The sequence below is a fragment of the Bacteroides sedimenti genome (assembly GCF_040365225.1).
Classification (GTDB): Bacteria; Bacteroidota; Bacteroidia; order Bacteroidales; family Bacteroidaceae; genus Bacteroides; species Bacteroides sedimenti.
Window position 1 is genome coordinate 749,727 of sequence record NZ_AP028055.1, and the last position, 57,671, is coordinate 807,397.

52 protein-coding genes, 4 tRNA genes and 1 pseudogene (2 of these 57 cut by a window edge) are annotated in these 57,671 nt (G+C 38.4%); 30 read left to right on the plus strand and 27 right to left on the minus strand.

Annotated features, from left to right (window positions below):
- The 8 genes and pseudogenes from lysA to purU form a co-directional block, all read right to left on the minus strand.
- Positions 1-185, minus strand: partial view of a diaminopimelate decarboxylase gene (gene lysA / locus ABWU87_RS02890; RefSeq protein ID WP_353333108.1) — the 5' end (the start) only. Its footprint begins 976 nt before the window's first position; only the first 185 of its 1,161 coding nucleotides appear in the window; the start codon lies at positions 183-185; its stop codon lies beyond the left edge, outside the window.
- A gap of 12 nt (positions 186-197) precedes the next feature.
- Positions 198-1,517 (minus strand): aspartate kinase, encoded by a 1,320-nt coding sequence (locus ABWU87_RS02895; RefSeq protein WP_353333110.1) that lies wholly within the window; start codon positions 1,515-1,517, stop codon positions 198-200.
- A 24-nt stretch (positions 1,518-1,541) separates the two neighbouring features.
- Positions 1,542-2,333: a cell division ATP-binding protein FtsE gene (locus ABWU87_RS02900; protein ID WP_353333112.1), complete on the minus strand. Its 792-nt coding sequence runs from the start codon at positions 2,331-2,333 to the stop codon at positions 1,542-1,544.
- Positions 2,334-2,345: 12 nt separating this feature from the next.
- A pseudogene (hisIE, locus tag ABWU87_RS02905) lies at positions 2,346-2,960 on the minus strand (bifunctional phosphoribosyl-AMP cyclohydrolase/phosphoribosyl-ATP diphosphatase HisIE); the annotation flags it as partial.
- A 16-nt stretch (positions 2,961-2,976) separates the two neighbouring features.
- A complete protein-coding gene (gene hisF, locus ABWU87_RS02910; RefSeq protein ID WP_353333114.1) occupies positions 2,977-3,732 on the minus strand; it encodes an imidazole glycerol phosphate synthase subunit HisF in 756 nt (251 codons plus the stop codon).
- A gap of 10 nt (positions 3,733-3,742) precedes the next feature.
- Positions 3,743-4,462, minus strand: a complete 720-nt coding sequence (gene hisA / locus ABWU87_RS02915; protein WP_353333116.1) for a 1-(5-phosphoribosyl)-5-[(5-phosphoribosylamino)methylideneamino]imidazole-4-carboxamide isomerase — start codon at positions 4,460-4,462, stop codon at positions 3,743-3,745.
- A 12-nt stretch (positions 4,463-4,474) separates the two neighbouring features.
- On the minus strand, positions 4,475-5,071 hold the full coding sequence (gene hisH / locus ABWU87_RS02920; protein ID WP_353333118.1) for an imidazole glycerol phosphate synthase subunit HisH: 597 nt from the start codon (positions 5,069-5,071) through the stop codon (positions 4,475-4,477).
- Positions 5,072-5,076: 5 nt separating this feature from the next.
- Positions 5,077-5,943 (minus strand): formyltetrahydrofolate deformylase, encoded by an 867-nt coding sequence (purU, locus tag ABWU87_RS02925; protein WP_353333120.1) that lies wholly within the window; start codon positions 5,941-5,943, stop codon positions 5,077-5,079.
- A gap of 243 nt (positions 5,944-6,186) precedes the next feature.
- Here purU and ABWU87_RS02930 point away from each other — a divergent pair.
- The 4 genes from ABWU87_RS02930 to ABWU87_RS02945 all read left to right on the plus strand — a co-directional run bounded on the left by ABWU87_RS02930 (position 6,187) and on the right by ABWU87_RS02945 (position 10,064).
- A tRNA-Asp gene (locus ABWU87_RS02930) sits at positions 6,187-6,260 on the plus strand.
- A gap of 329 nt (positions 6,261-6,589) precedes the next feature.
- A tRNA-Asp gene (locus ABWU87_RS02935) sits at positions 6,590-6,663 on the plus strand.
- Positions 6,664-6,756: 93 nt separating this feature from the next.
- On the plus strand, positions 6,757-8,748 hold the full coding sequence (locus ABWU87_RS02940; RefSeq protein WP_434533900.1) for an SUMF1/EgtB/PvdO family nonheme iron enzyme: 1,992 nt from the start codon (positions 6,757-6,759) through the stop codon (positions 8,746-8,748).
- Positions 8,749-9,095: 347 nt separating this feature from the next.
- Entirely contained in the window at positions 9,096-10,064 is a 969-nt protein-coding gene (locus ABWU87_RS02945; protein ID WP_353333122.1) for a type I phosphomannose isomerase catalytic subunit, read from the plus strand.
- Positions 10,065-10,139: 75 nt separating this feature from the next.
- Here the strand turns inward: ABWU87_RS02945 and ABWU87_RS02950 are convergent, their stop codons facing one another.
- The 5 genes from ABWU87_RS02950 to ABWU87_RS02970 form a co-directional block, all read right to left on the minus strand.
- Positions 10,140-11,561, minus strand: coding sequence for an alkaline phosphatase (locus ABWU87_RS02950; protein ID WP_353333124.1), 1,422 nt, complete (start codon positions 11,559-11,561; stop codon positions 10,140-10,142).
- Between the two features lie 76 nt (positions 11,562-11,637).
- The gene (locus ABWU87_RS02955; protein WP_353333126.1) at positions 11,638-11,901 is read right to left on the minus strand and encodes a hypothetical protein; all 264 of its coding nucleotides are present in this window, start codon (positions 11,899-11,901) and stop codon (positions 11,638-11,640) included.
- Between the two features lie 3 nt (positions 11,902-11,904).
- Positions 11,905-12,267 (minus strand): phage holin family protein, encoded by a 363-nt coding sequence (locus ABWU87_RS02960; protein ID WP_353333128.1) that lies wholly within the window; start codon positions 12,265-12,267, stop codon positions 11,905-11,907.
- Positions 12,268-12,284: 17 nt separating this feature from the next.
- Entirely contained in the window at positions 12,285-12,494 is a 210-nt protein-coding gene (locus tag ABWU87_RS02965; protein ID WP_353333130.1) for a YtxH domain-containing protein, read from the minus strand.
- Between the two features lie 109 nt (positions 12,495-12,603).
- Entirely contained in the window at positions 12,604-13,866 is a 1,263-nt protein-coding gene (locus tag ABWU87_RS02970; protein WP_353333131.1) for a DEAD/DEAH box helicase, read from the minus strand.
- 269 nt (positions 13,867-14,135) lie between these two features.
- Here ABWU87_RS02970 and ABWU87_RS02975 point away from each other — a divergent pair, with 269 nt between their 5' ends.
- Genes ABWU87_RS02975 through ABWU87_RS02990 form a run of 4 tightly spaced genes read left to right on the plus strand, consistent with a single transcriptional unit; the run spans position 14,136 to position 16,255 of the window.
- Complete coding sequence (locus ABWU87_RS02975) at positions 14,136-14,528, plus strand: HU family DNA-binding protein (RefSeq protein WP_353333133.1); 393 nt, start codon at positions 14,136-14,138, stop codon at positions 14,526-14,528.
- Between the two features lie 21 nt (positions 14,529-14,549).
- The gene (locus ABWU87_RS02980) at positions 14,550-15,320 is read left to right on the plus strand and encodes an SDR family NAD(P)-dependent oxidoreductase (protein ID WP_353333135.1); all 771 of its coding nucleotides are present in this window, start codon (positions 14,550-14,552) and stop codon (positions 15,318-15,320) included.
- The gene (locus ABWU87_RS02985) at positions 15,317-15,721 is read left to right on the plus strand and encodes a lipocalin-like domain-containing protein (protein ID WP_353333137.1); all 405 of its coding nucleotides are present in this window, start codon (positions 15,317-15,319) and stop codon (positions 15,719-15,721) included. Before ABWU87_RS02980 ends, ABWU87_RS02985 begins: the two co-directional genes overlap by 4 nt.
- A gap of 33 nt (positions 15,722-15,754) precedes the next feature.
- The gene (locus ABWU87_RS02990) at positions 15,755-16,255 is read left to right on the plus strand and encodes an SPOR domain-containing protein (protein ID WP_353333139.1); all 501 of its coding nucleotides are present in this window, start codon (positions 15,755-15,757) and stop codon (positions 16,253-16,255) included.
- A gap of 360 nt (positions 16,256-16,615) precedes the next feature.
- On the opposite strand, the gene ABWU87_RS02995 is transcribed toward ABWU87_RS02990, so the two are convergent.
- Together ABWU87_RS02995 and ABWU87_RS03000 are read right to left on the minus strand one after the other, a co-directional pair.
- Positions 16,616-16,703: transfer RNA gene (locus ABWU87_RS02995), tRNA-Ser, on the minus strand.
- A gap of 113 nt (positions 16,704-16,816) precedes the next feature.
- Complete coding sequence (locus ABWU87_RS03000; protein ID WP_353333141.1) at positions 16,817-17,947, minus strand: OmpA family protein; 1,131 nt, start codon at positions 17,945-17,947, stop codon at positions 16,817-16,819.
- A gap of 208 nt (positions 17,948-18,155) precedes the next feature.
- Between ABWU87_RS03000 and ruvX the strand changes: the two genes are divergently transcribed.
- From ruvX to rplT, 7 genes are all read left to right on the plus strand, one after another.
- Positions 18,156-18,569: a Holliday junction resolvase RuvX gene (gene ruvX / locus ABWU87_RS03005; RefSeq protein WP_353333143.1), complete on the plus strand. Its 414-nt coding sequence runs from the start codon at positions 18,156-18,158 to the stop codon at positions 18,567-18,569.
- Positions 18,570-18,612: 43 nt separating this feature from the next.
- Positions 18,613-19,167 (plus strand): peptide deformylase, encoded by a 555-nt coding sequence (gene def / locus ABWU87_RS03010; protein ID WP_353333145.1) that lies wholly within the window; start codon positions 18,613-18,615, stop codon positions 19,165-19,167.
- Between the two features lie 266 nt (positions 19,168-19,433).
- Entirely contained in the window at positions 19,434-21,431 is a 1,998-nt protein-coding gene (locus ABWU87_RS03015; RefSeq protein WP_353333147.1) for a tetratricopeptide repeat protein, read from the plus strand.
- 77 nt (positions 21,432-21,508) lie between these two features.
- Positions 21,509-23,449 carry a threonine--tRNA ligase gene (gene thrS, locus ABWU87_RS03020; protein WP_353333149.1) on the plus strand — a complete coding sequence of 647 codons (1,941 nt, stop codon included), beginning with the start codon at positions 21,509-21,511 and terminating at the stop codon, positions 23,447-23,449.
- Between the two features lie 59 nt (positions 23,450-23,508).
- The gene (gene infC, locus ABWU87_RS03025) at positions 23,509-24,129 is read left to right on the plus strand and encodes a translation initiation factor IF-3 (RefSeq protein ID WP_353333151.1); all 621 of its coding nucleotides are present in this window, start codon (positions 23,509-23,511) and stop codon (positions 24,127-24,129) included.
- A 72-nt stretch (positions 24,130-24,201) separates the two neighbouring features.
- Entirely contained in the window at positions 24,202-24,399 is a 198-nt protein-coding gene (gene rpmI, locus ABWU87_RS03030; protein ID WP_353333153.1) for a 50S ribosomal protein L35, read from the plus strand.
- 99 nt (positions 24,400-24,498) lie between these two features.
- Positions 24,499-24,849, plus strand: a complete 351-nt coding sequence (gene rplT / locus ABWU87_RS03035; RefSeq protein ID WP_353333155.1) for a 50S ribosomal protein L20 — start codon at positions 24,499-24,501, stop codon at positions 24,847-24,849.
- Positions 24,850-25,405: 556 nt separating this feature from the next.
- Here the strand turns inward: rplT and xpt are convergent.
- From xpt to mltG, 5 genes are all read right to left on the minus strand, one after another.
- On the minus strand, positions 25,406-25,975 hold the full coding sequence (gene xpt, locus ABWU87_RS03040) for a xanthine phosphoribosyltransferase (RefSeq protein WP_353333157.1): 570 nt from the start codon (positions 25,973-25,975) through the stop codon (positions 25,406-25,408).
- Positions 25,976-26,001: 26 nt separating this feature from the next.
- Positions 26,002-27,303, minus strand: coding sequence for a phenylacetate--CoA ligase (locus ABWU87_RS03045; RefSeq protein WP_353333158.1), 1,302 nt, complete (start codon positions 27,301-27,303; stop codon positions 26,002-26,004).
- Between the two features lie 42 nt (positions 27,304-27,345).
- Positions 27,346-27,927: an indolepyruvate oxidoreductase subunit beta gene (locus tag ABWU87_RS03050; protein WP_353333160.1), complete on the minus strand. Its 582-nt coding sequence runs from the start codon at positions 27,925-27,927 to the stop codon at positions 27,346-27,348.
- 1 nt (position 27,928) lies between these two features.
- Positions 27,929-29,524, minus strand: a complete 1,596-nt coding sequence (locus ABWU87_RS03055; protein ID WP_353333162.1) for a thiamine pyrophosphate-dependent enzyme — start codon at positions 29,522-29,524, stop codon at positions 27,929-27,931.
- Positions 29,525-29,607: 83 nt separating this feature from the next.
- Positions 29,608-30,642 (minus strand): endolytic transglycosylase MltG, encoded by a 1,035-nt coding sequence (mltG, locus tag ABWU87_RS03060; protein WP_353333164.1) that lies wholly within the window; start codon positions 30,640-30,642, stop codon positions 29,608-29,610.
- Positions 30,643-30,956: 314 nt separating this feature from the next.
- On the opposite strand from mltG, the gene ABWU87_RS03065 reads away from it, so the two are divergent.
- On the plus strand, positions 30,957-31,598 hold the full coding sequence (locus tag ABWU87_RS03065; protein WP_353333166.1) for a hypothetical protein: 642 nt from the start codon (positions 30,957-30,959) through the stop codon (positions 31,596-31,598).
- Positions 31,599-31,676: 78 nt separating this feature from the next.
- On the opposite strand, the gene ABWU87_RS03070 is transcribed toward ABWU87_RS03065, so the two are convergent.
- A complete protein-coding gene (locus tag ABWU87_RS03070; protein WP_353333168.1) occupies positions 31,677-32,543 on the minus strand; it encodes a DNA/RNA non-specific endonuclease in 867 nt (288 codons plus the stop codon).
- 96 nt (positions 32,544-32,639) lie between these two features.
- Between ABWU87_RS03070 and ABWU87_RS03075 the strand changes: the two genes are divergently transcribed.
- The 3 genes from ABWU87_RS03075 (at position 32,640) to tpx (ending at position 35,502) form a co-directional block, all read left to right on the plus strand.
- Entirely contained in the window at positions 32,640-33,923 is a 1,284-nt protein-coding gene (locus tag ABWU87_RS03075; RefSeq protein WP_353333170.1) for a nucleotide sugar dehydrogenase, read from the plus strand.
- An 80-nt stretch (positions 33,924-34,003) separates the two neighbouring features.
- Positions 34,004-34,076: transfer RNA gene (locus ABWU87_RS03080), tRNA-Thr, on the plus strand.
- Positions 34,077-35,001: 925 nt separating this feature from the next.
- Entirely contained in the window at positions 35,002-35,502 is a 501-nt protein-coding gene (tpx, locus tag ABWU87_RS03085; RefSeq protein ID WP_353333172.1) for a thiol peroxidase, read from the plus strand.
- Between the two features lie 158 nt (positions 35,503-35,660).
- Here tpx and ABWU87_RS03090 read toward each other — a convergent pair whose 3' ends face one another.
- The 3 genes from ABWU87_RS03090 to ABWU87_RS03100 all read right to left on the minus strand — a co-directional run bounded on the left by ABWU87_RS03090 (position 35,661) and on the right by ABWU87_RS03100 (position 39,751).
- Positions 35,661-37,112, minus strand: coding sequence for a tetratricopeptide repeat protein (locus tag ABWU87_RS03090; protein WP_353333174.1), 1,452 nt, complete (start codon positions 37,110-37,112; stop codon positions 35,661-35,663).
- Positions 37,113-37,182: 70 nt separating this feature from the next.
- Positions 37,183-38,880, minus strand: coding sequence for a glutamine--tRNA ligase/YqeY domain fusion protein (locus ABWU87_RS03095; RefSeq protein WP_353333176.1), 1,698 nt, complete (start codon positions 38,878-38,880; stop codon positions 37,183-37,185).
- Positions 38,881-38,938: 58 nt separating this feature from the next.
- Positions 38,939-39,751: a PstS family phosphate ABC transporter substrate-binding protein gene (locus ABWU87_RS03100; RefSeq protein WP_353333178.1), complete on the minus strand. Its 813-nt coding sequence runs from the start codon at positions 39,749-39,751 to the stop codon at positions 38,939-38,941.
- A 371-nt stretch (positions 39,752-40,122) separates the two neighbouring features.
- On the opposite strand from ABWU87_RS03100, the gene pstC reads away from it, so the two are divergent.
- Genes pstC through phoU form a run of 4 tightly spaced genes read left to right on the plus strand, consistent with a single transcriptional unit; the run spans position 40,123 to position 43,693 of the window.
- Entirely contained in the window at positions 40,123-41,307 is a 1,185-nt protein-coding gene (pstC, locus tag ABWU87_RS03105) for a phosphate ABC transporter permease subunit PstC (RefSeq protein WP_353333180.1), read from the plus strand.
- The gene (pstA, locus tag ABWU87_RS03110) at positions 41,307-42,194 is read left to right on the plus strand and encodes a phosphate ABC transporter permease PstA (RefSeq protein WP_353333182.1); all 888 of its coding nucleotides are present in this window, start codon (positions 41,307-41,309) and stop codon (positions 42,192-42,194) included. The genes pstC and pstA overlap by 1 nt, the downstream gene beginning before the upstream one ends.
- An 11-nt stretch (positions 42,195-42,205) precedes the next feature.
- Positions 42,206-42,958, plus strand: coding sequence for a phosphate ABC transporter ATP-binding protein PstB (pstB, locus tag ABWU87_RS03115; RefSeq protein WP_353333184.1), 753 nt, complete (start codon positions 42,206-42,208; stop codon positions 42,956-42,958).
- 42 nt (positions 42,959-43,000) lie between these two features.
- Positions 43,001-43,693, plus strand: a complete 693-nt coding sequence (gene phoU, locus ABWU87_RS03120; protein ID WP_353333186.1) for a phosphate signaling complex protein PhoU — start codon at positions 43,001-43,003, stop codon at positions 43,691-43,693.
- A 442-nt stretch (positions 43,694-44,135) separates the two neighbouring features.
- Here the strand turns inward: phoU and ABWU87_RS03125 are convergent, their stop codons facing one another.
- Positions 44,136-45,035: a hypothetical protein gene (locus ABWU87_RS03125; protein WP_353333188.1), complete on the minus strand. Its 900-nt coding sequence runs from the start codon at positions 45,033-45,035 to the stop codon at positions 44,136-44,138.
- A 166-nt stretch (positions 45,036-45,201) separates the two neighbouring features.
- On the opposite strand from ABWU87_RS03125, the gene ABWU87_RS03130 reads away from it, so the two are divergent.
- Complete coding sequence (locus tag ABWU87_RS03130; RefSeq protein ID WP_353333190.1) at positions 45,202-46,023, plus strand: hypothetical protein; 822 nt, start codon at positions 45,202-45,204, stop codon at positions 46,021-46,023.
- Here ABWU87_RS03130 and ABWU87_RS03135 read toward each other — a convergent pair whose 3' ends face one another.
- Positions 46,024-46,917: a glycosyltransferase family 2 protein gene (locus tag ABWU87_RS03135; RefSeq protein ID WP_353333192.1), complete on the minus strand. Its 894-nt coding sequence runs from the start codon at positions 46,915-46,917 to the stop codon at positions 46,024-46,026.
- Positions 46,918-47,031: 114 nt separating this feature from the next.
- Between ABWU87_RS03135 and ABWU87_RS03140 the strand changes: the two genes are divergently transcribed.
- From ABWU87_RS03140 to ABWU87_RS03160, 5 genes are all read left to right on the plus strand, one after another.
- On the plus strand, positions 47,032-49,632 hold the full coding sequence (locus tag ABWU87_RS03140; protein WP_353333194.1) for a DUF5686 and carboxypeptidase-like regulatory domain-containing protein: 2,601 nt from the start codon (positions 47,032-47,034) through the stop codon (positions 49,630-49,632).
- A gap of 204 nt (positions 49,633-49,836) precedes the next feature.
- On the plus strand, positions 49,837-51,111 hold the full coding sequence (locus ABWU87_RS03145) for a replication-associated recombination protein A (RefSeq protein ID WP_353333196.1): 1,275 nt from the start codon (positions 49,837-49,839) through the stop codon (positions 51,109-51,111).
- Positions 51,112-51,126: 15 nt separating this feature from the next.
- The gene (locus ABWU87_RS03150) at positions 51,127-52,083 is read left to right on the plus strand and encodes a D-2-hydroxyacid dehydrogenase (protein WP_353333198.1); all 957 of its coding nucleotides are present in this window, start codon (positions 51,127-51,129) and stop codon (positions 52,081-52,083) included.
- A 195-nt stretch (positions 52,084-52,278) separates the two neighbouring features.
- Positions 52,279-54,744: an FAD-dependent oxidoreductase gene (locus tag ABWU87_RS03155; protein ID WP_353333200.1), complete on the plus strand. Its 2,466-nt coding sequence runs from the start codon at positions 52,279-52,281 to the stop codon at positions 54,742-54,744.
- A gap of 16 nt (positions 54,745-54,760) precedes the next feature.
- Complete coding sequence (locus ABWU87_RS03160; RefSeq protein ID WP_353333202.1) at positions 54,761-55,126, plus strand: winged helix DNA-binding protein; 366 nt, start codon at positions 54,761-54,763, stop codon at positions 55,124-55,126.
- A gap of 743 nt (positions 55,127-55,869) precedes the next feature.
- On the opposite strand, the gene wecB is transcribed toward ABWU87_RS03160, so the two are convergent.
- The gene (gene wecB, locus ABWU87_RS03165) at positions 55,870-56,958 is read right to left on the minus strand and encodes a non-hydrolyzing UDP-N-acetylglucosamine 2-epimerase (protein ID WP_353333204.1); all 1,089 of its coding nucleotides are present in this window, start codon (positions 56,956-56,958) and stop codon (positions 55,870-55,872) included.
- A gap of 122 nt (positions 56,959-57,080) precedes the next feature.
- On the opposite strand from wecB, the gene ABWU87_RS03170 reads away from it, so the two are divergent.
- Positions 57,081-57,671, plus strand: the 5' portion of a protein-coding gene (locus tag ABWU87_RS03170; RefSeq protein WP_353333206.1) for a trimeric intracellular cation channel family protein. The gene runs 18 nt beyond the window's last position; only the first 591 of its 609 coding nucleotides appear in the window; it begins with the start codon at positions 57,081-57,083; its stop codon lies off the right edge, out of view.

A 57,671-nucleotide genomic window follows, 5' to 3' on the forward strand; every position in this document is an offset into this window, starting at 1 on the left:
TCTCTGATTATAGAAAGAACTTTAGGATTAGCATTTGCCTTAACTGCATAATGAACGATGTAATTGCCATATCTCTTAGCCTCGTTATTTACACACTCAAGCGTATCCCTTAATATTTTGGTATCGTAAAAATAGAAAGGCGTTTCTAACTCGCGAAATTTATTAATTGGGAAATTTCCTTTCATATTCCAACTCTCTTATTTGTTATTAAACAGTAGATCGCTAAGTGACTGCAAAGCAGCTTTTTTGTCTGATTCCTTGATGAGAAACGAAATATTGTAATTGCTCCCACCATAAGAAATCATACGAACAGGAATATTGCGCATTGCATCAAGTGCAATTGCCTCGAATCCTACATTTTCCCATTTTAAGTCACCCACAACACAGATAATACACATATCCTGATCAACTGTTACAGTACCATATTTCTTCAGGTCGTCCAGAATTTCGGGTAAATGTTTTGTGTTGTCGATTGAAACTGAAACTCCTACTTCAGAAGTACACACCATGTCGATAGAAGTCTGGTAGCTTTCGAATATTTCGAACACCTTTCTAAGGAATCCGTGTGCCAATAGCATGCGGCTTGATTTGATCTTGATAGCAGTGATATTATCTTTTGCAGCAACGGCCTTGATTTTATCTTTTTCTGTTTCGTTTGAGATAAGCGTACCTGGAGCTGTTGGTTCCATGGTGTTTAGCAGACGAACCGGAATATTTGCATATTTTGCCGGCTGAACACATGTAGGGTGAAGAATCTTTGCACCAAAATAAGCCAATTCGGCTGCTTCTTCAAAATGAAGCTGGCGAACCGGAGCTGTTTTGTCAACAATGCGAGGATCGTTGTTGTGAAGTCCGTCGATATCTGTCCAGATCTGAATCTCGGCAGCATTTACGGCAGCACCAATCAATGAAGCGGTATAGTCGCTACCACCACGTTGTAGGTTATCAATTTCACCATAAGCATTGCGGCAGATGAATCCTTGAGTGATGTAAATTTCAGCATCAGGATAAAGCTCTAACTGAACCGCAAGCTTTTCTTTGATGTATTTAGGGTCTGGTTCAGCGTTTTTGTCTGTACGCATAAACTCGAGTGCCGGAAGTAAAACCGATTTTACGCCACATTCGCAAAGGTAGTTGTTTACCATTGCAGTGGAAATCAGTTCTCCCTGTGCAAGAACCACTTTCTCTTCGAAGAGTGTAAACAGATCTTTGGTGTAAGAACGAATGTAATCAAAATGTGATTTAATGATTTCCAGCCCTTTCTGTTTATACTCATCTGTAGAATAGAGCTCATCAACATGTTTTTTATATTTCTTTTCTAATTCGTTGATGATTTCATTGGCACCATCAGGATTCTTTTTGTATAAGTAATCCGAAATTTCGACTAATGTGTTTGTTGTGCCCGACATCGCTGAAAGCACTACAATCTTCTTTTCACCATCGGTAATTAATTTGGCAACCTCTTTCATCCGTTCGGCAGAACCAACGGAAGTACCTCCAAACTTTAAAACTTTCATCTTCTTTACACTGTTAAATTGTTATTATTCATTGTCCGCCTCTTCTTCACTTACAAATTCGGCTTGTGAGTAAGTCGTCTCTAATGCTGACTCATTTATCTCATGTTCTTCTTTGTTCAGAGATCTTGTTTCATTATAAAATTCATGAGTAGCATCCTGTAATTCATTATTTTTGCATTTGAAAACTAAACCCGGAAATTCTTTCACTAATTGTGTATTATGAGTTGTCATGATTACAGAGGCTCCATTGCGGCTGATGTTGTGAAGCAGCTCAACAATTTTTCGTCCCGTTTCTGCATCTAAATTACCGGTTGGTTCATCGGCTAGTATTATGGAAGGAGAGTTTAATATTGCTCTTGCAATAACAATGCGTTGTTGTTCTCCTCCAGATAGCTCATTAGGGAATCTATCCTCTTTATTTGTCATCCCAACCTGCTCAAGTACTTCATCAATGCGGTTTTTTATTTCCTGTTTATCTTTCCATCCAGTGGCACGTAATACAAATTCTAAATTTCCATTGACCGTACGGTCTGTCAACAGCTGAAAATCCTGAAAAATGATTCCAAGTTTTCTTCTGAGTTGTGGAATATTCTTTCGCTTTATAGACTTTATATTACTTCCTAATACCTCTGCTTCCCCTGAAGCGATACTCAATTCTCCATAAATAGTCTTCAGTAAGCTGGTTTTACCTGTTCCTACTTTCCCTATTATATATAAAAAATCACCAGCATTCACTTGCATGTTCACATTTCTAAGTAAACAAGCATCCTGTTGGGCAATTTCTACATTCAGATAGTTAATGAGTGGTTCGCTCATACTTATATATTTTTATTCTTTATGTCTTTTCTTAAGTTCTCTTGCCAGATCCTCAATCCGATATCCTTTTGAGGTAAGAAGTACAATCAGGTGATAAATTAAATCCGATGCTTCATATATAAAGCCATCCTTAGTACCGTTTGTAGCTTCAATAACTGTTTCAACAGCTTCCTCACCAACCTTCTGAGCCATACGGTTTACTCCCGATTTGAATAATGAGGTGGTGTATGACTTTTCAGGCATCTCATCGTAACGTTTGCAGATGAAATCCTGCAGATACTTAAGAAACATGATGTCTTCCGTGTTATCTTCATTCCAGCATGTGTCCGAACCGGTGTGGCATACAGGACCTACAGGGTTTACTTTTATCAGTAATGTATCTTTGTCACAATCTTCTTTTATGGATACGACATTGAGAAAGTTTCCGCTTTCTTCACCTTTGGTCCAAAGTCTGTTTTTGGTTCTACTGAAGAAAGTTACCTTTCCTGTTGCCAGCGTTTTTTCATAAGCATCTTTGTTCATGAATCCAAGCATCAGCACTTTTGAGGTGTAGTTATCTTGTATAATTGCCGGAATTAATCCGTCCATTTTATTAAAATCTAAATCCATGATATTATATATTTGTAATTCATTGTTTTTCTTGTCATTTCCTGACTACTATTCCTTGTGCGCAAAGATACTCTTTTAATTCGGAAATTTTGATTTCTCCGAAATGAAAAACGCTTGCCGCCAATGCCGCATCCGATTTTCCTTGAGTGAAAGTGTCTTTAAAGTGTTCCATTTTTCCTGCTCCACCTGATGCGATGATCGGGATGGGTAATGATTCGGAGAGAAGAGCAAGGGTTTCATTTGCATATCCATTCTTCACACCGTCATGATTCATACTGGTGAACAAGATTTCGCCGGCACCACGATCGGCAGCTTCTTTTGCCCATGAAATAAGCTCTTTGTCTGTTTCAATCCGTCCTCCGTTCAAGTAGCATTTCCAAAGATTGTTTTCTTGTTTTGCGTCGATTGCCACAACACATACCTGAGAACCGAAATGTTTGGCGATATCATTTATCAATTGCGGGTTACGGATAGCTGATGAGTTGATGGAAACCTTGTCAGCTCCTGCGTTTAACAAGCGATCTACATCCTGCAACTCATTAATTCCTCCACCCACAGTGAAAGGAATGCTGATGTTTGCAGCAACCCTTTTTACAAGGTCTGTAAATGTTTTACGACCTTCGTGACTGGCTGTAATATCTAGAAATACAAGCTCATCGGCTCCTTGTTCGCTGTAGGCACGTCCAAGTTCCACCGGGTCGCCCGCTTCCCGTAAATTAACAAAGTTGGTGCCCTTTACGGTTGTTCCGTTTTTTATATCCAGGCAAGGTATTATTCTTTTTGCTAACATCTTTGTTGTTTTATAAAAAAATCTTCAGGTCCTTCAGTTGTATTCTCCCTTCGTAGAGGGCTTTGCCGAAAATAACAGCCGGAACTTTTGCTTCATCCAGTTTGATAATGTCGTCTATATTGCTGACACCACCGCTTGCAATCAGGTAGGTGGAAGGATACTCTTCCAGGATTTCCTGATAAAGCCCGATTGACGGTCCCTGCAGCATGCCATCGCATTCAATGTCTGTGCAGATAACCTTTTTGATACCTTTTTCAATGTAATTTCCAAGGAATGGCATTAGGTCCACTTCTGTTCCTTCTTTCCATCCATTGACTGCAATTTTTTTGTTTTTTACATCGGCTCCAAGAATAATCTTCTCGCTTCCGTAACGTTCAATCCATTGGGTGAAGATTTCCGGCTCCTTTACTGCGATGCTTCCTCCGGTAATCATTTGTGCTCCGCTTTCAAATGCGATTTTTAAATCCTCGTCACTTTTAATGCCGCCGCCAAAATCGATAACCAGAGATGTAGACGTTGCAATCTTCTCCAGGATACGGTAGTTTACTATATGATGAGATTTCGCACCATCCAGGTCTACCACATGAAGTCGTCTGATGCCGGCTGCTTCAAATTCCTTTGCAACCTCCAGCGGATTCTCATTATATACTTTCTTGCTGTCATAGTCACCTTTGGACAGTCTGACGCATTTCCCTTCGATAATATCTATTGCAGGAATAATTTCAATCATTTTCTACTATTATTATAGTGGTAAGTTGATGAAGTTTTCTAATATGCGCTCTCCAACTTTTCCGCTCTTTTCCGGATGGAACTGAGTTGCATAGAAATTGTCTTTCTGGAGTGCCGCGCTGAATGGCTGGATGTAATTTGTTGTAGCCACAGTAAATTCGTTTGTTGGTACATAGAAGCTGTGTACAAAGTATACAAATTCATCCTTTGTGAATCCTTTGAAAAGGTCTCCTTTTAAATCGCCAATTGTATTCCATCCCATGTGAGGCACCTTGTCTTCGTGTTTAGTTGGAACGAAGCGCTTTACAGGGGTGGGGAAGATGTTTAGGCAGTCAACCTCACCCTCTTCCGAGTAATTGCACATGAGCTGCATTCCCAGGCAAATGCCCAGCACAGGTTGTTTTAAATCAACAATTAGCTTATCCAGTCCCGATTCCTTGAGGTACTGCATGGTTGTGGCAGCTTCGCCAACTCCGGGGAAGATAACCTTGTCGGCTTGCATTAATGCATCTTTTTCTGCGGTTACAATAGCATTTACCCCTAAACGACGTAAAGCGTAATCAACCGAGTAGATGTTTCCTGCATTATATTTTACGATAGCTATATTCATTTTTATTAGCTGAAAATTACAGTCTTGTTTTTGTAAGCCAGGACTTTACGCTCGATGTGTTTCTGGACTGCTCTTGAAAGAACAATTTTTTCTAGGTCTTTTCCTTTGTTTACCAAATCCTCAACAGTATCCTTATGAGTGATGCGAACTACATCTTGCTCAATAATCGGACCTGCATCCAGTTCTGTAGTTACATAGTGACTTGTTGCACCAATAATCTTAACTCCTCTTTCGAAGGCTGCATGATAAGGTTTTGCACCAACAAAAGCCGGAAGGAAAGAGTGGTGAATATTAATGATACGATCAGGATATTTACTAATCATATTTTCTGAGATCACTTGCATATATCTTGCCAGCACGATGAAATTAATTTTGTGCTTTGCCAGTAATTCCATTTCTTTAGCCTCTTGTTCCATTTTATTTTCTTTGGTAATGGGAAATAGATAGAACGGAATTCCGAATTTTTCGGCAACATGTTGCAAATCTGGGTGATTACTTACAATAAGTGGAATCTCCACATCCCATTCGCCATTAGTGTAACGGGCAAGCATATCGAAGAGGCAATGAGACATCTTTGAAACAAAGATAGCCATGCGAGGTTTGATGTCAGAAAAGTACAAACGGAAACTCATGCTATATTTTTGGCCGTAAAGAGTCTCGAAATAATCTTCTATTTTTTCTCTAGGAATCAAGAAATCGTCAAGTTCCCATTCTATTCTCATAAAGAAAATATCTTCAGAACGATCTACATGTTGATCCAGATAAACAATATTTCCTTTATTTATGGTAATGAAATTGGTTACTGCAGCAAGAATCCCTGGCTGATCCGGGCAGTGGAGCAATAACTTTGCGGTATTTTTATTTTCTTTCATCCTAATATATCATTAATTGCCTGTATGAGTTCGCAAAAATAACGAATTATTGCCAAAATATGAATTATTATAGCAAGAAGTTTAATTTAAATCTTATTGATTGTCACATAGTACATAGAAAAGAGACATCTTCATGAACAATTTATAATTTAAATCAGCTTTTTTTCAACAACTATTTGCAAGTATGAAATAAATGTCTACCTTTGCATCCGCAATCGAGGGAGATAGCGATAAAAGAATTCTGGTGCGTTAGTTCAGTTGGTTAGAATACATGCCTGTCACGCATGGGGTCACGGGTTCGAGTCCCGTACGCACCGCAGTATAAAAGTTCTGTAGAAGTTATCTGCAGGACTTTTTTTTATTTCTACTTAGTACGTTTATAAATTTCTTCATATTACTTTAAGTGTATCTTTTCGGCAAGGAGGTGTATTGTTCTTTGTGTTGATAAGTGCTTTAATTTTAAGCTTGTAGATAATGATGGAAAGATAAATTCATAATCGGATAAATATAAATCAGTATTTACAGGAACGGATAAGATGGTGTAATGCTATTTTTTTTCGCCAAAATTTAACAGAAATGCTTGCAAATTCAAAATTAATATCTACCTTTGCAACCGCAATCGAGAGAGAAAGCAACGAAAGAAATTGGTGCGTTAGTTCAGTTGGTTAGAATACATGCCTGTCACGCATGGGGTCACGGGTTCGAGTCCCGTACGCACCGCAATATTTTAAAGTCCTGCAGGAATAAATTCTGCAGGACTTTTTCTTTTTTCAGTGTTCAATGTATATATTTGTCTATATATGTCAGATTGATATGAAAAACATTCAAAAAGTAGTTGCCTATTTATTAGGCACCTTTCTTTTTCCCGTTTCTATGATGGGACAATCAGAAGAGGTAATTCCGTTGGTAACGATCCCAGCTGGAGTATTTTATATGGGAGGAGCCGCGGAGGGTGAGGATTTTGATGAGGCACCTATTCATCAAGTGGTGCTGACCTCCTCATTCAAGATGGGGAAAACAGAGGTGACCAATGCTCAATATGAGGCTTTTTGTCCTGAACACCGTGCACTTCGTGGTAAGAATGGACTTTCTAAAGAAGATGATGAAGCAGTTATCTTTGTGAGTTATTACGATGCTGTTGCTTTTTGTGAATGGCTAAGCCGGAAAGAAGGTAAAATATATCGTCTGCCCACTGAGGCAGAATGGGAATATGCATGCCGTGCCGGTAGCTATTATCCTTTTTCTATGGGAGATGAACTTCCCTCGAATTATCAAAAGAACCAGAGAGTCGTGAGAAATTATGCTCCAGTTTCTTTAAAGGTAGCTCAAACGCCTCCAAATACATTTGGTCTTTATGATATGCATGGTAATGTGGAAGAATGGTGCCAGGATTGGTATGGTCCTTATTCTTCAGAAAAGCAGATGGATCCTGTGGGGCAAAGTAATGGGTGTTTTCGTGTTACTCGGGGTGGAAGTCATAATACTCCCGAGAAGTTTTTGCGTAGTAGCAACCGCATGGCTATGATTCCTGAAGATAAGCATGCTCAAACTGGATTCAGAGTTGTTCAGGCTGATTATCCAAAAGGCAAACCTCAGACAATGGAACCATTCGTTTTGAGTAATCAGCAAATTTCACAAAAGATGATTTCTTGGAAAAGAAAGAGTTCGCCGTCACTGTTTATACCCCCGATCCCTTTTGTAATTCAACCGGATTGTTCTTCTCAAACACCTTTTTATAAACACAATCATCAGCCAGCAATCACCTGGTGTGATAATGGTGACTTATTAGCTATCTGGTTCACTGCAGATAATGAGAACGGACGAGAAATGGTGGTTTTAACTTCTCGATTGCGTGCCGGGGCGAAAGAATGGGAGCCTGCTTCTTTATTTTTTAAGGTTCCTGATAGGAATATGACTGGCTCTGCGTTGTTGAATGATGGATGCGGAACTCTTTATCATCTTAATGGGGTAGAGGCCTCGGGTGACTGGCAGAACTTAATTATGATACAACGTATTAGTAAAGACAACGGAAAAACTTGGAGCTATCCACGCATTATAGCATCTGAACATGCCAAACGTCATCAGGTGATTGCCGGAACAATAAAGACGAAAGAGGGATGGCTCATCCAGCTTTGCGATGCAGGTCCTGGCGGACAAGATAGTACAGCAATTCATGTGAGTAGGGATGGAGGAGAAAACTGGAGTGATATGGGTGGATCAATTGCCGGTATTCATGCAGGGATAGTTCAACTTAAAGATGGAAAATTGTTGGCATTTGGCAGAAATAATAATATTCCGGATTCAACAGGACAGTTGCGAATGCCGATGAGTATCTCTGATAATATGGGAAAGAGTTGGCGTTATTTCGCTTCGGAATTTCCTCCAATTGATGGCGGACAGCGATTGATACTTAAGCGACTAAACGAAGGTCCGATTCTGTTGGTCTCATTTACGGACCATCCCTTGAGAACTCCCAAGAATGAACGAGGGATAATTTTTAAAGATGATGAGGGGAAAGAATACAGAGGTTATGGCATGTATGCTGCACTTTCTTATGATGAAGGGAAAACTTGGCCGGTGAAAAAGTTGATTACCGATTGTAATTATCGCTTTTTGAACGGTGGTGGATGGACACAATTCTTTGAAATGGATGCTACTCACGCAGAGCCTCGTGGGTATCTGGCCGCGACCCAAACACCAGACAATGTGATTCATCTACTTACCAGTAGATTGCATTATCGCTTTAATCTTGCTTGGCTTGAAGAACCGATTTCAGGACGATATATTCATGAAAAAAATCATTGATCTCTCTGAATCGCAAAATAATTTATAGTCGATTAAGGAATGTCCATATTTTTTTTGGCTTTTTGTTCCTATATAATCTCACAACCAACTCTCAATTCTAGGTTTTTAAAAATATTTTTTTTGTAGGCTTATGGCTTTTCTTTTGATAAATGATCTTTTCTTGTGAATAAAGAAGTATCAGTAATACTAAAAAATTACAAGCGTTGAAATGTAGATATGTAAAATTGTATACTGAGATTAATTATTTAAATAAATGATGTTTTCATAAATTAATTGTATCCTAAAATTGGTGTAAAATTAATATTTTTGTATGTTTGTTGCGTATAACCCATTTATATAACATAAAAATGTATCCATTCAAGTTTAAACCCATCCTTAAACAAACAATATGGGGTGGTGATAAAATTATTCCTTTCAAGCATCTATCTGAAGAGATGCCTAATGTTGGTGAGAGCTGGGAACTTTCTGGCGTGGCAGACAACGAATCTGAAGTTATTAACGGTGAATTCAAAGGGATGACCTTGGGGCAGTTGGTAAGAAGGTTTCGTGCAGAGTTGGTAGGAGAGAGCAATTATGCTCGCTTTAATTCTACATTCCCTTTATTAGTTAAATTCATTGATGCAAAACAAGATCTTTCGATTCAGGTTCATCCTTCCGATGTGCTGGCAAAGAAACGTCACAATTCGATGGGGAAAACAGAGATGTGGTACGTTGTTGATGCCGATCCTGGAGCAAAACTTCGTTCCGGTTTCTCCCAAGAAATCACTCCCAAGGAATATAAGGAAAGAATAATGAATTCTACAATCACCGAAGTATTACAGGAGTATCCTATAAGTAAAGGTGATGTATTTTTTCTTCCTGCCGGCCGTATTCATAGTATTGGTGCGGGAGCCTTTATTGCGGAAATTCAGCAAACATCTGATATCACATATCGCATCTTCGATTTTGATAGAAAAGATTCTAACGGTAAAACCAGAGAATTACATACTGAATTAGCTAAGGATGCTATTGATTATGAGGTGTTCGATGACTACCGCACTCATTACGAGCAGGTGAAAGATGAACCTGTAGAATTAGTTGCCTGTCCTTATTTTACTACTTCTCTTTATGATATGACCGAAACAATTTCGTGTGATTATTCTGAACTAGACTCTTTTGTTGTATTAATTGGTTTAGAAGGTAGTTGTAAGGTGATTGACAATGAAGGGAATGAAGTTCAGCTTCAGGCTGGCGAAACAGTTTTGTTGCCTGCTTCAACGATGGATATTACCATTATACCTGATGGAAACGCTAAGTTACTTGAGACGTACGTATAGTATATAGCATACAAAAAAGAAGAGAGGAACCAGTTGATTGGTTTCTCTCTTCTTTTCTTATTTCAAATCAGTTGCTTAATATTTAGCCGCCTGTGCTATTTTCTTTGGTATATCTGTGTTTTCTAATTTTCCAGAGAAAAGCTCAGCTCCTGCACCTATTGCATATACCGGAACATATCCAGCCGAGTGTCCACCGCTTGTCCAGCCCACCATTGCGATATCGTTGAGGATCTTTTTAGCGAGCGCAGCCATCGGCTCATCTTTAAAATATTCACTCTGTGTCAGTTTTACGTCTTTTGCTAGGAAGGAACGAATATATTCTTCTTTTAGTAGCTGCTCCTGTGCATCAGTTAAGTTTACTTTCTCCCAGAAACCCATATACTCCTTGAGTAAATCCTTAATGTCATTCCAAGTTACATTGTTTTGCTTTTCTTTTCTCAATTGATTAATTTTAGCCGAGAGTCCTACCTGCGAAACCTTCTGGTTGGCTAGTGCTTTTAAATTTAATTCGTATTTCCCGGTTCCCAATGCAATTCCTCCTGTTTCATGGTCCGCAGTGATCACAATAAGTGTTTCATTGGGATGTTTCAGATAGAAATTGTATGCAATTTGCACTGCATCAGCCATATCTTTTACTTCATTAAAAGCGGTTGCAGCATCATTACTATGAGAAGCCCAGTCAATCATTCCACCTTCTACCATTAAGAAAAAACCTTTTTTATTATCTTTATTCAAAAAGCTTATTGCACTTTCGGTAATCTGACTCAGTGTAAGGTCGCCTGGTTTTCTGTCAATTGCATAAGGGATGTTCGACATGTTGGAGCCGTCTTTTTGCATCAGTATCATTTTGGAGACTTTTGAGCTTTTCGCTTTAAAATCCTCGTATCCTTTAGCTATTGTATAATTGGATTCTTTAAATAATGTATAGATGCTTGGTGCATTTTTATCTTTTGAATTTTGAGGTTTTAAAAAACCTGCACCTGCATAAAAGTCAAATCCGGTTTTTGGAAGATCGGTTGCTATTTCGTAATACATATTTCTATCTGGCTGATGTGCATAAAAACATGCAGGTGTTGCATGGTCAATGCTTACGCTGGTAGTAATCCCCACTTTTTTTCCTGCTTTTTTTGCTTTTACTGCTACGCTATAAAGAGAAGATTTTCTTAAACTGTCCATTCCAATGGTTCCATTTTTGGTCTTTACTCCTGTAGCAAGAGCTGTTCCGGCAGCAGCCGAACAAGTTACCGAGTTATATACCGAGTAAGTTGATGCAAAGGTGGTATACGGGAACCTAGAGAAATTTAACGGAGATACTCCGATTTTTCCTTCTTTCTCAGCAATGAACATTTCAGTTCCATTTACCTGATTTACTCCCATTCCATCTCCAATAAAAAAGAAGACATACTTAGCTGTTTTTGATTGTGCACGACATTCAGTTTGCACGAATATCAATCCGGCAAAAACGATGAATGCCAAAAGATACATTTTTGGTTTCATGCTGTTTTATTTTAATGTTTATCAAAATTTAGATATTATTGATTGTCTGAGGTTTAATTTCATAGTACAAAAATATCTATTTTTTGTGGAAGAACTTGCGGAATTTAGTGATTAATTTAAAACCTAAAAATATTCCATTGACAACATTTATACCAGTTGTAAAATGATTTAAAAAAGATTTCCCGGAAGTAGCATGAATAATAGGAGTGAAAATATCTGAAGATATTTCAGATATTTTCTCTTTTTGAAGAATTATATTCTGTTTGGTTTCAATTCTTTTCTGAATAATTTCTTCTAGTGTTATTTTTTGCTCGGTTGATGTATAGGGAGTTATTTTCATTTGTTATTTATTTAAATCTTGAATGAAAAGATTTGTTAGGAATCGAACCAATGGATTGGCAATCAGTTTATTGCGAAATACTACAAGGCAAATGATGATTAATATAGTGATGCCAGCTATAATACAGAAACTTAGAGCTAGTCCTCCAACCAATGGCTCGAGAAGATAAGCCAGAGAAAAGAGTAAATAAAATAAAGTCACCATACCCAAGATAATCAGAATAAAGATCATTATTAGTGTAGAAAGCAGAATCGTTAATTTTTCCACTAGCTGCAATTTGGCGTAATCTTTTTGTAATGTTACGTACTCTTTGATCTCAGCAATCAATTGTCTGATATTATCTATCGTATTTTTATCTGTGGACATGGTGACTTGTTTTTTAATTATTCGGAACCCTCAACACTCATTTCTGAAGCAATTTCATCAACAAGTGTATTCATTTCGCTGCGGCTCAGTTTAATGCCTTTCTTACGAAGTATTTCAGCGATTTTGTTCCTTGTGTCTTCACCTTTTTCCGGAGCAAATAATAAACCCAATGCAGCTCCAATGGCTGCACCGCCTAATAAGGCAGCAATAACACTTAAATTCTTCATAGATATTGTTTTTTAATGTGGTTTTATGACTTGTCTAGTATAAGTTTAGATAAGTTTTCTTCAGTTTAAACAACTATATCTACTATAAAGTTTTATTGAAAGCAAAAAATTATTTCTTATCTTTATTTGAATTCACTTTTTGTCTTCTCCAGAAATCACCATTGCCTTTATTGCCCCTATATTTTTTATTTTCTTTTGCTTTGGCTTTCATCTCTTCTTTTTTCTCCCCGATGGCCACAGTTGTTTCAGTTGAGATAAAAGGATGATTGTTTACAACGGGAATTGATTGTCCGGTTAACTTTTGAATATCTTTTAAATACGGCAATTCTTCCGGTTCGCAGAAAGAGATTGCTATTCCTTCGTTCCCTGCTCTACCTGTACGGCCAATACGGTGAACATAAGTTTCAGGAACATTTGGAAGTTCGTAGTTTATTACGTGAGACAACAAATCAACGTCTATCCCACGGGCTGCAATGTCTGTAGCAATCAGTACACGTAGGGTATGATCTTTAAACGTTGTTAGGGCTCGTTGCCGTGCATTCTGCGATTTATTCCCATGAATTGCAGCGGCTTCTATACCCTCTTTTATCAATAATTTGGCCAGTTTGTCTGCTCCATGTTTGGTGCGTGTAAAGACAAGAACCGATTCAATCGCGGGATTCTTTAACAAATGAATCAGCAGTTTTTTCTTGTCGCTTTTACCTACGAAGTATACACTCTGCTGAATAACTTCTGCAGTTGAAGAAACCGGAGTGACTTCGACTTTCTCTGGTTTTGACAAAATAGTACTTGCCAATTTCGATATTTCAGGCGGCATAGTTGCCGAGAAAAAAAGCGTTTGTCTTGTTTTAGGCAGTAATGGTAATATTCTTTTTATATCGTGAATAAAACCCATGTCGAGCATTCGGTCTGCTTCATCGAGAACAAAATATTCCAGACTTTTTAATGAAATAAATCCCTGATTTATCAAATCAAGCAATCTTCCCGGAGTAGCAATCAATACATCGATTCCTCTTTTCAAAGCGTCAGTTTGAGGTTTTTGGGGAACACCTCCAAATATAACGGTGTGCCTCACACCGGTAAATCGCCCATAAGACGTAAAGCTTTCGTCGATCTGAATAGCTAGTTCACGTGTGGGCGTAAGAACCAGTGCTTTGATTCCTTTGTTTTTTTCCGATTTATATAACTTTTGCAGAATTGGAATTGAGAAAGCTGCAGTTTTACCTGTTCCGGTCTGTGCACAGCCTAACAAATCTTTGCCTTGAAGTACGATTGGAATGGATTGTTCTTGGATAGGAGTAGGAGATGTATATCCCTCTTTTTGTAACGCCTTTAAAATAGGTGCTATTAAGTCTAATTGTTCAAATGTCATTTAATAAAATTGAAATAGCCTCGCGGCTGATGTGTATTTATAAGGCAAAGATACGCTAAAGCATTCGGCTCTATCGGATAATTATTAAATCGTTAAGATAATTTAACCTACAACTTAATTTATAATATTTTTAGATATAATATATTTGCTCTACTTCTTTTTATAAAATAGTCTAGTATTAATTTTAAAATGCTCTAAACCTTTTATAAAAAAGAGCTAGACCATTTCATTTAATATCTTTGAAGTATTCACTAAAATAATTAGTTTATATGAGCATTCAGTACAGATTAACGCCCATGCGCGATAATATTAGTAGGACCCCTAAACAAGGATTCTATGCACAAGTAGTTACCAAAGGCACTATTGATACACGGGAGTTGTGTAAGGTGATTTCTGAAAAGTGTTCTCTGAATGTAGCTGATATGAAAGCGGCCATCGAGGCTCTTGCGCAGGCCATTGAAGATAAGCTCCAGGATGGCTATAATGTTAGTATTGATGAGCTGGGGACTTTTTCTGTTTCTGCCGAGTCGCGAACCGTTTTGGATAGTGAAGATATTAGAGGACAATCGGTTAGAGTGAAAAATATAAATTTTCGTCCGTCCGTAAGATTAAAGACAACTATGAAAACTTCTAAATTCGAACGGGTGCAAGGTAAGAAATAACTTATATATAAATAGGTAGAAATGAAAAATAGAATTATCTTTATAACCGGATCGACTAGTGGTATAGGAGAGGGGTGTGCACGGAAGTTCGCCTCAAAAGGGTCTGATATAATACTTAACGGACGCAACGAGGAAAAAGTGCTCCAGTTAAAGAGTGAGTTGGAGAAGAAGTATGGAATTGAAGTGCTTCCTTTGGTGTTTGATGTTCGCGACAGGAATGCCGTGATTGAAGCATTGTCATCTCTGAAAGGCAAATGGAAAGCAATTGATGTGCTAATCAATAATGCAGGACTTGTTTTTGGGGTAGATAAAGAATTTCAAGGAGACCTGGATGAGTGGGATGTGATGATTGATACTAATATCCGTGGGTTGCTCTCAATGACCAGATTAGTTACCCCTGGAATGGTGGAACGCGGCAGAGGACACATAATCAACATTGGCTCTATTGCAGGTGATGCTGCTTATCCCGGAGGAAGTGTTTATTGTGCAACTAAAGCTGCGGTTAAAGCGTTGTCTGATGGATTGCGAATTGACTTGGTAGATACACCTTTGCGGGTTACGAATATTAAGCCGGGAATGGTTGAAACTAATTTTTCGGTTGTTCGTTTCAGGGGAGATAAAGTAAAGGCTGATAATTTTTATAAAGGTATTAAACCTTTGACAGGAGACGATGTGGCTGAAACAATTTATTTTGCGGCTTCTGCTCCTGCACATATTCAGCTTGCCGAGATATTGATAATGCCAACAAATCAAGCTACTGGTACAATATCCTATAAAAAAACTGAAGCATGAGGAAGGTGCTGAACATATTCTTTTTTACGCTGTTGATAACTTTAAGTGCAGCATGTAATGATGATAATTGTCGTTTGGAAAACAAATGGCAGCTTAGAGAGTATGTTCATACAAATGGAATAGTGCAGCGGGAAGATAGTGTGTTTTATAATTTTATGGACGGTTCATTTTCGGCCATTTGTGTGCTTCCGGATGGAAAGTTTGAAACCTATTTTGGGAATTACGTTTATCAGGGAGATGATATTTCGATTACTCTGTTGCCCGAGTATACCTCGAAAATAGCTTATAACCGCTATCTTGGTTGGGACAATGGTAGCAGAAAATTTCAGGTGGAAAAACTATCATCTACGGCTTTGCAATTAAACTATAACGGAGAAAAATCAATTTTCAGAAAATATTAAACTGAAATTATTAATTAAAACAGAGAATAAATTATGAAAAAATTAGCAGTATTAGGAATGGGTTTATGCGTTGTACTTGCATTTACTTCATGTAAATCTGGTGAAAGTGCCTATAAAAAAGCGTATGAAAAGGCAAAACAACAAGAGCTTGCCGAGCCTAAAGTGTCTGAACCGGTAGAGGTGGCTCCAGTTTCGGATGTTCCATTAGTGGAGAAAAAGAAACCGGCGGCATCTTCAACAGAAGCTGTTCGTCAAGAAAGACTGACTGTTCAAGGAAATGGTACATTAAAAGAATATAGCGTAGTATGCGGAAGCTTTCAGACGAAAGCCAATGCAGAAGCTCTGCAAGAAGATATGGTAAAAGCTGGATATAATTCTGTTATTGCTTTGAACCCTGATACTAACATGTATCGTGTTATTATCAGTACATTCGATGATTATTCTTCTGCTGTATCAGCTAAGAACGCTTTCAAGGCAAAATATCCAAGTCGCAAAGATTTTCAAGGAGCTTGGATTTTACGTAGAGTATTTTGATAAATCTTTTATAGCATAGATTATTTCTATGTTAAAGGCAGAAGCTGTGAAGTTTCTGCCTTTTGTGTTTATAATGCGTTATGTGTAGTTCTTTCTAAAAAGTTCAAAAATCTACTTTATCTTAAGAAATGAGCTGGTAGGAATATCTCAAAAACATGTGGTAGTATATATAGAAGTAATTCAATTTTAATAATTGTGAAATGGTATTTATATCATAATATTGATAAAAATGCCTAGTCTTGGCGAAATTTCTATTATGATATTGATTATCTCAAGCATAACAGTACATATAATGGTTATGGAACTGGTTATAAATATAAAAAAACAGAGACTTATTTAGGTCTCTGTTTTTATTATTTGCGGAAGATGAGGGATTCAAACCCCCGGTACGGATAAACCGTACAGCGGATTTCGAGTCCGCCCCGATCGTTCACTCTGGCAATCTTCCTTTGCTAGCAAATGTACTATTAATTTGTTTTTGTTGTACTCTTAAAGCGGTTTTTTATAAAAAAAGTGGGTACAATCATTCTCAGATGTACCCACTTCGTGTTTTGCTTATATTTATTTGGTTCGGAAAATCACTATTCGGTTCCAGGCATTTTTGTTAGGATACGGTTGCACTCTGTCTCCATTGTTTATAATGTTAAACCGCTCTGGAGATATTCCGTATTTTGTTGTTAAGGCTTTCGCTACAGCAGCCGAGCGCCTTTCTGACAGTTTCTGGTTGTATGCCGGATTTCCCGTTTTTGCATCGCAGTGACTAAGGATGGTAACATGTGCTTCAGGGTTGTTTTTTAGGTATTGTGCTACATTATACAAATTGATTTCCTGTCCGGGGTCGATAACAGACTTATCAAGCCGGAAGTAGATGATAGCACTCCACGGAATTTCTTTATCAACAGGTACCTCTTTGATTACAGGTTCTGCTGCCTTCTTGTTCTTTTCGCAACAATCCTTGTATTCTGCAATTAACACCTTTTGCCTGTTAATCTCTTCCCGCTGCCTGTTTATTTCATCATTGAGTGATTTTACCAGAGATGGGTCAATCACCTCAACGAGCTCAAATCCTCTTTTATTGAATCGGTAAGTTATTCCGGCCAAAACGTTAATATATCCATCGTATTTGCTGTTTTCTCTCCAACCGTTAAAGTTGTCATCAAGCAAATTTCCATTGATTTCAATATTCAGACTGAATGCCTTATTTAATCTGAAATCTCCTTGGAATCCAACTCTTGGTGCAAAGTAATTTGCCCTTCCTACATTATGGTTAAGATCTTTATAGGTGTGAACGCAGCCTAGTCCAAGAATACCAATAAAATTGAAAAATCTGTTTTCTTTGTAATTCATGAATATATTAGTCAAATTAAACAGACCATCAATGTTTCCAGCTAAATAATTAACGTGGTAAATATTGTCGTAGCGTTCTGTATTCGATTGCCAGCCGTTTACCTGCATTCTTATTCCGGCAAAAGGAGTGAAGTTTTTTCCAATTGATAATGCAGCATGAGGAGAGAGAATTTTAAACATAGAAGCTTCTCTATGATTCTCACAGAAAGAGTAAGATGTACCTAGCTGTCCTTGTATAAACCAATTGTCCCAGAAATTATATTGTTTCATGGCTTTTTCCTTTTCCTGGGCAGCGCAGGTGAGAGTTGCCAATGCTGCGAAAAATAATAATAATAACTTGTTCATTTTGTACTAAATTTAAGGTAGGCACGTAAAGGTGTCTGTTTCATCGTTTTTTAATTTCCATATCTACCTCGAAGGTGTATTGTTCCAGTTTCTAAGAGAAACTCTTAATTCTTACAACTTATATTCATAATTAAAACACTTTTTATTGTTTTTTGTTTAGGTATGGTTTACAATAAATAATTAATGTTGTATTTTTGCATACTGAATTATGGGAAGAATTTTAGCACTTGATTATGGAAGAAAGCGGACAGGCGTTGCTATAACGGATGTTTTGCAAATAATAGCGAATGGTTTGGCAACTGTCCCAAGTCATAAGTTACCTGAGTTCTTGCAGCAATATGTTGCAAAAGAACCGGTTGATTTGATTCTGATAGGCCTTCCCAAACAGATGAATAATGAATTATCTGAAAGCATGAAATATATTAAGCCTTTTGTTCAACGCTTGAAGAAGATACTTCCAAATATTCCGGTGGAGTATGTCGATGAACGCTTCACTTCCGTTTTAGCTCATCGCACAATGTTAGAGGCTGGACTGAAGAAAAAGGATAGGCAGAACAAAGAACTGGTTGACGAAATCAGTGCAACAATTATATTGCAATCGTATCTGGAGAGCAGAAGATAATCAATTAATAGAAATCTATTAGTAAATATAATATTTTAAAATAATGATTTTACCTATTTATGTATATGGACAGCCTGTTTTAAGGAAAGTGGCAGAGGATATTACTCCTGATTACCCCAACTTAAAAGAGCTGATTGAAAATATGTTCGCTACAATGGAAAGGGCAGACGGTGTAGGACTTGCAGCTCCGCAAATTGGGCTTTCTATTCGAGTGGTAGTAATTGACCTGGACATTCTTTCAGAAGAGAAACCAGAATACAAAGATTTCCGGAAAGCATATATAAACGCTCACATTATCGAAACAGAAGGTGAAGTGGTTTCAATGGAAGAAGGATGTCTTAGTCTTCCGGGAATACATGAACCTGTAAACAGAATGAGCAAAATTCATGTAAAGTACATGGATGAGAATTTTGTTGAACACGATGAATATGTAGAAGGATACCTTGCTCGCGTAATGCAGCACGAATTTGAACACCTGGAAGGTCGGCTATTTATTGATAACCTCTCTCCATTGCGTAAACAGATGATTAAAGGTAAATTGAATGCAATGTTAAAAGGCAAGGCCAGGTGCTCATACAAAGTGAAAACGATTAAGTAACTCTGAATATTTAAAATCGATTTTTAGTTAAAGACGCACTTTTTTATTGAAAAATAAGAAGTGCGTTTTTTTATATAAATCCGCTTCAGAGATGATTTTCTAGAATAATTTCGAGAGAAATCTGTTTTGGGGTTTCTTCCTGCTGTTTTTCAGAATATACTGTTAGCATAAATGAAAATACTCCTTGAATTTTTAAAAAAAAGTTATATAGGTTGTTTCTTCATCCGAAATCATTAATTTTGCTTCTTCCTTAGATGAATATATAAATGATAAAGAAAATTATAATAAGCCTTTTGTTATTACCAGCAGCCGTATGTGCGCAAATAAATACTGATCGTGTAATGGCAAATGGTCGTAATGCATTATATTTTGAAGAATACGTTCTTTCAATTCAGTACTTCAATCAGGTAGCAAGCGCTAAACCTTACTTGTATGAGCCCTATTTTTTCAGAGCACTAGCTAAATTGAACCTTGATGATTATCAGGGGGCCGAAGCTGATTGCTCCCTGTCAATTGATCGGAATCCGTTTGTGTCTGATACTTATCAAGTCAGAGGATTAGCACGTATTAAACAAGGAAAATATGAAGGTGCGATCGAAGACTATACCAAGATGCTGAGTTATGACCCCGAAAATATCGGTGCCTTACATAATCTGGCACTCTGTAAAATATCGAAAGGCGATTATGATGAAGCCGATAAAGACCTATCAACAATTTTAAATCTTTCACCTCAATATACTCAGGCTTATTTGATGAAGGCCGATGTTGCATTAAAGCAGAAGGATACAGTCCGGGCTATGAAGAATTATGACCTGGCTCTTAATATTGATAAGTATGATTCCGGTATCTGGTCGTCACGCGCCGCAATAAAGCTTCAACAAGGTAAATATAAAGATGCTGAAGCAGATTATGATCAGGCTATTCATCTAAAGAACAGAAACGCCGGAGATTATATTAACAGGGCTTTGTCTCGTTTTCATCAAACAAACCTACGAGGGGCAATGGATGATTATGATGCCGCACTCGATATAGACCCGAATAATTTTATAGGCCACTATAACCGCGGACTTTTGCGGGCACAGCTGGGAGATGATAACAGGGCTATTGATGACTTTGACTTTGTGATTAAAATGGAGCCTGACAATATGATGGCAATTTTTAACCGTGGAATTCTGCGTAATCAGACGGGAGATTATCGAGGAGCAATTAAAGATTATTCCACCGTGATAAAAGAATATCCTGAATTTCTTGCCGGATATTATAACCGAGCTATTGCCAAACGGAAGATTGGAGATACTAAAGGGGCAGATATGGACGAATTTAAAGTGCTGAAAGCACAGTTGGACAAGAAATATGGTTCGAAAGGTAAAAAGAACGTTAAATCTGACAAAACCCGTAAGAAGTCTGATAAGGATATGGAAAATTACAGCAAAATTGTTGTTGCAGATGATACGGAATCAGAACCAAAATATAAAAATGAATATCGTGGAAAAGTGCAGGATCGAAATGTTGAGATAAAGCTTGAGCCGATGTTTGCCTTAACATATTATGAAAAAGTAAGTGAAATTAAACGTAATCTGAAATATCACAAGTATATTGATGATTTGAGCAATTCGGGGTCAATGCCTAAAAGGTTGATAATTACAAATATGGAAGCCCCGCTTGATGAGATGCAGATTAAGACTCATTTTGCCTCTATTAATGAACGAACGTCAGAAATATCAAAACACCCTAAAGATGCGAAGAAATACTTTGCTCGATCATTGGATTACTATATGGTACAAGATTTTGCGGGCGCAATTTCTGATCTGACACAGGCGATTCAAAACAACGAATCATTTTTTCCTGCATATTTCAACCGCTCGCTAATTCAATGTAAACAGCTTGAATTTGAAAAGTCGCAAGAACAGAATGAAACCAAAGAAGGCTTAGCATTGAAGAAAGTGGACGTAAGAATGGCCGACTATAACCTTGTGAAATCTGATTTGGACAAGGTGATTCAACTTGCTCCTGATTTTGTATATGCTTATTACAACCGCGCTAACGTTAATTGTATTCTTAAAGATTATGCTTCAGCTATAGAAGATTATAACAAAGCAATTTCTCTGGATCCTAATTTTGCAGAGGCATATTATAACAGGGGATTAACTAATATTTTCTCCGGGCGTAGTAAGGAAGGCATTTTAGATTTAAGCAAGGCAGGCGAATTGGGTATTGTGTCTGCTTATAATGTCATAAAGCGCTTTACAGAACAAAAACACTAATATTTTTTTTGAAAACAGGTGTTTTTTAAAAGAAATAGCTACTTTTGTAAGTCTAAAATGAAAATAAACAAACCATTATGATAAAGATAACATTTCCAGATGGCTCCGTTCGTGAATATAATGAAGGAGTAAATGGTCTGCAAATTGCAGAAAGTATTAGTAGCCGATTGGCGCAGGATGTTGTTGCCTGCGGTGTAAATGGTGAAACATATGATTTAACTCGCCCAATAAATACAGATGCATCCGTAGTTCTTTATAAGTGGGATGATGCAGAAGGAAAGCATGCATTCTGGCACACAAGTGCCCACTTATTGGCTGAAGCACTTCAGGAACTATATCCAGGTATACAGTTCGGTATTGGTCCTGCAATCGAAAACGGATTCTATTATGATGTTGATCCGGGAGAAGCTGTAATTAAAGAAAGTGATCTTCCTGCCATTGAAGCAAAGATGGCCGAACTTGTAGCTAAAAAAGAAGCTGTTGTAAGAACTGAGATTGCAAAAGAGGATGCCTTGAAGATGTTTGGCGAAAGAGGTGAGACATATAAATGTGAGCTTATCTCGGAGTTGGAAGATGGAACCATCACTACTTATACACAAGGAGCTTTCACCGACCTTTGTCGTGGACCTCACTTGATGAATACCGGAGGTATCAAAGCAATTAAGCTGACATCTGTAGCCGGTGCATACTGGAGAGGACGTGAAGACCAGAAGATGCTGACTCGTATCTACGGTATTACTTTCCCCAAAAAGAAATTGCTGGATGAATATATGGCAATGCTTGAAGAGGCAAAGAAGCGAGATCACCGCAAAATTGGAAAAGAAATGGAACTTTTCATGTTCTCTGAAATGGTAGGGAAGGGGCTTCCGATGTGGTTGCCGAAAGGTACTGCACTACGTCTTCGTCTTGAAGATTTCCTAAAGAAAATTCAACGTCGTTTCGGATACCAACAGGTAATGACTCCGCATATTGGTAACAAACACTTGTATGTTACTTCTGGTCACTACGCTAAGTACGGAAAAGATTCATTCCAACCAATTAATACACCTGAAGAAGGGGAAGAATATCTGTTGAAACCGATGAACTGTCCTCACCACTGTGAAATATACAAATGGCAACCACGTTCTTACAAAGATCTTCCTTTGAGATTTGCAGAGTTTGGTACTGTTTATCGTTACGAACAGAGTGGCGAGCTGCACGGGCTAACACGTGTAAGAAGCTTTACCCAGGATGATGCTCATATTTTCTGCCGTCCGGATCAAGTTAAAGATGAATTCTTAAAGGTGATGGATATTATTTTCATCATATTCAAAGCGCTTAACTTTGAGAACTTTGAAGCTCAAATCTCTCTTCGCGATCCAGAGAACCGTGAAAAATATATCGGAAGCGATGATAACTGGGAACGTTCTGAAAGAGCAATTATTGAAGCTTGTGAAGAAAAAGGCCTGAAAGCAAAAGTGGAATTGGGTGAAGCAGCTTTCTATGGACCAAAACTCGATTTTATGGTTCGTGATGCTATTGGTCGTAAATGGCAGCTTGGAACAATTCAGGTTGACTATAACCTGCCCGAAAGATTCAACCTTGAATATACCGGTGCAGATAACCAGAAACATCGTCCGGTTATGATTCACCGTGCACCTTTCGGTTCAATGGAACGTTTCGTTGCTGTACTAATAGAACATACAGGTGGAAAATTCCCATTGTGGCTTACTCCTGATCAAGTTGCTATTCTTCCGATCAGCGAAAAATTCAATGATTATGCAGAAAAAGTGAAGCAGTATCTCGATATGCAAGATATTCGCGCAATTGTTGACGATAGAAATGAAAAAATAGGTCGTAAGATCCGTGATAATGAGATGAAACGTATCCCGTATATGCTTGTTGTCGGTGAAAAAGAGGCTGAAAATGGTGAGGTTGCAGTTAGAAAACAAGGTGAAGGTGATAAAGGAACCATGAAATTTGAAGAATTTGCGAATATTTTGACTGAAGAAGTTCAAAATATGATAAATAAGTGGTAACTTTGCAACCGCTAACTAAAAATAATAGAAAAAAACAAACAGGAACTAAAAGTTATTGAATGAAGAACGAAGGTTTAAAAGGGCAACATCGAATCAATGAACAGATTCGCGCCAAGGAAGTACGCATCGTAGGGGATGAAAATGTAGAATCAAAGGTTTATCCAATCTTTCAAGCCTTAAAAATGGCTGAAGAGAAGGACCTGGATCTTGTAGAAATTTCACCTAATGCTGTTCCGCCTGTTTGTAGGATTATCGATTATTCAAAGTTTCTTTATCAGTTAAAAAAACGTCAGAAGGAGCAAAAAGCTAAGCAGGTGAAGGTGAACGTAAAAGAAATACGTTTCGGACCTCAAACCGATGATCATGATTACAACTTTAAGTTGAAACATGCTAAAGGCTTCTTGGAAGATGGGGATAAAGTTAAGGCTTATGTTTTCTTTAAAGGACGTTCAATCCTTTTCAAAGAGCAGGGAGAAGTATTACTGCTGCGCTTTGCCAATGATTTGGAAGACTTTGCAAAAGTAGAGCAGATGCCCGTACTGGAAGGAAAGAGAATGACTATCTTCTTGTCGCCAAAGAAAAAAGAGGTTTTAAAGAAGCCTGTTAACAATGCTCCGAAGCCTGTAAAACCAAAAGCCGAAGAAGATAAATCTTCTGATGCAACGGAAAATGCAGAATAATAGAAATGTTGAAATGTATAGCGCGCAGGTATAGTGCGTTACCATTATATTAATAATTAAAAAATAATTAAGATGCCAAAGATGAAGACTAACTCCGGTTCTAAAAAAAGGTTTACCCTTACCGGAACAGGTAAAATCAAAAGAAAGCACGCTTTCCACAGTCACATTCTGACTAAAAAGAGCAAAAAGAGAAAAAGAAACTTGTGCTACTCTACAACTGTTGATGCAACAAATGTAGGCCAGGTTAAGGCTCTTTTAGCTATGAAGTAATCAAAAGCGTACAATCGTATTATTTAGTATTAACCGAATGCATTAGCTTCAAGTTCGCTACGTGAAGTTGCGGCGCTAACATTCAAAAAGATTAAAACTATGCCAAGATCAGTAAATCATGTTGCTTCAAAAGCAAGAAGAAAGAAAATTTTGAACCTGACCAAAGGTTATTTTGGTGCAAGAAAAAATGTATGGACCGTTGCTAAGAACACCTGGGAAAAAGGGTTAACTTATGCATACCGCGACCGTAAAAACAAGAAAAGAAATTTCCGTGCTCTTTGGATTCAGCGTATCAACGCTGCAGCTCGTCTCGAAGGAATGTCTTATTCTAAGTTGATGGGCGCTTTACACAAAGCTGGTATTGAAATAAACCGTAAAGTCTTAGCTGATTTAGCGATGAACCACCCAGAAGCTTTCAAAGCTGTGGTTGCAAAAGCTAAAGCTGCATAATTACAGGTTAAAGAATTTATTGAATGCTGCTACCCGAAAAGGTGGCAGCATTTCTTTTTTAAGAGAGACTATTTATTACCCCCTCTAAACATTTATTAGTTTTTGTTTGTTTCTTTATTGTAAATGTAGTATATTTGCATAGAGAAAGTTTAGCCACATTGGTTTGATTGGGAAACTCATCAAATTAATCTGAAAACCGAGACAAGCTTCGGACTTGATGGCGGGCCACAACCTTCGGGTGGCGTAATGCCAGGTGGATTACAAAGAGGACGGGCACTCAAATCATGTCATACGGAGTTTCATCGCATCACTGATGTGGCTTCCTATAGAAGCGGGGATGATTGATAAGATCATCCCCGCTTTCCTTTTCTACAGCAATAACCAATTACTTTAAAGAATAGTAGTACATTAGATAAATTACGTTTGAGTTTTAATCTGGTTGTACAAGCATAAAAGAATATCGATGACTCTTCTTAATCATATCGAATTATAGCTTAAAAAAAACGAGGGAGATAATTAATCTCTCTCGTCTATATTGGGGTTTGAGGTTAATAAACTATTCTTTAATCTTAATCAACCTGTTTGATATACTCTCTATTATAGCAAGCGACTCAACTTTGACTCCTTTAGATTCAAGCAGAATTCTTCCGTTCTGAAACTCTTTCTCAATGATAAATCCCATTCCAACAAGATTCGCTCCTGCCTGTTCCACTAAATCAAGGATTCCCATTGCTGTATTGCCGTAAGCCAGGAAATCGTCAATAAAAAGGACGTTATCGTCTGGAGTGATAAATTCAGGACTAATGACCATTTCGTACTCCCTGTCTTTTGTAAAGGAATGAACGGTTGTTGACAGATAATTTTTCATTGTGCAAGGAGGCTTTTTCTTGGCAAAGACTACCGGTAAGTCCATTAAATATCCAGTCATAATTGCCGGAGCAATTCCGCTTGCCTCGATTGTTATGATCTTATTGACGTTGGTTGTGGCAAACCTGCGTATAAATTCAATTCCAATGGCTTTCATCAGCCAAGGGTCCATTTGGTGGTTTATAAAGCTGTCTACCTTTAAAATCCCCCCTTCGTAGCATTTCCCATCTTGAAGTATTCGCTCTTTTAATAGTTTCATGCTCGGCGTTCTTTGATTATCATTGGTTATTTATTATCCCGCAGATCTTTTACCCGAACAGCTTTACCTTCACTTTGCGGCAATGTGCCTTTATTAACTAACTTCAATTTTGGAGTCACCAATATCTCATCTTTCAGTTGACGGGTGATTTCCTTTGCCAGACTTTGCAATTCAATATAGTTGTCGGTAGAAAGATCGCTTAATTCTACTTCAACAATCATCTCATCCTGATTGTTCTTGGTTTCGAGTGTAATCAGGTAATTACTGCCTAGCTGAGTAAATTGTACCAGTATTTTTTCTATTTGCATGGGGAAAATGTTTACCCCTTTGATGATAAACATGTCATCGCTTCTGCCCTTGATCCGGTCAATTCGCACATGGGTGCGTCCGCATGAACATTTACCGGGCAATATACGCGTCAGGTCCCGTGTCCGGTAGCGGATAAGCGGCATCTGTTCGCGGTCGAGGGTAGTAAGCACCAGTTCACCAATTTCTCCTTCCTGAACATGTTCTCCGGTTTCTGGGTTGATGATTTCAACCAGGTAGCAATCTTCCCAGAAGTGCATCCCGTTCTGTTCCTGGCATTCAAAGGCTACTCCGGGACCGTTCATCTCTGTCATTCCGAAACTGTTGTAAGCCTTAACGCCAAGCAGTTTCTCTATCTTCCTACGTTGTTCGTCAGTATGCGGTTCCGCACCAATCACAAGTGTTTTCAGCTTTGTACTTTTTGGGTCGATGCCCTCTTCGTGAAACACCTCTGCCAGACGGATGGCATAACTGGGGATGGCGTGAAGAGCTGTTGTTCCGAAATCGGTGATAAACTTGATTTGACGCTTACTGTTTCCTGCTGCTGCAGGAACAGTGAGCGCACCAAGTCTTTCTGCTCCGTACTGAAACCCGAGTCCTCCGGTAAACATTCCATAACCCGAGCTGTTCTGGAAAACATCTGTGTTTCTCAGACCAACCATATAGAGGCAGCGGGCAACAAGATTCGCCCATGAATCAAGATCGTGCTGGGAGTGTACAATGACGGTTGGATTACCTGTAGTTCCACTTGAAGAATGAACCCGGACTGCATCTTTCATTTCACCTGCCATAAGTCCGAAAGGGTAATTGGCCCGCATATCTTTTTTGGTGGTGAAAGGAATCTTTTTTATATCGTCCAGCGATTGAATTGTGTCTTCGTTAATGCCGTGTTCAGCGAATACCTTTTTATAGTAAGGTGCGTTGGAAGCGATTTTAACTGTTTTTCTGAGCCTTTGAAGCTGAAGTTCGTTCAGCTTCTCCCGGCTCATCGTTTCTATTTCTTCTTCCCAATATTGATTCATAGTAACTCTTGTTTTTTGAAATCTATAAGTGTGTTTGTGATTCTACATCATTTTTTCGGCAATCTCTTTTCCGGCAGCTAAAGCCTTCAGATTCAGTTCGACGATAGCTTCACCCTTACGTGCAAAAATATCGCGGATGCTTTCCTGAATCTTGCTGTATTCAATGCCCAAGAACGGGATTGTTGCACCAAGCAGCACAATGTTGGCCACACGTGTTGAACCCAATTCCTTGGCAACCTTATCCACATTGAGAACGATTTTACGTGGAAGCTTATTGATTTCGTTCATAACGTCAGCTTCTGCCGGATAGTTCGGGATGTTGATAAACGGAGTTTCGTTGGTTACCAACCATCCCTCTTCGCTGAGGTAGGGCAGGTAACGTAAACTTTCCATTGGCTCCAGAGAGATGATCAGGTCGCATTTTCCTGCTGGTATTAGATCGGAAGCAATGGGTTTGTCGCTGATGCGAAGGTTTGACTGCACATCTCCGCCTCTCTGGCTCATTCCGTGCACTTCTGCTTGTTTCATATAGAGCCCTTCTTTCAGAGCAGCTTCACCGATAACGGTGGCGATGGAGAGAATCCCCTGACCGCCTACACCTGATAATATAATGTCTTTTTTCATACTATTTGCTACTTCTTTTCTTTCTTGATAATGTTTGTATACACTCTCTGCGTGGGATAATTACAGAAACCCCATTGTATTCCACTTCTTCACGGATAATCTGTTTCATCTCCTCATAGTTTTTCTTCAGAGGAACCATCACACGGATATGAGCCGGCTCAACCCCAAGCCCTAAGCAGATGGCTTCAATCTTTCCGGTTCCGGCCGAGTCCTGACCACCCGTCATGGCTGTTGTTTCATTATCTGAGATTACAATAGTAACATTTGAATTCTCGTTTACACAGTCCAGAAGCCCAGTCATCCCTGAGTGAGTAAAGGTTGAATCACCAATAACAGCGACAGAGGGGAATAGTCCGGCATCGGCGGCACCCTTTGCCATGGTGATTGACGCCCCCATATCCACACAGGAATCAATGGCATTGAATGGTGCACCGGCTCCCAGTGTATAACAGCCGATATCACTGAATACTTTATAAGAAGGATATTCGTTTTTAAGAACTTCGGTCAGTGCAGTGTACATATCGCGGTGACCGCATCCTTCGCACAGGGCAGGTGGGCGCATTTCAACAATTGAAGGAGTGCTGAAGATAGATTTATTTTCTTTTCCTACCGCTTTTGCAACGTTGTCTGGATTCAGCTCTCCGTCGCGTGAAAGTGTTCCGTCCATGCGGCCTTTCACCTTTATGCCAACGCCCAGATAGCCTTTCAGCATATTTTCTACGAATGGCTGTCCGTCTTCCAATACTAGGATTTCGTCACATTCGGCAATCAGTTTTGAAAGTTGTTTCTTAGGAAGAGGATACTGACCGATTTTTACTACCGGATATTCGCATCCTTCCGGATAGTTTTCCATCAGGTAGTTGAATCCGATGCCGCAAGCTACGATTCCCAGCTTCTTGTTAGGACCATCAATGTATTGGTTGTATGGAGATTCTTCGGATGCCTTTACAAATTCCTCCTGCTTTGCAATCAACCCTTTGTATCTACGGCGGGCAATACCCGGAAGAAGGATAAACTGACGAGGGTCGTCACTGAATGACATTTCGTTCTGTGGCTTCAACGGTTTGTTTTCAACCCCTGAACGGGAGTGTGCAAGGCGGGTAACCATTCTCATAAGAACCGGTTCGCCAATCTTTTCAGAGAATTCGAATCCGTTGTAAACCATGTCATAGGCTTCCTGTTGATTAGAAGGTTCGAACATTGGAATCAGTGCAAAATCACCATAGAAACGGCTGTCTTGTTCATTCTGTGAAGAGTGCATACTGGGGTCGTCGGCAGCCACAACAATTAATCCGCCTTTTACGCCGGTCATGGCCGAGTTGATAAAACAGTCTGCTGCAACATTCATTCCCACATGCTTCATGCATACAAGAGCACGTTTGCCAGCAAACGACATACCCAAGGCAGATTCCATCGCTGTTTTCTCGTTTGTACTCCAACGGCTGTGGATGTTTCTCTCTTTTGCCAGAGGGGATTGCTGAATATATTCTGTGATTTCAGTTGAAGGGGTGCCCGGATAGGCATAAACGCCGGAGAGTCCGGCGTCGATAGCTGCTTGAGCTAAGGCTTCATCGCCTAATAAGAGATGTTTGCTCATATTTGTGTATCTTAAAAGTGATTGTTTTAGGTGTTAATCGACTTCAAAGATACACAAATATGAACTATAAGGATAGCAAATAGTTAGAAAATCTTCCTCTTGTTTAACTCATCCTGATATTTTTTTGCGTTTACCTGATGCTCTTCCCAGGTTGCGGCAAAATTGTGTGTCCCCGAAAAATCTTCTTTCGCACACATATAAATATAATTGTGATGTGTATAGTTTAGTACGGCATCGACACCTTTTATGGAAGGTATGCGGATGGGACCGGGAGGCAATCCCAGAAATTTATAAGTATTGTATGGAGAATCCGAACGAAGATAAGCTCCTGTTACACGTTTAATGGTAAAATCCTGAACTGCAAACTTAACTGTCGGGTCTGCCTGAAGTTTCATTCCTTTGTGTAGGCGGTTGATATAAAGACCTGCTACCATTGGTTTTTCGGCTTCGTTGTTTGTTTCCTCCTCTACAATCGATGCAATTGTGCATACTTCAGATGGAGTAAATCCAATTGATTTTGCTTTGTTCAGTCTTTCTTCATCCCAAAACAGATTATACTCCTTTTTCATTCTTTTAAAAAGATCGGCAGTGGAGATGTTCCAGTAAAGCTCATAGGTGTTTGGAATAAAAAGACATACGATGGTCTCTTTATTAAATCCGAGATCAGCACAAAATACTGAGTCGTTCAAGCTAACTGCCACTTCGGAGGAATCAATCATTAGTTGATTGCCGATTTTCTTTGCCAGTTGTCCGGCTGTCCGGATATCGTTTATTGCAAAATTAAGAGGAGATTGCTGACCTTTTGATATACGACGGAAAACAGGGTAATTACCATCTCCCGGATTTATGATGTATCGTCCGGTATGAATAGTTTTCGCATCGCCGATGTTATTCATCAACCAGCGGAACACTTTCATGCCGCGCGGCATCCCGGCTTGTTCAACTTTGACAATAATCGAATCCTGAGTATCGTCACGATCTACATACACATATGCTTTCTTATCGGTTTGAAATTCAGAAGCAAATAGATTGAAATAGAGGAATATTCCTGCGAAGAAAAGTATTGCGCCAGCGATGATTGCAGCGATGGCCCATTTATTCCGTTTTTTAAAATTCATAATTTTGAGCGTAGTGCTAGGTTAATTTTCGCGCAAAGATAATTATTAATCTTTTACGGTATACTCAAGCAGTCTTAATAAATTTGAGTAGTATAATATTTTCTTTGAATAATGGAACTATTCTGATAATATGTTTATATTTGTCAAGCAAGGAAATATAGTAAAAAACTATTTTGTTGCCTTCCTTATCATTTTCGATATTGACAGGGATTCTTTTCTGATTCATAAAAAATAAATCTATGGTAAAAAACGTATTTTTAATTCTGCTAATATTCTGCTGCGTTGGCTGTAATAAATCATCAAATTATTACTATATGATATATCAAGATAGTAGTGTGTATTTTAAAAACTATTCAACGCCTTCAACAATTCCTTTTAATACCTCTGTGTTGTCTGATACAATAGATTATGATCTTTATGATGCTAGCTTGATCTCTAAAAAAATAAACTTGAAAAAGCTCAATAAAGAGATCTATTACTATTTCATGAAAGAGTATATTGCAAGTTCGGAAGAGTATTACAAGAATCTTGCGGGAGATGAGTATATGGGAACCGGAATTGATACGACGTATCGCAGATCTGAATTGTATTTTTGTGGAAAATTAAATTTGCAACCTGGCGTTCAAAGTCTTGTTATTTTAGAACAAGAACCAGACAATTTTCATAGGAATAGATTTTTAAAATCCCTGTTATTATATAACATTAGAAATAATAAACTTTGCTCAATAATATCACTCTCAATGAAATGTGCGGGAATAGACACTGCTCTTAATATAAAATCATATTTTACATGTGGTAAATATTTTACCCAAGTTAAATTTGGTGAAGCAAATTATGACTTGCCAGCAGAGTTACTTAATGAATTGAATCTTAATGATGAAAACAGAGAAGCATTGTATTATTCTAAGTTTATGGTAGATAAGAATGGGTATATTGAATTTCTAAATTATAAATAAGATGTTTATACAGCTCTTCTTTATTCGAATTATAAAAACCTTGAATGTAATGTTGGGTAATTAAACAAACAATAATTTTTATAACCCCCAGTTCGAAGTGTAGCAGCTGCTTTCAATCCTTTCTTCCAAATCATCCGGTAAAGCCGAAAAGAAATCCATTCCGGTGATCTTCTCAACGCTGTCTACCGTAACCGCATATTGGCTCAAAGGCATCTTTTCGTTCCCATTGTTCATGATAAAGGCAATAGCTTTGGGCGATTTTAGAAATGGAGACAGGATAACCTTAAAGAATCGTTGCGGCACAGCCACCCGTCCGTTGCCAATTGTTTGATATCCTTTTTCTACAATCGGGCCGCAAACAATAACAATGGCACTGTCTTTCCTTGCCCAGTTACGAATATCCTCTTCCAACTCTTTCCATTTGCCGGCATTCAGGGAATGTTTCTGGGGACACATGTTGCTGTAATAAAAGCACTCCTTCATTGCAGTGGAGTTCCATTTCATATCAGCAGCAGGAGCCATATGTCCGCGGTCGTATCCGGAACGTTTATAGTCATATCCGGTCGGGCCATCGGTCTTGACCTCTGGATCCTCTGTAAATTTGTCCGAGCGTTCAAGATCTCCTTCCGTTTCATTTCTTGTAAGCTCATAAGATACCCAGTTGGGTATCCGCCATTCCGGATTGTAAGATACCGTGTAACCGGCATGTGTAATAACCTGTTCGGGGCGGGGAGTGGTAAGTACCGTAAGTTCCAGTTCTCCCGTAATTTCCGAGTTTTCGGAATTCATAATCACTTCGGTCTTATCCTTCATCTCGTTTGCCGCATGTAGTATCGGCGAACGGAAATGTTCGTAAACAATAACCGAGATCACTGAAATAGCAATGATCAATAGCAGGGTTCTGAATATATTATTCTGTTGATTCTTTTTCTTTTTTTTAGCCATGTCTTGTATTCATTTTCTTCTGCAAACATACTAAGTTTTTTTCTTTTGCGTTATCTAATCAATGTTTTTTAAAATTTAAATCGTTACATTTGTCTTATGAAGAATACTAAAATAGCAGTTATCGGACTTGGTTACGTGGGTTTGCCGTTAGCTCGTCTTTTCGCAACAAAATATCCGGTTATTGGTTTCGATATTAATATGCATCGCATAGAGGAACTCAATAGCGGAAAAGACTCCACCATGGAGGTTGCTGATGAGTTGCTGCAGTCTGTACTGACTGAGCGCCCTTCTGAAAAACAAGGATTGTTTTGCACTTCCGATGCTGACTATCTTCGCCAGTGTAATTGCTATATTATTACAGTTCCCACACCAGTTGACAAAAGTAATCGCCCCAACCTGCAACCGCTGCTCTCTGCCAGCGAAACGGTGGGGAAGGTGATTGGTTGCAACGACATTGTAATTTATGAGTCGACTGTCTCTCCGGGAATCACAGAAGATGTGTGTATTCCTATTGTGGAGAAGATCTCAGGATTGACATTCAACAAGGATTTCTTTGCAGGCTATTCTCCCGAACGCATCAATCCGGGCGACAAGCTTCATACGGTGGAAATGATTTTGAAGATTACTTCCGGTTCTACTCCCGAGGCAGCCCAACAGGTTGACGAACTTTACAGTTCGGTGATAAAAGCCGGAACCTATCTGGCTCCGTCCATACGAGTAGCCGAGGCAGCAAAAATCATAGAAAACTCGCAACGGGATATCAATATCGCCTTCATCAATGAGCTGGCTAAGATATTCAATCGCATGGGCATAGATACCCGAAGCGTGTTGCAGGCGGCTGCTACCAAATGGAATTTTCTTCCATTCTATCCGGGACTGGTGGGCGGACATTGCATTGGTGTCGACCCTTATTATCTGGCTCAGCGTGCCAAAGAATACGGCTTTCGTCCGGAGATTATCCTTTCGGGCAGAAGAATGAACGATGGAATGGGAGAGTATGTGGCTCAGGAAGTGGTAAGATGCATGATTAAAAAGGAGATTCTTATAAAAAATAGCCGGGTGCTGATTCTGGGATTCACCTTTAAAGAGAATTGTCCGGATGTGCGCAATACGAAGGTGATTGATGTGGTGCACGAACTTCAGCGCTTTGATATTGATGTTGCTGTTTACGACCCCATTGCCTCGCCAGCCGATGTAGAACGTGAATATGGAATTAGGATTGCCTCCGGTTTGCCGGATGAAAAGTTTGATGCTGTAATAGCTGCTGTTGCTCATAAGGAATTTATCTCATTGGATATTCGCTCTTTAGCAAAAGAAAAGGGAGTGATTTACGACGTAAAAGGAATTTATCCACTGGATATAGTTGATGCACGACTCTGATTTTTTTAGAAAAAAATACCAAAAACACTTCTTTGTTTTTGATTTATGATATAAATTTGCACGTAGTAAAACAAATTACTGCCGCCATAGCTCAGTTGGTAGAGCGTTTCACTCGTAATGAAAAGGTCCCCGGTTCAAGTCCGGGTTGCGGCTCGTTCAATTGAAAATGGGTTAAATTCAGAAAAGCTTTGTCTCCGGGCAAAGCTTTTTTGTTTCTGTAAATTCCATTTTTTCTTTCATTCTGTGAAATATTTGCATACGGGGTGGCAGAGGTGGCAATAAAAATGAGTGTTTCTCAGTTTTACTACCACCTGTGCCACCCGCAATATTAGACGCCCCTCATTTCGATGGTTATTCTTCTTAAAATATGGTACTGTATCATAGAGAGAGGAACATTTTTCTATCCTCTCCACCTTCTGCACCCTGCACCACCTGTTTTGTTCAATTATTGAGACGATTTAAGAGTGCTAATAAGACAATCCGCCACATCTATTTATTTAATGCCGTCCACTTCATTAAATAAATAGAACTGTCGGCAGATACTAATCCTCTATAAACCGAGAACTAACTAAGATATAAGGGAGAGTTAACCAAAACAACGAGATGATTTAGTTCAATCATGTACAAGATTAGGGGGTAAACATGTACAAGATCGAACTGAATCATGTACAAGATTGAACCGAAATATGTACATGATTGCTTTAATTCAACCTGATAAAAACATTAATTCATGCTGATGAGTGCAATAAACTGATTCCAGTTGACTACTAATGCTCTTAAGCCTATAAATAGTTGACTTATTAATGCATTAACTCTGATATAGGTTGTTTTTCTTCAGATTATATAGGGTGTTCTGGCACTTTTGTAAAAAGATTCCAGATAACTATATAGTTATTTAGTTATGATTCGTAATTTTAAGAAACGATTACCTGATGTAATTGATCCTTTTTTCTTAATTATTTTTTTGTAGATAATAAATAAAAACGTAAATTAGTTGCAAATAAATAGTGGTTCTTAATGAACTGATTCATCTTTTAATTGTTATTGATAAATGAATTAATACTAAAAAATAAAAAAAATGAAACAGATAAAATTTAAAGGACAGCCAATAAAATTGTTCGGTGAGTTTATTCAGATAAACGATATGGCACCGAGTTTTCGTTTGGTTAAGAATGATTTGAGTGACTATTATCTGGATTATACCAGAGGTAAAAATGTGGTGCTAAATATATTCCCTAGTCTCGATACCAGTGTATGTGCTGCATCGGTAAGGCATTTCAATAAAATTGCCTCTCAGTTACCAAATACAATTGTTCTGGCCATATCAAAAGATTTGCCTTTTGCGCAGGGACGTTTCTGCACAACAGAAGGTATTGAAAATGTAGTAGCCTTGTCTGATTTCCGTGATCAGCAATTTTCACAGGAATATGGGCTGCTGATTGAGGATGGACCTTTGAAAGGTTTGCTTGCAAGAGCTGTGATTGTTCTTAATCCGGTAGGAAAAGTTATTTATACTGAATTAGTTCCGGATATTGCGATGGAACCCGATTACGAAGCTGTTATCAAATTATTGAAATAAAATAAAGAAAGGGGTTATCCAAATGTCGGACAACCCCTTTTTTTCTTTTCAGATCCTGAAGCTGAAACAGCATTCAAATATTCAATTTTTGGAGATTAAATTTAAACTTTCAACAGTCACTTTGTAGTTCCATTGTGGAATGTGTGAGATTATCAATCTCAATTAAATTCAGCTTTACCCTCGTCTTCATCAATTGCTTTTTTAAGATCACGAATCAACTGTTTTAGCTCTTCTTGTTCTTTTTCCGGCATAAGTTTCAAGCTATCCATTACCTTGTCATGGTCTTGTTTGGTAGCCTTGATTAAATAGTCTGTGAATTGTTCGTTATTTCCCATTGCTCCATAAGCAAAGGCCATAGATAAATAGATATCATCAAAACCCGGGGCATTTAATTCTACGTTTTTATAGTAAGTCAATCCGATGTCGTACATTTTATTTTCGCAATAAATGCGTCCGATATCAATATTAGTTCTTGGGTCATCGGGAGCCATTAATATAGCTGTATTAAAAGCTTTTGCAGCCTCTTCCTTATGATCTCCATTCAATAGAATATCTCCTTTGTGTACATATAATTCTGCATTGTTCGGATCCTCTTTGATAGCTCTTTCAATATATAGAAGAGCATCATCAAACATTCCTTTTTCTTTATAACAGAATGCAAGATAAGTATAAGTATCAACAATTTCGGGTGAAACTCCTTCGCTTAATTCAAGTGAACTTTTTAAGTTCTCTATGCTTTTGTCATATTGCTTTAGGTTATATTGACAAAATCCGATATAGAAATAAGCTGTACTGGAGTTATTTACCATGGTAGCATACTTCTCATAATATTCGCACGATTTTTCATAGTTTTCAAGCTTAAAATAGCAGTGAGCCATCATTAAAATAGCGCTATGATTAGCGCTGTTAATGGTGAGAACAAACTCGTATGCATCCAATGCTTTGTTTATATCTTCTGTAGTAAAATAAAGCCGTCCTAATTCATACCAGTATTTTGCCGAGTAAGGATCGATATCCAGTAATCTGTTGTACAATGCTACCCCTTTATCAATCATTCCGCAATCCCGGTAGCTATCAACTAGTCCGATGCGGATTTCATCATTTTCAGGATTCATTTTGTATGCTTTTTCAAACCATGGAAGAGCTAGTTGCGGAAGATTCGAATCAGTATAAAGGTAAGCAATATCCAACAGGTTGTCTACATTGTCATTCTCTTCCTGATTGATAAGTTCCATCAGGATCTCTTCTGCTTCCCCTAGTTTTTCTTCCAGAATCAGGAGCTCCGCTTTCAGCATTTTTACGTCTCGATCATAACTTTCAGGAATAGAATAAGCTATGACTTTTGCCTCCTGGATATTTTTCAGATCAATATTTATATGTGCTTTTATAACAAGAACCTCGGTGTTACCGGGATGAATAGAAAGAGCGTATTCTATCACCTCGAAGGCTTTATCGTACTGTTGCAGTGATGCATAGTACTCAGCAAAATCGGCTAACTGGTCTGCATCGAAGTAGATGCTTCTGTTGCCGGCCTTCATTTCTTCATACTGAGCAAGAGCTTTTTGGAACTCATTATCTTGCTCAAAATCGGAAGAGGAGTAGTTGGTCATAGTTATATGTATTGTGTAAGAATAGTTTATTCCTCCCTGAGGAGGAATAAACTATTCTTTATAATATTACTTATTTGTTTATTTTACTCCAAGTATCTTTTAAACCGACAGTGCGGTTAAAGATCATTTTTTCAGGAGTAGAATCAACATCTACATTGAAATATCCAATACGCTGGAATTGCAGATAATCTAGTGGCTTCATCTCTGCCACAAATTTCTCCACACGGCAATTGGTTAGTACTTTTAAAGAATCCGGATTAAGCAATTCGCGGAAGTCTCTTTCCTTCTCTTCCAATGCCGGGTTTTCAACACTGAACAGTCTATCGTACAGACGAACTTCTGCCGGAAGGCTGTGGGCTGCACTTAGCCAGTGAAGAGTTCCTTTTACCTTGCGGTTGCTGTCGGGCATTCCGCTTTTGGTATTGAAATCGCATTCACAATAAACCTCTTCAACTTCTCCTTCTGCATTTTTCTTGCATCCGGTGCATTTCACGATATATGCATTCTTAAGTCGCACTTCCTGTCCAGGAGTCATACGGAAATACTTTTTGGGTGCATTTTCCATAAAGTCTTCACGTTCGATATAGAGTTCACGACTGAATTCTATTATATGTGATGCTGAGTTTGGATCTTCCGGATTGTTGATTGCTTCGAGCTCTTCTACCTGTTCTTCCGGATAGTTCGTGATAATACATTTTACAGGGTTGATAACTGCCGATACACGAGTTGAACGGGCATTGAGATCTTCTCTTACTGATGCTTCAAGCAATGAAACATCTACAACTCCGTCGTATTTGGTATATCCAATTTTATCGATGAACTTATGAATCGCTTCGGGAGAATATCCTCTTCGGCGATAGCCACAGATAGTCGGCATACGAGGGTCGTCCCATCCGTTAACCAATCCTTCTTTTACCAAAGCGAGAAGTTTACGTTTGCTCATTACGGTATAAGTCAGGTTCAATCGGTTAAATTCCATCTGACGTGGACGGTAATCATCGTTTTCCTTCAGTAAGTCAATGTAATAGTTATATAATGGTCTATGTACCTCAAACTCTAATGTACAGAGTGAGTGGGTAACACCTTCAAAATAGTCGGACTGGCCATGCGCAAAGTCGTACATCGGATAAGCTTTCCAGGTAGTACCTGTGCGGTGATGCGGGTGATGTATAATACGATACATAATCGGATCACGGAAGTGCATGTTCGAGTTGGCCATATCTATTTTAGCACGAAGAACCATTGCTCCTTCGGGAATATCACCAGAATTCATTTTCTGAAATAATTCCAGGTTTTCTTCAATCGGACGGTCACGATACGGACTGTTTGTGCCGGGTTGTGTAGGAGTTCCTTTTTGTTTTGCAATATCTTCGGAAGATTGTTCGTCTACATACGCCTTGCCCTCTTTTATCAGTTTGATGGCAAAATCCCATAACTGTTGGAAGTAATCGGAAGCATAATAAATATTACCCCACTTGTAGCCCAGCCATTCGATATCTTCCTTAATGGCATCAACATATTCAACATCCTCTTTTACAGGATTGGTATCGTCGAAACGAAGATTACATATGCCATTGTACTTTTGAGCGATGCCAAAGTCTAAGCATATAGCTTTTGCATGGCCGATGTGTAGATAACCATTTGGCTCTGGCGGGAAACGAGTTTGTATTCTTCCACCGTTTTTGCCCTCTTTTAAATCATTCTCTACGGCGATTTCAATAAAATTCAAACTTTTCTTTTCGCCTTCTTCTGTTTTAATATCTGTCATAGTGATACGTAATTACACAGTTAAGGTGCAAAAATAGTTATTCTTTTTTGTATTACCGTTATTTAACGGGAACATATCCACTCTTTTTTATTATATTTTGCCCTTCTTTTGACAAGATGTAGTTAATAAATGGAGTTACTTTCATTTTATCTTTGTCATTATAATAGTAGAATAGTGGTCGTACGATAGGATATAATTTCTTTGTTGCATTTGCTACTGTTGGTGTTGCAAACTTCTTTCCGTCATAAGAAACGGCTATTGGTTTTATGTTTTTGTTTATATATGCTAAGCCTACATATCCTATGGCACCTTTGGTTTGACTCACGGATTGAATTATTGCACCTGTTGCAGGCATTGAGAGTATGCTGCTCATATAATTCTTGTTTTTCAAGACACTCTCTTTAAAAAATTCGTAAGTTCCCGAAGAGGTCTCTCTTGAGTAAACTACAATTTTCATGTCTTTTCCACCAACCTGTTTCCAGTTGGTTATTTTCCCCCTAAAGATGTTTTCAAGTTGCTCTCTGGTTAGTTTGTTTACAGGGTTGTTTGGATTTACAATTACAGCAAGAGCGTCATAAGCAATTGCCACTTCGGTTATATTTTGCTTTTTCTTTTTAAGTTTCATCTTTTCATTGAACTTAATTGATCGGGAAGCCATGGCTATGTCGCATGAACCATCAATTAATGCAGAGATTCCAACACCGGTTCCTCCACCTGTGACGGTAATTTTTGCCTTGGGATTCTTGTTCATGTAGCTTTCTGCGGTTTCTTGCGACACAGGAAGAACGGTGTCACTTCCTTTAATTCGTTGAGCCTGTGATGTAGTACACAGTAAAACTGTTATAAATGATAATAATATTCCTTTTTTCATTTTTTAGGATTTTATAATTTGATGCAAAGTAATGAAACACATGTTACAAAACAGCTACAAAAATATTACTTAGATGTAACAATCGATTTCTTTATTTGTTTTTCACTAATACCTTAACTTCGTTTCTGTAATACATACTTCATTGATGAAATTTATTTTATAATTTATTTGTTAAGTGGCTGATTGAATTCTTTGTAACTAGGATTTTTTGAAAGCGATAGTAAGAACATATTTATTTTTTGACTGTTATAATTGAATGAAAGCCTTGCTTTGTGTAACACGAATGTAATATGAATGAAATATATCTTTCAAATCATAGAAACATAATCTTAATATCGGTTCCGTTACTTTGCACAAGAAAAAAATAAAATATGAAAAAAGTATTTGAACGAATAATCGAAGGGATTCTTTCTTGCAGTGGCTTTGTGACAAGCATCGCAATCTTGCTGATAGTTGTTTTTCTTTTCAGTGAGGCATTCGGCTTATTTGGCAGTAAAGTCATTGAAGAAGGTTATGTACTTGCTCTTAATAAAGAGAATAAAGTCACTGATCTTAGTTCGGCTGATATTAAAAAAGTGTTTGACGGTGAGATAACCAACTGGTCGCAACTAGGAGGAACAAGTACCCCGATTACTGTTTTTAGGTTAGGTGATCTTACCAATTATTATTCTGAAGAGGAATTAGGGGCTGAATTTGAAAATGCACCGGCAAAGATATCTCAATTGATAGCTGCCAATCCTGGTATGATTGGTTTTATTCCTTCTAATTTTGTGGATAAAAATTTTAAAGGACGTCTGATAAAAGATAAAACTATCTCAATTAAAGATGTTATAGCTGGCACAGAATGGTTCCCTACCGCAACCCCGGCCGCTCAGTACGGAATACTTCCATTGATTACCGGTACTCTTTGGGTTAGCTTCTTTGCCATATTGTTCGCACTGCCATTCGGATTATCAGTTTCAATATACATGAGTGAGGTTTCAGGTAGCAAAGTAAGAAATCTGCTGAAACCTGTTATAGAGCTACTGAGTGGAATACCTTCAGTTGTATATGGCTTTTTCGGATTGATTGTAATCGTTCCGTTGATTCAGAAATTATTTAATCTGCCCGTTGGGGAGTCAGGGCTTGCTGGTAGTATTGTATTAGCCATTATGGCATTGCCAACTATTATTACAGTAAGCGAAGATGCAATGAGAAATTGTCCTCGTTCAATGAGAGAAGCCAGTTTGGCTTTAGGAGCTTCCAAATGGCAGACCATATATAAGGTTGTGATTCCATATTCAATTTCCGGTATAACATCAGGAGTTGTTTTGGGAATTGGTAGGGCTATTGGAGAGACAATGGCGGTTCTTATGGTTACCGGCAACTCAGCTGTTATTCCTCATACAATTCTGGAGCCTCTTCGTACCATACCAGCTACTATTGCTGCAGAATTGGGTGAGGCGCCAGCAGGAGGAGCACACTATCAGGCTTTATTCTTATTAGGAGTAGTGTTGTTCTTCATCACTCTGATTATCAATTTCAGTGTAGAATATATAAGTAGTAAACAGAAATAATGGAAAAGAATAAATTTCCCGAATCATATGAACGTCGTAAACGCCGTTCTCAGAAAATAGCTTTTGGTATTTTCTCGATGTTCAGTTTTAGTATAGTTGCTATATTATTTGCAATATTAGGTTTCATTATCTACAAAGGTGTGGGCGTTATTAACTGGGAGTTTTTAACTACCGAACCTAAGGATGGAATGACTTCAGGAGGAATCTGGCCGGCAATTGTAGGAACCTTCTATCTGATGATTGGTAGTGCATTTTTTGCATTCCCCGTTGGAGTGATGAGTGGTATTTATATGAATGAATATGCTCCGAAAGGTAAGATTGTTCGTTTTATCCGTGTAATGACCAACAATTTAAGTGGTATTCCATCAATAGTATTCGGGTTGTTTGGTATGACACTTTTTGTAAATTACCTGAATTTCGGGGATAGCATCCTTGCCGGTTCGCTAACGTTAGGATTGCTTTGTGTTCCTTTGGTTATCCGTACTACGGAAGAGGCTTTAAAAGCAATACCAGATACTTTCCGGGAAGGAAGCCGGGCGTTAGGCGCTTCAAAGCTGGAAACTATCTGGCGGGTAATTCTTCCCATCAGTACCCCAAATATTATCACCGGCTTGATTCTTGCACTTGGAAGGGTTTCCGGAGAAACAGCTCCGATTCTCTTTACCTGTGCTGCATATTTCTTACCTAAATTGCCTTCTGGTATTTTCGATCAATGTATGGCATTACCTTATCACCTGTATGTTATTTCCACAAGTGGTACCGACATAGAAGCTCAGCTGCCTATTGCTTATGGCACCGCATTGGTTTTGATTGTGATTATCTTGGTAATTAATCTTATAGCAAACGCTTTGAGAAAGTATTTTTCCAAAAAAGTAAAAATGAATTAAATTAAAATAGAATGAATAAAATTGATGCTAAGGACGTACATTTCTATTATGGCGATTTTCATGCTCTGAAAGGAATCAATATGGAGATAAAAGAGAAGTCTGTAGTTGCATTTATCGGACCATCCGGTTGCGGAAAATCTACTTTTCTTCGTCTCTTTAACCGAATGAACGATCTGATTCCTGATACAAGAATGCAAGGACAAATCTTAATTGATGATAACGATATTTATGCTAAAGGTGTTCAGGTAGACGAACTCAGGAAAAGTGTAGGGATGGTTTTTCAACGTCCAAATCCATTTCCAAAAACCATTTTTGAAAATGTGGCTTATGGGCTTCGTGTTAATGGAATAAAAGATAATGAATTCATTCGTCACCGTGTTGAAGAAACTTTGAAAGGGGCGGCTCTTTGGGATGAAGTGAAAGACAAACTGAAAGAATCGGCTTTTGCTCTCTCCGGCGGACAACAGCAGAGACTATGTATTGCTCGTGCAATGGCTGTGTCTCCATCTATCCTTTTAATGGACGAACCCGCTTCTGCGCTCGACCCGATTTCAACTTCTAAAATAGAAGAGCTTATACATGAATTGAAAAAAGATTATACAATTGTAATTGTTACGCACAATATGCAGCAGGCTGCCCGTGTCAGCGACAAAACGGCCTATTTCTATCTTGGCGAAATGATTGAATATGATGATACTAAGAAGATATTTACCAATCCGTCTCAGATCTCTACTCAAAATTATATCACAGGACGTTTCGGTTAATCTATTTATGTTATATTTGTAATAAATTAAAAGAGTAGCGATATGGTGAAATTTATTGAATCAGAACTCGTACAGCTGAAAAAAGAGGTTGACGAAATGTGGACTCTGGTTTACAACCAGCTTGACAGAGCATCAGAAGCAGTGTTAACTCTGAATAAGGAGATGGCACAGCAGGTAATAGTTCGCGAAAAGCGGGTAAACGCTTTTGAACTTAAAATAGACAGTGATGTAGAAGATATAATTGCTCTATATAATCCTGTTGCTGTAGATTTGAGATTTGTTCTTGCAATGTTGAAAATAAACACAGACCTGGAACGTTTGGGAGATTTTGCCGAAGGACTTGCCCGCTTCGTGGTTAAATGCGAAGAACCAGCACTTGATCCGGACTTGATAAAAGAACTCAGACTTGAAGAGATGTTTATGCAGGTATTGTCAATGCTTGAAACTGCAAAGCAGGCTCTTACTGAAGAAAGCCTTGAAATTGCGACATCAGTATTTGCTAAAGATAATCTGGTGGACGAAATCAACTCATCAGCAACTAAAATTCTGGTAAACTATATAGGTAAAAATCCTGATAGCCTTCCTTTATGCCTGAATTTGATAAGTGTATTTCGTAAATTGGAACGTTCAGGCGACCATATTAATAACCTGGCCGAAGAAATAGTTTTTTATATAGATGCGAAAGTGCTTAAACATCAGGGAAAAACAGATGAAAGCTATCCTTTGACTACATAGTCATTCAAAATATTTAGGTATTGATAAGGTAAAAAAAATGGGATTTTTACAAAAATATGTTTTATGACATATTTTTTTGTTTGTTTGGTATTAAAATATCCTGCATCTTTGCAGACGTTATCCTGAAAACAATCTTTTTACCTTAAAAAACTAATACCTATTGAAAACTGAAAAGCGGAACTTTGTGAAAAGTTCCGCTTTTTGATTATATGGATCTACATATTAGTATGTTAAATAGTTACTCAGTATGCTTTCTGGTAACTTGAGAGTTTAATATTGGATTCTACTTAATTTAAGAGTGATTTATCAAGAGAAAGTTAAGTAAGAATGGTAAATATAAATGTAAAGGAGGAATGATTATGTATGCATATCATTCCTCCTTTATACTGTTTATAACTGATAGTGAGCAAAAAATCAGCTATAAATATTTGTTAAATTTATATTAATATACCAGAACTCTACTATTTGGAAGATCTGGTATATATAGCTTACCTTTATGCATTGACATGTCAGCCGGTCCAGTGAGCTGTATTGGTAACTTTAACTTTTCCACAGTCATATCTTTCAGGTTTATTTTACCTACGTTTCCGTTTACCCATGTTGTGAAATAGAGCGATTTACCATCTTCAGAAAGAACTAATCCGTCATATTGGCTTTTACGGTCGAAGAGCTTCCTTACAATCGGTTTTTCAAAGTTCTGGATAGTATAAATAACATTTTCTTCTTTAGTATTTCCATCAACTGGATATGATGCCACGTAGATAATACTGTCGGTTGCAACAATTCCGTTGGCTCCTGGTACTTTAGCAAATAGCTTTAGAGCTTGTTCATTCATCTTTTCCGGAGCCGAGACATCCAATTTATACACATTCCCTGTATTCGTAACGGTTATATACATATTATTCCTACATACAGCAATATCGTTTACAAAGCTATCGTTTGCCGGGAAACTTATTTTCTGACTTTTCTTGGTATTTCTAAGATCGAAAACCATCACAGCATTTACATCGGCAACGAACAGATGCTGGTTAACCACGCACATTCCTTTTGGTGCATTCAGACGTCCATCAGCAGGAATCAATACGGTTGGTTTATTAGTAGTAAACTTCATAATATACCCTTTACCCAATTTGTTAAGCGGGTTGATGGTATCTCCCCCAAAATTGCTGATATATAATGAATCGTCGTTCCAACACGTAGCCTCGCAAAAGTGTAAATGATCTGAAATTACTTTGGCGGAATCAGATACCGGTGCTACATCCACATTTGCTTTTTTCTGGTCTTTGCAGGAAAAAAATGCCAATGAAGTCAGCAATAAACATCCAATTGTTTTTTTATTCATATACCTGTTTTTTAGTTAACTAATTCAACTTTGAGTTACAAAGATAGTTAATATTGCGCTTATTTGGGTTATATTGAAAAAGAATTTATATTTGTTCTTTTTATGTAATATGATTTTATCTGCTTAAGTTTTTAAAATATTAAAATCTTAGAAAAAGGTACAGACTATGATGAAAAACATTGCCTGTGATTATATCGCTTATAAAAAAGGGGTTATATTTAATAAATCACCGCATCTTGAGAAACAATTATGCAAGAAAAAATGTTCGGCCTTAATGATTAAACATAAAGGGTGGTATGTAAAAAATACCTATAATTTTGATACGTCAAAGCCAACGTCTTATTGGTTTATTATTAAGGATTCATTTGGAGGAATGGAAGAATTAAAATGCCGTACAAAAAACAAAGTCAGAAGAGCTTTGAGGTTTTTTGATATCAAACCTATTTCTGTTGATATGATGCGTGAGCAAGGTTATGATGTTTATCTGGATTCGTTCAGACGGTATGGTAAATCTGTAGATAAAATTCTTACCAGATCTTTATTTCTAGAAGATCTTGACCAGAATAAAGAAGGACGCGAATTCTGGGGAGTTATTGATAAGACAGATGGAACACTAGTGGCTTACGCTGAGAATTTCCAGAAAGAAGGCATGTGTGATTACTATATGTTAAAGGTCAGAAGCAGGTATTTAAGTAAAGGTTATTATCCATTTTATGGTCTTTTTTACAAGATGAACGAATATTATCTTTCTCAGCAGCATATTAAGTACGTTTCTATAGGGGGACGTACAGCAACCGAGCAAAGTAATATTCAGTCATTTATGATGTCACATTTTAGTTTCCGGAAAGCATATGTAATAATTCGCCTGAATTATGTTTTTATATTAAAGTTACTCGTGCATTTGTTGTATCCGTTACGTACATATATTCCATCTTCCAGAGTGAAGGCCTTACTCTGTCTTGAAGCTATGTCAAGAGGTGATATTTAATTACTTCGTACTTTTCTGTTTATATTCCAGGTTACATAGATATCCAAGTTTATAAAAAGCGAATAAACGCATGTTTGGATGGGTACTTAATAAATTATCCTTTAGATATCTTTCGGTTAATCTAAATAATGTGGCCAGAACTGACTGAACTCGGTATTTTTTAAGCTTCTTATATGCCTGTAATAAACGAACATGGTTGAATAACAGGGCTGAATTGCAATAAAGGGTTTCAATTCCCTTTTCTGTCTTCCTGAGAAAATCATCGTTCCTTTCCAGTCCAAGGTGATAAAGAGGATTGTCGATATGTTTGATTCTGACATCTTGCTTTTCAAGTTCCATGCCGAAGGCAGTATCCTCATGCCCATATTCAGTAAAGGATTCATCAAACAGTATTTTTTGGAAAATTCTTTTTTTAATCAAAAAGCTAAAAGAAGAGAACTGTGAGTAGGGATGTAGATTCCTTTTTCTTGCCGAACGCTCTTCTGCATATATACCATAATAATATCTCAGACTTGACAAAACAGATGGAATAGGGCGATCGTAAATTAATCCTCCGCAAACAACATCACTATTTTGTGCAGCATATATATAGTTCTGCAAAAAATCCTTTTTGACCAGGCCGGCATCACTGTCGATAAAGAGAAGCAGATTGTATTGAGCCTTTTCAGATAAGAAATTGCGGATTTTAGCACGGCCCACATTCTCTTTAAGTTCAATGAATTTACAATTACTTACTCTGTTTATTTTTCTGTTGTTGCGTTTAAATTCTTCAGATGAGCCGTCATCGGCGACAAGGATTTCTATTGGGAATGATAAGGTTTGCGCCTGACGATGTAGCTCTTCGACTAGTCCCAAACAATCATAGTTATAAGTTGGAATAAGAATGGATAGCATTTTTTATTGGTCAATTTCTCGCAAATATAATGTAATTTTTACTCTTTTACCTTAATAAGATGAACTTAATTAAATGAAATGTCTAACTTTGTGTCCAATTTTTATTGCTATTGTATGAAACAACGATATATAAAGCTCGTTTTCGGACTAATTTTTATTGCCGTTTCTCATGTTGCTTCAGCACACTTCAATGGAAAGGGAGATGATTCCTCTCCTGGTTCAACACATTTAATAGGTATTGTCCGCGATTCTTTAACCGCCGAACCTATTCCATACGCATCTATTTCTTACGAAGGAAAAGGAGTTGGTTGTATCTCTGATGCAAACGGAGCCTACAGAATAATAACTCGTAAGGGTTGGAACTATTTAACCTTTACTGCGGTGGGGTATAGAAAGAAGACTGTGAAAATTGCACCGGGAGTCACTCAGAAACTGAATGTTAAATTACAACCCACCGATGTTCAGTTGTCGGAGATTGTGATTAAACCCAAAAAAGAAAAGTACTCACGTAAGAATAATCCGGCCGTCGAACTGATGCAAAAAGTAATTGAGCATAAGTCGAGTCAGCGGTTGGAACAGCATGATTTTTATCAGTATGATAAGTATCAGAAGCTTACTACATCTATTAACGATGTAAATCCTGACGATTTTGGAAAGGGTATCTATAAAAAAATGCCGTTTCTTGTTAATCAGGTTGAACCTTGCTTGGAAACCAATAAGTTGATTATTCCTATATCTGTTCAGGAAACAGCTTCACAAACGGTATTCCGTAAAGATCCTAAAGACGAGAAGACAATTATTAAAGGATTGAATTCTACTGGTGTTAGTGAGCTCTTTTCTACAGGAGATATTATGGGTACGGTATTGAAAGATATTTTTGCAGACATAAATATCTACGATGATGATATTCGATTGTTGTCAAGTCGCTTCATAAGCCCTATTTCTTCCAAGTCGGCCATTTCCTTCTATAAGTTCTATATTATGGACACATTAAAAGTGGATAAAGATTCGTGTATCCACCTTACATTTGTTCCTAATAACTCCCAGGATTTCGGATTTACAGGTCATCTGTACATCCTGAAGGACTCAACATATGCGGTAAAGAAATGCACCATGAATCTTCCCAAGAAAACCGGAGTGAACTTTGTTGATAATCTGGATATAATCCAGTCGTACGAGCAGCTTCCTAATGGACAATGGGTGCTGAAAGACGATGATATGATTGTAGAGCTTTCGTTCATGAAAGATATTTCGAAGATGCAAATAAGAAGAATTACCCATTACAATAACTATTCCTTCGAAGCGGCCTCGCCAAAACTATTTAAGCTGAAAGGAACCACTGTGAAGGATGTAGATGCAATGATGAAGGGTGAAGATTTCTGGAACGACGTTCGCCCTGTTCCTCTTTCGGATAAAGAGAACGCGATGGATATGTTTATACAGAATCTGGAGCAGATGCCCGGGTTTAAATATATTATCTTTGGTTTGAGAGCTTTGATTGAAAATTTTGTGGAGACCGGAAGCAAAGGTCATCCAAGTAAATTCGATTTTGGACCAATGAATACCATTATCGGAAGTAATGATATTGAAGGACTTCGGTTGAGAATCAGCGGACAGACAACCGCAAAGCTTAATCCGCAGCTTTTCCTGAGCGGATATTATGCATACGGATTCAACGACCATCGCTCAAAATATAAAGGTTTGTTGGAATACTCATTCGACAAGAAAGAGTTTCTTGCAAGAGAGTTTCCTAAGCATTCTATTTCGGCTTCATACATGTATGATGTTATGTCTCCCATGGATAAATTCCTGAAGACCGATAAAGATAATATGTTTGTAGGACTGAAAACAACGAAGGTCGATCAGATGTCTTATATCAGGGATGTATCTTTTAAGTATGAACGCGAAACCATGAGTGGTTTTTCATGGAATCTGTCAGTGAAGAATCGCAATGACGAACCCACAGGCCAGCTATTCTATATCAAGAATGATGTTGCCCGTACAATGGTTCATGATATGACAACCACCGAAGCAGCTTTGCAGCTTCGTTATGCACCAGGTGAAACGTTTATCAATACAAAGCAAAGAAGAATGCCGATTAACTTTGATGCACCTGTCTTTACTCTTTCGCATACCATGGGTATAAAAGATGTTCTTGGAGGTGAATACAAATTCAATATGACCGAAGCTGGCGTATATAAAAGATTCTGGCTATCATCATGGGGCAGACTGGATGCATATGTAAAAGCCGGCAAACAGTGGGACAAAGTTCCGTTCCCATTATTAATTATGCCTGCTGCAAACCTTTCATACATTACTCAGCGCGAAACATTCAACCTGATTAATAATATGGAATTCCTGAACGACCAGTTTGCATCGCTTGATCTAACCTATGATTTGAATGGTAAGATATTAAACAGAATTCCATTCCTCAGAAAATTGAAGTTGAGAGAAGTATTCAAATTTAAAGCGCTATACGGCAGTCTGAGCGATAAAAACAATCCTGAAAAAAGTGACGGACTCTTCCTGTTTCCAACAAGAGATGGACAAACAACTAGCTTTGCTATGGGAAAAGATCCGTATATGGAATATAGCATAGGTATCTATAACATATTTAAGATTCTTCATGTGGAGTATACCCGCCGATTAAATTACTTAAATCATCCGGGAATAAATAAAGACGGAATCCGTCTTGCAATGATGCTCAATTTTTAAAAGAATGTTTGTATTTAATTGAAATAGTTTTCTCCTGTTTTGTGCAAAAGGGTTATTCCTTTTGTACAAAACTTTTCTTGAACTCCTCCTGTTTTTCTTTATTCAGAAGATGCTACACAACTTCTGAGGCCATTAAAATCTTTCCCAGTAACTATTTGTTTTAAATAATAATGTGTAAATTTGATGCCATATAACTAGAACGAAATGGCACAACCTTTAGCGGAAAGACTTCGGCCCAGGTCGCTTGACGACTATATTGGCCAGAAACATTTGGTGGGTAAGGGAGCTGTCTTGCGCAGAATGATTGACGCAGGACGCATATCGTCATTTATTCTCTGGGGACCTCCGGGAGTGGGGAAAACAACTCTCGCACAGATTATTGCTAACAAGCTCGAAACTCCTTTCTATACATTAAGCGCAGTAAGCTCGGGTGTGAAAGATGTTCGCGATGTTATTGATAAAGCAAAAAGCAACCGCTTTTTTTCTCAATCCAGCCCAATCCTTTTTATTGATGAAATTCATCGGTTCAGTAAGTCTCAACAAGACTCTTTGCTGGGAGCTGTAGAGCAGGGAACAGTTACGCTTATTGGCGCAACTACCGAAAATCCTTCTTTTGAGGTTATTCGTCCGTTGCTTTCCCGTTGTCAGCTTTATGTATTAAAATCACTCGAAAAAGAAGATTTGCTGGAGTTGCTTCACAGAGCTGTCACGCAAGATGCTATTCTCAAAGAAAAACATATAGAACTGAAGGAAACCGAAGCAATGCTTCGTTATTCGGGAGGCGATGCCCGTAAACTTCTAAATATTCTTGAACTTGTAGTCGGAGCAGATAATGAAGATCCGGTAGTGATTACGAATGAAAAAGTGGTTGACAGACTTCAGCAAAATCCCCTGGCTTATGATAAGGATGGAGAAATGCATTACGATATTATATCTGCTTTTATCAAAAGTATTCGTGGAAGTGACCCTGACGGAGCAATTTATTGGCTTGCACGTATGATTGAGGGAGGAGAGGATCCTGCTTTTATTGCTCGTCGTCTCGTAATATCTGCATCCGAAGATATAGGCTTGGCAAATCCAAATGCTATGTTGCTGGCCAATGCATGTTTTGATACACTGATGAAGGTTGGTTGGCCCGAAGGAAGGATTCCACTAGCAGAAGTAACCATCTATCTGGCAACCAGTCCGAAAAGCAATTCTGCCTATCGTGCCATTAATGATGCATTACAGTTGGTTCGCGAAACGGGCAATCTACCCGTTCCTTTGCATTTACGAAATGCGCCGACTAAGCTGATGAAACAGCTGGGTTACAGTGATGGATATAAATACGCACACGATTACAAAGACAATTTTGTTAAACAACAATTTCTTCCAGATGAGCTGAAAACTAATTCAATCTGGCGTCCGCAGAGCAATCCCGCCGAAGCTAAATTGAAAGAACGTATGATACAGCTTTGGGGAGATCGATATAATGATTAAACTAAAAAATAAATTATGAAAATAGTTGTATTAGATGGATATGGAATGAATCCCGGTGATCTTTCATGGGACGCGCTCAAGGCTTTGGGCGAATGTGTAATTTACGATCGTACATCTGAAGCAGATGTTATTGCTCGTGCTGCAGGTGCCGAAGTTGTTCTAACTAACAAAACTGAAATCACTGCTGAAGTTATGGCTGCTCTTCCCGAGTTAAAATACATTGGGGTTACTGCTACCGGATATAATGTTGTAGATATTCCAGCTGCAAAAGAACGTGGAATTATTGTTGCAAATGTACCAGCTTACAGCACAGTTTCTGTAGCACAGATGGCTTTTGCGCATATCCTGAATATTACACAACAGGTAGCTCATCATTCAAATGAAGTTAAGAGTGGTCGTTGGACTAAAAATGAAGATTTCTGCTTTTGGGATACTCCGCTGACTGAACTAAGCGGACTTAAAATTGGTATTGTAGGCCTTGGAAATACAGGGATGGCAACAGCCCGCATTGCTCTTGGATTTGGAATGAATGTGTGTGTATATACCTCTAAATCTCAATTCCAGTTGCCGCCTGATTTTAAAATGATGACTAAAGACGAAATCTTTGCCGAATGCGACATTATTAGTCTTCATTGTTCTTTGAACGAAGAAACCCGCGAACTGGTTGATGCAAAGCGTCTGGCTACAATGAAGCCTACTGCAATTCTGATTAATACTGGCCGAGGTTCACTGATTAATGAACAAGATTTGGCAGATGCTCTGAACAATGGCGTGATTTATGCCGCCGGACTCGATGTGCTTTCTACCGAACCTCCTCGTGCAGATAATCCTCTTCTCACTGCCCGAAATTGTTTTATCACTCCACATATAGCATGGGCTACTAAAGCTGCCCGTGAACGCTTGATGACTGTTGTCGTTGAAAACGTCAAAGCTTTCGCTGCTGAAAAACCAATCAATAACGTTGCAAAATAATACGTCATTCAACTTTATAAAGATATAAAAGAGGCTGTTATCATTAAAAATGGTAACAGCCTCTTCTTTTGAATAAATATTTTCTTATGGAAAGTTGTTGTATTGGAAAATAATAGTAAATTTGCAAAATAATTCCAGTGGAAAATATTATTATTGGAATATGTGTATATCGGTTAAAGTAAAAAGAATATAAAAATGAGTAAAGAGAAGTACATTATTATCGGAGGAGTAGCTGGTGGAGCAACAACTGCTGCCCGAATCAGGCGAATGAGTGAAGAGGTGGAAATTGTATTGTTCGAGAAGGGCGATTATATCTCTTATGCAAATTGTGGATTACCTTATTATATAGGTGATGTGATAACAGACCGTAATAAACTTTTTTTGCAGACTCCTGAATCTTTTGGATTACGATTCAATATCGATGTAAGGGTACGTTCTGAAGTAATTAGCATCAATCGTGAAAAAAAGGAGGTTCTTGTTCGCAAACAAAGCGGAGAGGAGTATATTGAGAAGTACGATAAGCTATTGCTTTCGCCGGGTGCTAAGCCTGTACGCCCTCAATTTCCAGGTGTAGATTTAAATGGAATCTTTACTTTGCGTAATGTCAATGATACCGATGCTATCAAAAACTACATGAACACTCACCAAGTAAAAAAAGCCTTGGTGGTGGGAGCCGGTTTCATTGGTCTGGAGATGGCCGAGAATCTGCATCATGCTGGAGCAAAGGTTTCGGTCGTTGAAATGCTGAATCAGGTAATGCCGCCGGTGGACTTTTCCGTTGCTTCTTTTGTGCATCAGCATTTGCAGGAAAAAGGAGTCAATCTTTACTTGGAACATGCAGTAAGCGCCTTTACCAAAAAAGGTGATTCCATCGAGGTAGTATTCAAGAATGGAAAATGTATACTTACCGATTTGGTAATTCTTTCTATTGGGGTACGTCCTGAGACTACATTGGCAAAGGATGCCGGACTGACAATTGGCGAAACCGGTGGAATCAAGGTGAATGAATATCTTCAGACATCAGACGAAAATATATATGCGGTGGGCGATGCTATAGAATATACACATCCCATAACCGGAAAACCATGGCTGAATTATCTGGCTGGACCTGCAAACAGACAAGCACGTATTTGTGCAGATAATATGGTGCAAGGAAATAAAACAAAATACGAAGGATCTATCGGAACCGCCATTGCAAAGGTGTTCGATATGACCGTGGCATCTACCGGACTTGCTGCCAAACAGCTCAAACGTAATGAAATCCCTTATATTTCGTCGGTTACCCATTCTGGTTCTCATGCCGGATATTATCCCGCTTCATTGCCTTTGAGCGTAAAGATAACCTTCAGCCCGGAAGACGGAAAGCTTTTCGGTGCCCAGATTGTAGGGTATGACGGAGTAGATAAACGAATTGACCAGATAGCTTTGCTTATTAAACAAAAAGGAACAATATACGATCTTATTCAACTGGAACATGCTTATGCTCCTCCATTCTCTTCGGCAAAAGACCCGATAGCTATCGCCGGTTATGTGGCTGAGAATATCCTGCAGAAGCGGGTGAATATAATCACATGGCGTCAAATGCAACAGGTGCAGGATGGAGTTATCCTCGATGTACGTACCCCTGATGAATTCTCATTAGGAGCAATTCCGGGTGCAATCAATATTCCAATTGATGGAATCAGAAACCGGCTGAGTGATATTCCTAAAGATAAGGATATTTACATTTATTGTGCAGTAGGGTTGAGAGGATATCTTGCAGCAAGAGTTTTGATGCAGCACGGATATACCCGCGTATATAATCTTTCGGGAGGGTATAAGCTGTACAGGGCCGCAACTACTCCGGTAGTTATTGATGAAAAAGAGATGAATGCCTGTTCGGCGGCTTTAAGAACCGAAAGCCCCATTACAGAAAATATCTCGATACTTAAAATTGATGCATGTGGATTGCAATGTCCGGGGCCCATCATGAAGATGAAGAATAGTATAGAAGAGGTTAAGGTGGGCGAACGCTTGGAAATTGTTGCAACCGACCCCGGATTTACTCGCGATGCTCAGGCATGGTGCAACATGACAGGCCATAAGTTGATATCGCAAAAGGCAGAATCAGGCAAGTTTATATCGGTTATTGAGAAAGCCGAGAAAAAGAGTATCACCCCTTCTCTATGTGATGTGCCTACAGAAAATGCGAATAAGGGCAAAACTTTTATACTCTTTAGCGATGATTTAGACAAAGCTTTAGCTACTTTTGTACTCGCAAACGGAGCAGCTGCCACAGGCGAGAAAGTTACCATTTTCTTCACCTTCTGGGGATTGAATGCAATAAAGAGAACAAACAAACCCAGTGTGAAGAAAGACATTTTTGGGAAGATGTTTTCAATGATGCTTCCTTCGGACACCATGGCATTGAAACTTTCTAAAATGAACATGATGGGTATCGGCACTAAAATGATGCGGTTTATCATGAAGCGGAAAGGAATTGATTCACTAGAGTCACTTCGCCAACAGGCAATTGACAATGGGGTAGAATTCATTGCTTGCCAGATGTCGATGGATGTAATGGGCGTTAAAGCCGAAGAGCTGCTGGATAATGTAACTATCGGAGGAGTGGCCACCTATATGGAGCGAGCCGACAAATCCAATGTAAATTTGTTTATTTGATCAATTTTTGTGTAAGATGATAAAACTAATCTGTCAGCTGAAAGATATTACAGTCGCAATGTCGAATATCGAAATGCAGCTTAATGACAAATATGGTGTAGGATTAAACGAAGCAATGGCTTTATGCTGTCTTTCTGATGGCAAACTGTCGGCTTCCGAAATTGCAGAGAAAACCGGGATGGGTTCTTCTCACTGTTCGAAGATAATTAAATCAATCGAACAAAAGGAACTTATAAATAGGAGCCTGGGAGAGTGCGATAAACGTCAGATGTATTTTTGTCTTAACGAAGAAGGCCAAAAAAAGCTGAAAGAGATAAAATGCAAGAGTATTCTGATTCCGGAAATATTAAAGCCGGTTTTTGGAAGTTGTGACGATGAGTGACAAAGGGGGGGGGCTGAAGCCTGTAAACGGCTTCATAAACCTTTAAACAAATAAAATCTGTTTCAAAGTTCGAGTCAAATCTCAGGTAACTGACTACTTTGGTCTGACTTTTAAACGGACGTACAAATAAAAAGAGGAAGTAATTTGCGTTTTTCGCAATTCATCCTCTTTTTTGTTTTTTGTGCTCCCTGTATGATTTTCATAACGAGACTATCTTATTTCCTCATATAATTTTTTTTTAAAGTAACGCAAGTCGCATAAGTCAAGCAAAAGTGATATAAGTTATTGCTTGCCAGAAGAATGCGTATGTGTCACTTCTCTCTAAAAAGCGCGTTACTTCTATTAAGTCACGCAGGGATACCTCAGATGCCCAGTAACTGATTATTGTTATGTTATAAACGAGTAAAAGCACAGCGTGACACCACCAGGGTATCACTATCTAGTAACTGATTGTTGTTATTTTATAAACGAGCAAAAGAAATTGTGTATAAGTGATTTAAATCATATCCGGGAGTTAAATCTTAAAAAATATATTATAGATTCTTTGCTCCATCCGGATCTACACCCCTTGTACATCCGGGTGTACCAATGCTGTACACCCGGATGTAGGACGTGCCTCCACCCGGGTGTACAAAACTTTATTATTTGAACTTTTTTAAATTAGCCGAATTATTATAGTTGGCTTACAAGCGGCCTCTGGATAATCTTCATGGCTTATGCCGCTTTTTATTCAGGCAGGTAGATTATGCCTGTTGAAGCAAAATCTGCACAATTCTATCAGCAGTTCTTCCGTCCCATCTTTCGGGTAAACCGCCTTCTTTCCATTCTCCGCGCATAACCTTTTCAATTGCTAAACCTAGCTGTTCAGCATCTTCACCTACCAGTTCGTTAGTTCCAATAGTACAAGTCTCTGGATGTTCCACATAACTGTTTAGTGTGATGCATGGCACACCAAGGAAAGTAGCCTCTTCGGCCACATTGCCCGAGTCGGTCACAATTGCTTTTGCTTTGCTGGTGAAGTAACCAAACGACAAATAGGGTTGAGGCGGAAGTATATGCAGATTAGGTGCGGATATATTCAGTTCGCTGATTGCTTCACGCACATAATTGTGAAGTGGGGCAATGATTGGAGTTCCGTTTGATGCGGAAATCAGCCGTTCTATTATTTTTTTGAAATTCTCCTTATTTTCCAGCAACGCATGACGGTTGATGGTCAGAAGTATATAGTTGTTTTCCTTCAATCCTAAGATATCAAACGTTTTTGGTCTGATAAATCTGTTGCGATTATACCGAAGAGTATCCATCAAGATATTACCAACCAGGAATATTTGTTCGTTTTCAGTTCCCGTCTGATTCAAATTACGGTTGGCACCCATTCCGGCAGTAAAAAGATAATCAGATAGTCCGTCGGTAATCATTCGGTTCAGTTCTTTGGGCATACTCATATCAAAAGATCGGGTGCCGGCTACAAGGTGAGCTACTTTGATGTTCTGCTTTTTAGCTACAATGGCACATGCCATGGTAGAAGTCAGGTCATCAACAACCAGAACTATATTGGTAGGATTTTCTTTCAGCTCTTTCTCAAAAGCCATCATAATTCCTCCGGCACGTTCTGTCAGGTTCTCAAATCCAATTTCAAGATAAGCATCCGGCTCTTTCATGTTCAAGTCCGAAAACAAAGAGGGATCCAGGCTGGTATCCGTAGATTGTCCTGCATAGATTAATCTGTACGAAATTTCTTTGCCTTGTTCTCTCGCATTGTCAATAGCTCTCATTATAGGTGCTATTTTCATAAAATTGGGACGCGCCCCTGCAACAATAGTTATTTTCATCTCTGTATATGATTATTTGACGTGACAAAAGTACACTTTCTTTCAGAAATTTCGATAATAAATATCGTCCCTTTTTCATTATTTGAGACTTTATTTGTTACTTTGCGACAAAAATCAGAAATATGCCTACTTTTGTCCAGATTATTGAGTTTATTGGTACTTTTGCCTTTGCAATCAGTGGTATTCGATTAGCTTCGGCAAAAAAGTTTGATTGGTTTGGCGCTTATGTTGTCGGACTGGTAACGGCTATCGGTGGTGGTACTATTCGTGACCTCTTGCTGGATGTCACCCCTTTCTGGATGACTAATCCTGTTTATCTAATCTGTTCGGCCCTGGCCCTATTCTGGGTAATTGTTTTTGGTAAACAATTAGTTCATCTTCACAACACATTTTTTATATTCGACTCAATCGGGCTTGCCCTCTTTACAGTTGTTGGTGTTGAAAAAACCATTGCTTTGGGATATCCTTTCTGGGTTGCTGTAGTAATGGGAAGTATAACCGGTGCTGCGGGAGGTGTAATTCGCGATATCTTTATTAATGAAATACCTCTTATTTTCAGAAAAGAAATATATGCAATGGCCTGTGTTGTAGGCGGATTATGTTTCTGGGGTTGTTCATCCCTGGGTATGGATAGTATGTTAGTTCAATCAATAAGCGGAGCCAGCGTTTTTTTAGTCAGAATTCTGGCGGTTAAGTATAATATCTGTTTGCCC

Excerpts from the sequence above, each read along its gene's own strand:
- ABWU87_RS02895 (WP_353333110.1), bottom strand. The coding sequence starts at position 1,517 with ATGAAAGTTTTAAAGTTTGGAGGTACTTCCGTTGGTTCTGCCGAACGG.
- ABWU87_RS02900 (WP_353333112.1), bottom strand. The coding sequence starts at position 2,333 with ATGAGCGAACCACTCATTAACTATCTGAATGTAGAAATTGCCCAACAG.
- hisF (WP_353333114.1), bottom strand. The coding sequence starts at position 3,732 with ATGTTAGCAAAAAGAATAATACCTTGCCTGGATATAAAAAACGGAACA.
- hisA (WP_353333116.1), bottom strand. The coding sequence starts at position 4,462 with ATGATTGAAATTATTCCTGCAATAGATATTATCGAAGGGAAATGCGTC.
- hisH (WP_353333118.1), bottom strand. The coding sequence starts at position 5,071 with ATGAATATAGCTATCGTAAAATATAATGCAGGAAACATCTACTCGGTT.
- purU (WP_353333120.1), bottom strand. The coding sequence starts at position 5,943 with ATGAAAGAAAATAAAAATACCGCAAAGTTATTGCTCCACTGCCCGGAT.
- ABWU87_RS02940 (WP_434533900.1), top strand. The coding sequence starts at position 6,757 with ATGAAAAACATTCAAAAAGTAGTTGCCTATTTATTAGGCACCTTTCTT.
- ABWU87_RS02945 (WP_353333122.1), top strand. The coding sequence starts at position 9,096 with ATGTATCCATTCAAGTTTAAACCCATCCTTAAACAAACAATATGGGGT.
- ABWU87_RS02950 (WP_353333124.1), bottom strand. The coding sequence starts at position 11,561 with ATGAAACCAAAAATGTATCTTTTGGCATTCATCGTTTTTGCCGGATTG.
- ABWU87_RS02955 (WP_353333126.1), bottom strand. The coding sequence starts at position 11,901 with ATGAAAATAACTCCCTATACATCAACCGAGCAAAAAATAACACTAGAA.
- ABWU87_RS02960 (WP_353333128.1), bottom strand. The coding sequence starts at position 12,267 with ATGTCCACAGATAAAAATACGATAGATAATATCAGACAATTGATTGCT.
- ABWU87_RS02965 (WP_353333130.1), bottom strand. The coding sequence starts at position 12,494 with ATGAAGAATTTAAGTGTTATTGCTGCCTTATTAGGCGGTGCAGCCATT.
- ABWU87_RS02970 (WP_353333131.1), bottom strand. The coding sequence starts at position 13,866 with ATGACATTTGAACAATTAGACTTAATAGCACCTATTTTAAAGGCGTTA.
- ABWU87_RS02975 (WP_353333133.1), top strand. The coding sequence starts at position 14,136 with ATGAGCATTCAGTACAGATTAACGCCCATGCGCGATAATATTAGTAGG.
- ABWU87_RS02980 (WP_353333135.1), top strand. The coding sequence starts at position 14,550 with ATGAAAAATAGAATTATCTTTATAACCGGATCGACTAGTGGTATAGGA.
- ABWU87_RS02985 (WP_353333137.1), top strand. The coding sequence starts at position 15,317 with ATGAGGAAGGTGCTGAACATATTCTTTTTTACGCTGTTGATAACTTTA.
- ABWU87_RS02990 (WP_353333139.1), top strand. The coding sequence starts at position 15,755 with ATGAAAAAATTAGCAGTATTAGGAATGGGTTTATGCGTTGTACTTGCA.
- ABWU87_RS03000 (WP_353333141.1), bottom strand. The coding sequence starts at position 17,947 with ATGAACAAGTTATTATTATTATTTTTCGCAGCATTGGCAACTCTCACC.
- ruvX (WP_353333143.1), top strand. The coding sequence starts at position 18,156 with ATGGGAAGAATTTTAGCACTTGATTATGGAAGAAAGCGGACAGGCGTT.
- def (WP_353333145.1), top strand. The coding sequence starts at position 18,613 with ATGATTTTACCTATTTATGTATATGGACAGCCTGTTTTAAGGAAAGTG.
- ABWU87_RS03015 (WP_353333147.1), top strand. The coding sequence starts at position 19,434 with ATGATAAAGAAAATTATAATAAGCCTTTTGTTATTACCAGCAGCCGTA.
- thrS (WP_353333149.1), top strand. The coding sequence starts at position 21,509 with ATGATAAAGATAACATTTCCAGATGGCTCCGTTCGTGAATATAATGAA.
- infC (WP_353333151.1), top strand. The coding sequence starts at position 23,509 with ATGAAGAACGAAGGTTTAAAAGGGCAACATCGAATCAATGAACAGATT.
- rpmI (WP_353333153.1), top strand. The coding sequence starts at position 24,202 with ATGCCAAAGATGAAGACTAACTCCGGTTCTAAAAAAAGGTTTACCCTT.
- rplT (WP_353333155.1), top strand. The coding sequence starts at position 24,499 with ATGCCAAGATCAGTAAATCATGTTGCTTCAAAAGCAAGAAGAAAGAAA.
- xpt (WP_353333157.1), bottom strand. The coding sequence starts at position 25,975 with ATGAAACTATTAAAAGAGCGAATACTTCAAGATGGGAAATGCTACGAA.
- ABWU87_RS03045 (WP_353333158.1), bottom strand. The coding sequence starts at position 27,303 with ATGAATCAATATTGGGAAGAAGAAATAGAAACGATGAGCCGGGAGAAG.
- ABWU87_RS03050 (WP_353333160.1), bottom strand. The coding sequence starts at position 27,927 with ATGAAAAAAGACATTATATTATCAGGTGTAGGCGGTCAGGGGATTCTC.
- ABWU87_RS03055 (WP_353333162.1), bottom strand. The coding sequence starts at position 29,524 with ATGAGCAAACATCTCTTATTAGGCGATGAAGCCTTAGCTCAAGCAGCT.
- mltG (WP_353333164.1), bottom strand. The coding sequence starts at position 30,642 with ATGAATTTTAAAAAACGGAATAAATGGGCCATCGCTGCAATCATCGCT.
- ABWU87_RS03065 (WP_353333166.1), top strand. The coding sequence starts at position 30,957 with ATGATATATCAAGATAGTAGTGTGTATTTTAAAAACTATTCAACGCCT.
- ABWU87_RS03070 (WP_353333168.1), bottom strand. The coding sequence starts at position 32,543 with ATGGCTAAAAAAAAGAAAAAGAATCAACAGAATAATATATTCAGAACC.
- ABWU87_RS03075 (WP_353333170.1), top strand. The coding sequence starts at position 32,640 with ATGAAGAATACTAAAATAGCAGTTATCGGACTTGGTTACGTGGGTTTG.
- tpx (WP_353333172.1), top strand. The coding sequence starts at position 35,002 with ATGAAACAGATAAAATTTAAAGGACAGCCAATAAAATTGTTCGGTGAG.
- ABWU87_RS03090 (WP_353333174.1), bottom strand. The coding sequence starts at position 37,112 with ATGACCAACTACTCCTCTTCCGATTTTGAGCAAGATAATGAGTTCCAA.
- ABWU87_RS03095 (WP_353333176.1), bottom strand. The coding sequence starts at position 38,880 with ATGACAGATATTAAAACAGAAGAAGGCGAAAAGAAAAGTTTGAATTTT.
- ABWU87_RS03100 (WP_353333178.1), bottom strand. The coding sequence starts at position 39,751 with ATGAAAAAAGGAATATTATTATCATTTATAACAGTTTTACTGTGTACT.
- pstC (WP_353333180.1), top strand. The coding sequence starts at position 40,123 with ATGAAAAAAGTATTTGAACGAATAATCGAAGGGATTCTTTCTTGCAGT.
- pstA (WP_353333182.1), top strand. The coding sequence starts at position 41,307 with ATGGAAAAGAATAAATTTCCCGAATCATATGAACGTCGTAAACGCCGT.
- pstB (WP_353333184.1), top strand. The coding sequence starts at position 42,206 with ATGAATAAAATTGATGCTAAGGACGTACATTTCTATTATGGCGATTTT.
- phoU (WP_353333186.1), top strand. The coding sequence starts at position 43,001 with ATGGTGAAATTTATTGAATCAGAACTCGTACAGCTGAAAAAAGAGGTT.
- ABWU87_RS03125 (WP_353333188.1), bottom strand. The coding sequence starts at position 45,035 with ATGAATAAAAAAACAATTGGATGTTTATTGCTGACTTCATTGGCATTT.
- ABWU87_RS03130 (WP_353333190.1), top strand. The coding sequence starts at position 45,202 with ATGATGAAAAACATTGCCTGTGATTATATCGCTTATAAAAAAGGGGTT.
- ABWU87_RS03135 (WP_353333192.1), bottom strand. The coding sequence starts at position 46,917 with ATGCTATCCATTCTTATTCCAACTTATAACTATGATTGTTTGGGACTA.
- ABWU87_RS03140 (WP_353333194.1), top strand. The coding sequence starts at position 47,032 with ATGAAACAACGATATATAAAGCTCGTTTTCGGACTAATTTTTATTGCC.
- ABWU87_RS03145 (WP_353333196.1), top strand. The coding sequence starts at position 49,837 with ATGGCACAACCTTTAGCGGAAAGACTTCGGCCCAGGTCGCTTGACGAC.
- ABWU87_RS03150 (WP_353333198.1), top strand. The coding sequence starts at position 51,127 with ATGAAAATAGTTGTATTAGATGGATATGGAATGAATCCCGGTGATCTT.
- ABWU87_RS03155 (WP_353333200.1), top strand. The coding sequence starts at position 52,279 with ATGAGTAAAGAGAAGTACATTATTATCGGAGGAGTAGCTGGTGGAGCA.
- ABWU87_RS03160 (WP_353333202.1), top strand. The coding sequence starts at position 54,761 with ATGATAAAACTAATCTGTCAGCTGAAAGATATTACAGTCGCAATGTCG.
- wecB (WP_353333204.1), bottom strand. The coding sequence starts at position 56,958 with ATGAAAATAACTATTGTTGCAGGGGCGCGTCCCAATTTTATGAAAATA.